Annotated in this window: 42 protein-coding genes and 1 pseudogene (1 of these 43 cut by a window edge); 25 read left to right on the top strand and 18 right to left on the bottom strand. The window is 64.2% G+C overall.

Translation table 11 applies throughout. The features are described from left to right. Window positions 1–127 precede the first annotated feature (127 nt). Entirely contained in the window at window positions 128–1087 is a 960-nt protein-coding gene (locus ACIPZ5_RS24670) for a LysR family transcriptional regulator (protein ID WP_400811134.1), read from the bottom strand. Between the two features lie 146 nt (window positions 1088–1233). On the opposite strand from ACIPZ5_RS24670, the gene ACIPZ5_RS24665 reads away from it, so the two are divergent. From ACIPZ5_RS24665 to ACIPZ5_RS24645, 5 genes are all read left to right on the top strand, one after another. Next, window positions 1234–2061, top strand: coding sequence for an amidohydrolase family protein (locus ACIPZ5_RS24665; RefSeq protein ID WP_400811132.1), 828 nt, complete (start codon window positions 1234–1236; stop codon window positions 2059–2061). Between the two features lie 41 nt (window positions 2062–2102). Then, window positions 2103–3461: an MFS transporter gene (locus tag ACIPZ5_RS24660; RefSeq protein ID WP_400811130.1), complete on the top strand. Its 1359-nt coding sequence runs from the start codon at window positions 2103–2105 to the stop codon at window positions 3459–3461. Beyond that, window positions 3458–4198, top strand: a complete 741-nt coding sequence (locus tag ACIPZ5_RS24655) for an SDR family NAD(P)-dependent oxidoreductase (RefSeq protein ID WP_261944039.1) — start codon at window positions 3458–3460, stop codon at window positions 4196–4198. The genes ACIPZ5_RS24660 and ACIPZ5_RS24655 overlap by 4 nt, the downstream gene beginning before the upstream one ends. Then, complete coding sequence (locus tag ACIPZ5_RS24650) at window positions 4195–4986, top strand: sugar phosphate isomerase/epimerase family protein (protein ID WP_400811128.1); 792 nt, start codon at window positions 4195–4197, stop codon at window positions 4984–4986. The genes ACIPZ5_RS24655 and ACIPZ5_RS24650 overlap by 4 nt, the downstream gene beginning before the upstream one ends. Before the next feature lie 308 nt (window positions 4987–5294). After that, window positions 5295–5636: a cupin domain-containing protein gene (locus tag ACIPZ5_RS24645; protein ID WP_261944040.1), complete on the top strand. Its 342-nt coding sequence runs from the start codon at window positions 5295–5297 to the stop codon at window positions 5634–5636. Here the strand turns inward: ACIPZ5_RS24645 and ACIPZ5_RS24640 are convergent. Beyond that, window positions 5626–6102 (bottom strand): hypothetical protein, encoded by a 477-nt coding sequence (locus ACIPZ5_RS24640; protein ID WP_400811126.1) that lies wholly within the window; start codon window positions 6100–6102, stop codon window positions 5626–5628. The genes ACIPZ5_RS24645 and ACIPZ5_RS24640 overlap by 11 nt on opposite strands. A 328-nt stretch (window positions 6103–6430) precedes the next feature. Between ACIPZ5_RS24640 and ACIPZ5_RS24635 the strand changes: the two genes are divergently transcribed. Genes ACIPZ5_RS24635 through ttdB form a run of 3 tightly spaced genes read left to right on the top strand, consistent with a single transcriptional unit; the run spans window position 6431 to window position 9313 of the window. Further along, entirely contained in the window at window positions 6431–7777 is a 1347-nt protein-coding gene (locus ACIPZ5_RS24635; RefSeq protein WP_400811124.1) for a dicarboxylate/amino acid:cation symporter, read from the top strand. Window positions 7778–7787: 10 nt separating this feature from the next. Next, window positions 7788–8696 (top strand): L(+)-tartrate dehydratase subunit alpha, encoded by a 909-nt coding sequence (gene ttdA, locus ACIPZ5_RS24630; protein ID WP_261944043.1) that lies wholly within the window; start codon window positions 7788–7790, stop codon window positions 8694–8696. 8 nt (window positions 8697–8704) lie between these two features. Further along, window positions 8705–9313 (top strand): L(+)-tartrate dehydratase subunit beta, encoded by a 609-nt coding sequence (ttdB, locus tag ACIPZ5_RS24625; RefSeq protein WP_261944306.1) that lies wholly within the window; start codon window positions 8705–8707, stop codon window positions 9311–9313. Window positions 9314–9441: 128 nt separating this feature from the next. Here ttdB and ACIPZ5_RS24620 read toward each other — a convergent pair whose 3' ends face one another. Together ACIPZ5_RS24620 and ACIPZ5_RS24615 are read right to left on the bottom strand one after the other, a co-directional pair. Continuing rightward, window positions 9442–10959 carry an MDR family MFS transporter gene (locus tag ACIPZ5_RS24620; protein ID WP_400811122.1) on the bottom strand — a complete coding sequence of 506 codons (1518 nt, stop codon included), beginning with the start codon at window positions 10957–10959 and terminating at the stop codon, window positions 9442–9444. 45 nt (window positions 10960–11004) lie between these two features. After that, window positions 11005–11667, bottom strand: a complete 663-nt coding sequence (locus ACIPZ5_RS24615) for a TetR/AcrR family transcriptional regulator (protein ID WP_400811120.1) — start codon at window positions 11665–11667, stop codon at window positions 11005–11007. Window positions 11668–11933: 266 nt separating this feature from the next. On the opposite strand from ACIPZ5_RS24615, the gene ACIPZ5_RS24610 reads away from it, so the two are divergent. The 7 genes from ACIPZ5_RS24610 to ACIPZ5_RS24580 all read left to right on the top strand — a co-directional run bounded on the left by ACIPZ5_RS24610 (window position 11934) and on the right by ACIPZ5_RS24580 (window position 18842). Further along, window positions 11934–12254, top strand: coding sequence for a hypothetical protein (locus tag ACIPZ5_RS24610; RefSeq protein ID WP_261944046.1), 321 nt, complete (start codon window positions 11934–11936; stop codon window positions 12252–12254). Between the two features lie 277 nt (window positions 12255–12531). Next, window positions 12532–13128, top strand: a complete 597-nt coding sequence (locus ACIPZ5_RS24605) for a paraquat-inducible protein A (RefSeq protein ID WP_261944047.1) — start codon at window positions 12532–12534, stop codon at window positions 13126–13128. After that, entirely contained in the window at window positions 13125–13769 is a 645-nt protein-coding gene (locus tag ACIPZ5_RS24600; RefSeq protein ID WP_400811118.1) for a paraquat-inducible protein A, read from the top strand. The genes ACIPZ5_RS24605 and ACIPZ5_RS24600 overlap by 4 nt, the downstream gene beginning before the upstream one ends. Next, window positions 13753–15393: an intermembrane transport protein PqiB gene (locus ACIPZ5_RS24595; protein ID WP_400811116.1), complete on the top strand. Its 1641-nt coding sequence runs from the start codon at window positions 13753–13755 to the stop codon at window positions 15391–15393. The genes ACIPZ5_RS24600 and ACIPZ5_RS24595 overlap by 17 nt, the downstream gene beginning before the upstream one ends. A gap of 28 nt (window positions 15394–15421) precedes the next feature. Further along, window positions 15422–15958: a membrane integrity-associated transporter subunit PqiC gene (locus ACIPZ5_RS24590; RefSeq protein WP_400811114.1), complete on the top strand. Its 537-nt coding sequence runs from the start codon at window positions 15422–15424 to the stop codon at window positions 15956–15958. 30 nt (window positions 15959–15988) lie between these two features. Further along, on the top strand, window positions 15989–17863 hold the full coding sequence (locus ACIPZ5_RS24585; protein ID WP_400811112.1) for a diguanylate cyclase domain-containing protein: 1875 nt from the start codon (window positions 15989–15991) through the stop codon (window positions 17861–17863). 163 nt (window positions 17864–18026) lie between these two features. Further along, complete coding sequence (locus ACIPZ5_RS24580) at window positions 18027–18842, top strand: substrate-binding periplasmic protein (RefSeq protein WP_400811110.1); 816 nt, start codon at window positions 18027–18029, stop codon at window positions 18840–18842. A gap of 283 nt (window positions 18843–19125) precedes the next feature. Here the strand turns inward: ACIPZ5_RS24580 and ACIPZ5_RS24575 are convergent, their stop codons facing one another. From ACIPZ5_RS24575 to ACIPZ5_RS24560, 4 genes are all read right to left on the bottom strand, one after another. Continuing rightward, complete coding sequence (locus ACIPZ5_RS24575) at window positions 19126–20139, bottom strand: XdhC family protein (protein WP_400811108.1); 1014 nt, start codon at window positions 20137–20139, stop codon at window positions 19126–19128. A gap of 132 nt (window positions 20140–20271) precedes the next feature. Then, window positions 20272–21618: a c-type cytochrome gene (locus ACIPZ5_RS24570; RefSeq protein ID WP_400811106.1), complete on the bottom strand. Its 1347-nt coding sequence runs from the start codon at window positions 21616–21618 to the stop codon at window positions 20272–20274. Between the two features lie 18 nt (window positions 21619–21636). Further along, window positions 21637–23886: a molybdopterin cofactor-binding domain-containing protein gene (locus ACIPZ5_RS24565; RefSeq protein WP_400811104.1), complete on the bottom strand. Its 2250-nt coding sequence runs from the start codon at window positions 23884–23886 to the stop codon at window positions 21637–21639. After that, window positions 23886–24341: a (2Fe-2S)-binding protein gene (locus tag ACIPZ5_RS24560; RefSeq protein WP_400811102.1), complete on the bottom strand. Its 456-nt coding sequence runs from the start codon at window positions 24339–24341 to the stop codon at window positions 23886–23888. Before ACIPZ5_RS24560 ends, ACIPZ5_RS24565 begins: the two co-directional genes overlap by 1 nt. A gap of 371 nt (window positions 24342–24712) precedes the next feature. Between ACIPZ5_RS24560 and ACIPZ5_RS24555 the strand changes: the two genes are divergently transcribed. The 3 genes from ACIPZ5_RS24555 (at window position 24713) to ACIPZ5_RS24545 (ending at window position 28830) form a co-directional block, all read left to right on the top strand. After that, on the top strand, window positions 24713–26899 hold the full coding sequence (locus tag ACIPZ5_RS24555) for an OsmC domain/YcaO domain-containing protein (RefSeq protein WP_400811100.1): 2187 nt from the start codon (window positions 24713–24715) through the stop codon (window positions 26897–26899). A gap of 278 nt (window positions 26900–27177) precedes the next feature. Continuing rightward, entirely contained in the window at window positions 27178–27990 is an 813-nt protein-coding gene (locus ACIPZ5_RS24550; protein WP_400811098.1) for a class I SAM-dependent methyltransferase, read from the top strand. Between the two features lie 57 nt (window positions 27991–28047). Beyond that, window positions 28048–28830 carry a hypothetical protein gene (locus ACIPZ5_RS24545; protein ID WP_400811096.1) on the top strand — a complete coding sequence of 261 codons (783 nt, stop codon included), beginning with the start codon at window positions 28048–28050 and terminating at the stop codon, window positions 28828–28830. Between the two features lie 3 nt (window positions 28831–28833). Here ACIPZ5_RS24545 and ACIPZ5_RS24540 read toward each other — a convergent pair whose 3' ends face one another. Next, window positions 28834–29133 (bottom strand): hypothetical protein, encoded by a 300-nt coding sequence (locus ACIPZ5_RS24540; protein WP_261944059.1) that lies wholly within the window; start codon window positions 29131–29133, stop codon window positions 28834–28836. Window positions 29134–29304: 171 nt separating this feature from the next. On the opposite strand from ACIPZ5_RS24540, the gene ACIPZ5_RS24535 reads away from it, so the two are divergent. Both ACIPZ5_RS24535 and ACIPZ5_RS24530 read left to right on the top strand, forming a co-directional pair. Next, the gene (locus ACIPZ5_RS24535; RefSeq protein WP_261944060.1) at window positions 29305–29733 is read left to right on the top strand and encodes a DUF2231 domain-containing protein; all 429 of its coding nucleotides are present in this window, start codon (window positions 29305–29307) and stop codon (window positions 29731–29733) included. Then, window positions 29730–31019, top strand: coding sequence for a PQQ-dependent sugar dehydrogenase (locus tag ACIPZ5_RS24530; RefSeq protein WP_400811094.1), 1290 nt, complete (start codon window positions 29730–29732; stop codon window positions 31017–31019). The genes ACIPZ5_RS24535 and ACIPZ5_RS24530 overlap by 4 nt, the downstream gene beginning before the upstream one ends. Before the next feature lie 140 nt (window positions 31020–31159). Here ACIPZ5_RS24530 and ACIPZ5_RS24525 read toward each other — a convergent pair whose 3' ends face one another. Continuing rightward, window positions 31160–33280 (bottom strand): TonB-dependent receptor, encoded by a 2121-nt coding sequence (locus ACIPZ5_RS24525; RefSeq protein ID WP_400811092.1) that lies wholly within the window; start codon window positions 33278–33280, stop codon window positions 31160–31162. Between the two features lie 228 nt (window positions 33281–33508). Here ACIPZ5_RS24525 and ACIPZ5_RS24520 point away from each other — a divergent pair, with 228 nt between their 5' ends. Both ACIPZ5_RS24520 and ACIPZ5_RS24515 read left to right on the top strand, forming a co-directional pair. Continuing rightward, window positions 33509–34087, top strand: a complete 579-nt coding sequence (locus ACIPZ5_RS24520; RefSeq protein ID WP_261944062.1) for a hypothetical protein — start codon at window positions 33509–33511, stop codon at window positions 34085–34087. Window positions 34088–34301: 214 nt separating this feature from the next. Next, the gene (locus tag ACIPZ5_RS24515; RefSeq protein WP_261944063.1) at window positions 34302–34808 is read left to right on the top strand and encodes a DMT family transporter; all 507 of its coding nucleotides are present in this window, start codon (window positions 34302–34304) and stop codon (window positions 34806–34808) included. Here the strand turns inward: ACIPZ5_RS24515 and ACIPZ5_RS24510 are convergent, their stop codons facing one another. Next, window positions 34809–35717, bottom strand: coding sequence for a LysR family transcriptional regulator (locus ACIPZ5_RS24510; protein WP_400811089.1), 909 nt, complete (start codon window positions 35715–35717; stop codon window positions 34809–34811). Window positions 35718–35935: 218 nt separating this feature from the next. Here ACIPZ5_RS24510 and ACIPZ5_RS24505 point away from each other — a divergent pair, with 218 nt between their 5' ends. Next, entirely contained in the window at window positions 35936–37150 is a 1215-nt protein-coding gene (locus ACIPZ5_RS24505; protein ID WP_400811087.1) for a YeeE/YedE family protein, read from the top strand. A gap of 32 nt (window positions 37151–37182) precedes the next feature. Then, window positions 37183–37653 carry an OsmC family protein gene (locus tag ACIPZ5_RS24500; RefSeq protein ID WP_176506629.1) on the top strand — a complete coding sequence of 157 codons (471 nt, stop codon included), beginning with the start codon at window positions 37183–37185 and terminating at the stop codon, window positions 37651–37653. Between the two features lie 52 nt (window positions 37654–37705). Here ACIPZ5_RS24500 and ACIPZ5_RS24495 read toward each other — a convergent pair whose 3' ends face one another. From ACIPZ5_RS24495 to ACIPZ5_RS24485, 3 genes and pseudogenes are all read right to left on the bottom strand, one after another. Beyond that, window positions 37706–38035, bottom strand: a complete 330-nt coding sequence (locus tag ACIPZ5_RS24495) for a hypothetical protein (protein WP_400811085.1) — start codon at window positions 38033–38035, stop codon at window positions 37706–37708. Window positions 38036–38109: 74 nt separating this feature from the next. Then, a pseudogene (locus ACIPZ5_RS24490) lies at window positions 38110–38759 on the bottom strand (DUF998 domain-containing protein). Window positions 38760–38868: 109 nt separating this feature from the next. Continuing rightward, window positions 38869–39606, bottom strand: coding sequence for a GntR family transcriptional regulator (locus ACIPZ5_RS24485; RefSeq protein WP_261944068.1), 738 nt, complete (start codon window positions 39604–39606; stop codon window positions 38869–38871). Between the two features lie 223 nt (window positions 39607–39829). Between ACIPZ5_RS24485 and ACIPZ5_RS24480 the strand changes: the two genes are divergently transcribed. Next, window positions 39830–40579 carry a FadR/GntR family transcriptional regulator gene (locus ACIPZ5_RS24480; protein ID WP_103447521.1) on the top strand — a complete coding sequence of 250 codons (750 nt, stop codon included), beginning with the start codon at window positions 39830–39832 and terminating at the stop codon, window positions 40577–40579. A 209-nt stretch (window positions 40580–40788) separates the two neighbouring features. Here ACIPZ5_RS24480 and ACIPZ5_RS24475 read toward each other — a convergent pair whose 3' ends face one another. The 4 genes from ACIPZ5_RS24475 to kdgD form a co-directional block, all read right to left on the bottom strand. Further along, on the bottom strand, window positions 40789–42369 hold the full coding sequence (locus ACIPZ5_RS24475) for an aldehyde dehydrogenase (NADP(+)) (RefSeq protein WP_400811082.1): 1581 nt from the start codon (window positions 42367–42369) through the stop codon (window positions 40789–40791). Window positions 42370–42531: 162 nt separating this feature from the next. Continuing rightward, window positions 42532–44085, bottom strand: coding sequence for a galactarate dehydratase (gene garD, locus ACIPZ5_RS24470; protein ID WP_400811080.1), 1554 nt, complete (start codon window positions 44083–44085; stop codon window positions 42532–42534). Window positions 44086–44164: 79 nt separating this feature from the next. Then, the gene (locus tag ACIPZ5_RS24465) at window positions 44165–45529 is read right to left on the bottom strand and encodes an MFS transporter (protein ID WP_261944071.1); all 1365 of its coding nucleotides are present in this window, start codon (window positions 45527–45529) and stop codon (window positions 44165–44167) included. Window positions 45530–45631: 102 nt separating this feature from the next. Next, a protein-coding gene (gene kdgD, locus ACIPZ5_RS24460; protein WP_400811078.1) for a 5-dehydro-4-deoxyglucarate dehydratase crosses the window boundary here: on the bottom strand, window positions 45632–46432 show its 3' portion. The gene runs 111 nt beyond the window's last position; only the last 801 of its 912 coding nucleotides appear in the window; the start codon falls outside the window, past its right edge; its stop codon occupies window positions 45632–45634.

The raw sequence follows: 46432 nt of genomic DNA, 5'->3' as shown, positions 1-46432 counted from the left end.
AGGCGGCACAGGAGTAACTGGCCCGAAACAGACTGTGGGAGCGGGCTTGCCCCGCGAAGCGCCGCGCGGGCGGCGCTCGATCTCCCAGGCGCTGAAAATCCCCCGCCGAACACCTCGCAGCCATCCATCAATTCACCCCCGAGCCCAACCTGAACCCCTCAATCCCCCGCCCAATCTTCAGCGCCTGGTCCTGCAACACCCGCATCAGATGCAGCGCCGACTGCGACGGCGGCTCGAAGCGCGAGTAAACGAAGCTGATATCGAAATGTATCTCGTCAACCAGCGACACCACATGCAAACCGCTGTCCTGGGCAACGAACTCGTCGATCACGCTGATGCCCATCCCCTGCTTGACCAACGCCACTGCCTCGTTGGCATTGGTGAACGACAGCAGCGAATCCAGCTGCAAACCGCGCTGCTCGATATGCCCCGCCAACAGCTGGCCGAACGGCATGTCCGGGCGGAACAGCAGCAACGCATGGCCCTGCAGCTGTTGCAGGGTCAATGAAGGCTGCTGCGCCAAGGCATGCCCGGCCGGCATCACCACGACCATGCGCCCACGCATGAATGCCTGCGAATGCAGGTGGTCGTGCACTACCGGCAACGCGGCAATCGACAGGTCGACCTTCTTCGACAGGATCTGGTTGGGCATCTCGTGCATCAGCGAGGTCTGCCATTCGATCTGCAGTGACGGCGATTCACGCTTGAGTTGGGCCAGTGCCGTGGGGATCACCACCGTCGACAGCGAGGCGCTGCAGGAAATGCGCAGCTTGCGCTGGCCTCCCGCAGCCAGTGACAGCGCGCATTCGTTGACCTGTAGCGCGGCCTGATACACCCGTTCGACCTCACGATAAAGGATCTGCGCTTCGGCGGTGGGTACCAGTCGGTTGTTGATGCGCTCGAACAATCGGTAGGCCAGGCGCCCTTCGATGTAGCCGATCAGCTTGCTCACCGCCGGCTGCGAGACATACAGCAGCTTCGCGGCAGCACTGATCGAGCCGGTGAGCATGACAGCCCGGAACACCTCCATGTGCCGCAGCTTGAACACCATGGCACTGCCCTCTGCACTTTCCTGACCAGCCTGCATGAGTATTACCTTCGGTTATGGTCTTCGCCATCTGTGTATGAGCGCTGTGCAGCCGCCCGCAGTATCGTGAGCCCAGGCAAATCGCCCTGGCGGCGAACAATAACAAGATCTGCAGGCAAGCGCAGTGGCGCTTGAAGGAACCGCACTTGAACATCTACGACGAACCCAAGATCGACTGCCATAACCATCTGTTTGACCCTGCACGCTTCGCTTACCACGCCGACGCCCCCTATGCGCCGTCTGGCCAGGAGGTCGCCACCCTGGCCCAGTTCAACCAGGTGATGGATGCCTATGGCGTGCGCCATGCCTTGCTGGTGGGGCCCAACAGTGGCTACCACACCGACAATACCCTGTTGCTGCACGCACTCGCTGCTGGCCAGGGGCGTTTCAAAGGGATTGCAGTGGTCGAACGGCAGATTGGCCTGGACGCCTTGGCCGCACTGAAGGAGCGGGGCGTGGTCGGTGTGGCCTTCAACCCGGCGCTGTATGGCGTGCCGAGCATGCGTGATGCCGAGCCGCTGTTCGGCAAGCTCGCCGAGCTGGGCATGTTCGCCCAGGTGCAAGTCTGCGAGGACCAGTTGCTGGACCTGCAGTGGCTGATCGCGCACAGCTCGGCGCGCCTGCTGATCGACCACTGCGGCCGCCCGGATGCCGCTGCAGGCCTGCAGCAGGCCGGCTTTCAGGCCCTGTTGCAGCTCGCTCGCAGCGGGCGGGCCTGCGTGAAGCTGTCGGGCATGCAGAAGTTCGCTGATGCCGAGGGCCTGTATGAGCAAAGCCATGGCTATGTACGGGTGCTGCTCGATGCGTTCGGCCCCGATGCCTGCGTATGGGGCTCGGACTGGCCATTCATCCGCCAGCATGCGCGTGTCGACTACGGCCCGCTGCTGAAACTGGCCGAACGCCTGATGCCCGACGCCCGCCTGCGTCGCAAGGTCATGTGGGACACCCCGCGACGGCTGTTCGGTTTTGCCTGATTCACAGCACTTGCCATTCCAATAACAAGAGAGCAATCGCCATGAGCACTAAGCAGACAATTGGCGTCGGGGTGTTCGATACCCTCGATAACCCCGCACGCGCGCAACAACGCACCCGTACCCGTTTCATGATCCTGGCGCTGATTTCCGGTGGCACCATGATCAACTACCTGGACCGCAGCGTGATGGGTATCGCCGCCCCGAGCATCAGTGCCGACCTGGGCCTGAACGCGGCGATGATGGGGTTGATCTTCTCGGCGTTTTCCTGGACCTACGCCGCCGCGCAGATCCCCGGCGGCATCCTTATCGACCGCCTCGGCACCAAGCTCACCTATTGGCTGGCGCTGACCCTGTGGTCGCTGTTCACCGGCCTGCAGGGCCTGGCCCAGGGCTTTCTGTCACTGCTGGGCATGCGTTTTCTGGTCGGCGTGACCGAAGCACCCTGCTTCCCCACCAACAGCCGTGTGGTGGCGACCTGGTTCCCGCAAAGCGAGCGGGCCCGGGCGACCGGCATCTACACCTTTGCCGAGTACACGGGGCTTGCGTTCCTGACCCCCTTGCTGTTCTGGGTGCTGCATGCCTATGGCTGGCGCTTCCTGCTGATGGCGGTGGGCCTGCTGGGCATCCTCTATGGCCTGGTATGGTGGCGCAAATACCACGAGCCGCACCAGTCGACTTCGGCCAACCAGGCAGAGCTCGACTACATCGCTGCCGGCGGCGGCGTGGTGGATGGCGGGCAGAAGGCCACGCAGTTCCGCTGGTCACAGATCCCGGCGCTGCTCAAGCACCGCAACATGCTCGGCATCTGCCTGGGGCAGTTCGCTTGCAACTCGACCAACGTGTTCTTCCTCACCTGGTTCCCCACCTACCTGGTCACCGAGCGGCACATGCCCTGGCTCAAGGTAGGTTGGGTGGCGGTGCTGCCGTTCATTGCCGCGTCGCTGGGCACGTTGGTTGGCGGCTGGATATCCGATGCGCTGCTGCGCCGCGGCTACTCGCTGAACCTGGCGCGCAAGCTGCCGGTGATTGCCGGGTTGCTGACGGCATCGATCATCGTGCTGGCCAACTATGTCGAGTCCGATGCGCTGGTGATCACCATTCTCTGCGTCGCTTACTTCGCCCAGGGCATGTCGGCCCTTGCCTGGATGATCGTCTCCGACATCGCGCCCAAAGGCCTGCTGGGCCTCAGTGGCGGGCTGTTCAACCTGTTCGCCAACGCCGCCGGCATCGTCACTCCGCTGACCATCGGCCTGATCGTCAGCGCCACCGGCTCGTTCGTCTGGGCGCTGGCCTTCGTCTCGTCGATCACCGCACTGGGTGCGCTGTGTTACCTGTTCATGGTGCGCGACCTGCGTCGCCTGCCGGATATTCCTTCTGTTGAAAATGGAGCAAGAAAATGAGCCAACCCCTGCACGGGCAAACAGCAATCGTTACCGGCGGCATGCGCGGCATCGGCCTGGCGATCGCCCAGCGCCTGCACCAGGCCGGCGCCCAGGTGGTGATCTGGGACCTCGCGGTCGATGGCTGGAACAGTGCTGAAAACGGCTTCGAGCCGGTGCTGCGCCAGGCCGTGGACGTGGCCTCGCTGGCGTCGGTGGAGGCTGCGTTCGCTGCGGCGCTGGCCCATGTGGGGCAGGTCGAGATCCTGGTCAACAACGCCGGTATCAACGGCCCCGTAGTCGCCTCGTGGGAATACCCGCCAGAAGCCTGGGACAAAGTCATCGCCATCGACCTCAATGGTGTTTTCTACTGCTGCCGCACCGCCATCCCGCACATGCGTGAGCGTGGTTACGGGCGCATCGTCAACGTCGCCTCGATGGCTGGCAAGGACGGCGTGCAGTACATCTCGGCCTATTCGGCGGCCAAGGCCGGCGTCATCGCCTTCACCAAGGCGGCGGCCAAGGAGTTGGCCCAGGACGGCGTGCTACTCAACTGCATCGCCCCCGCCATGGTCGAGACCCCACTGATGGCAGAAATGACCCCGGAACACATCGCCGCCAGCAAGGCCAAGATCCCCATGGGGCGTTTCCTCAAGGCGGAGGAGATTGCCAACATGGTGGCCTGGATCGCGGGGCCGGAATGCAGCTTCACCACCGGTTTTGTATTCGACCTCAGTGGCGGGAGGGCGACCTATTGAGGCCGCTTGGAGTTGCCCACCTGACGGCGCTGAACCTGGCGCCGGTCGAGCTGGTGCGTGAGGCGGCGCGGGCCGGCTTCGAGGCTGTGGGGTTGCGCCTGCACCCGGTGATGCCGGGCGCCAGAGCCTACCCGCTGAAGTCTGGCAGCCTGGCGGCACGTGAGTTGAAGGCGGTGATCGCGGGCGAGGGCGTGCGAGTCAGCGATATCGAATTCGTTTCGTTGAAACCGGAGTTTCAGCTTACCGACTACGAAGGCTTGCTTGCCGCAGGTGCGGACCTCGGTGCCAGCAGTCTCACGGTTTCCGGGGATGATCTGGATCATGCGCGTCTCGTGCACAATTTCGCGGCCTTGTGCGAACTGGCCGGCGGCTACGGGATGCGTGTGGACCTGGAATTCATGCGCTGGCGGCCGGTGGCAACGCTGCAGCAGGCGGTGGCCGTGGTGACGGCGGCCGGGCAGGGCAACGCGGGTGTGCTGCTGGATGCGCTGCACCTGTATCGCTCTGGTGGAGATGAGAACGCAGTCGCTCAGGTCGATCCTCGTTATCTGCGGGCTGTGCAGGTGTGCGATGCGCCGCTGCAGGCGCCGGAGGAGACGTTGATCATTCAGGAGGCACGGGAAGGGCGTTTGATGCCGGGGCGCGGCCAGTTGCCGTTGGAGGCACTGTTGAGTGCATTGCCGGCTGACGTGCAAGTCAGCGTTGAAACGCCCTCGGCGCTGTTTGCGCCTGAGCTGTGTCTGAAAGCCGCCTACGAAGCTACCCGATCCATGTTGGCTTCGGCTTGAACCCTGGGGCCGCCTGCAGCCCATCGCTTGCAAGCGGCCCCAACGGTCATATCACCCGAGCCAGATGCAATGCCTCCAGCGCCTCCCCGCGCAGCCGCGAAAGGCTTTGGTCACGCCGATCCCGCGGGTATTCCAGCGCGACCCGCAATTCCCGGCAAACCGTTCCAGACCGGTTATCGATCACCAGCACCCGATCACTCAGGTACGCAGGCTGTTTGGGCGAGGGCATTGTATTGCTTGGCTGTTGCCGGGCAGACAACGGCAAAGCGCGCTTCACTGATAGAGGACAGCCCGTTGAGTACACCCCCATGAACAACGAACAGGCAGCACCCGAAACCCGTGGCGTGACGGTGGAGTTACTGGCAACGGTCGATCTGGGGCCGGAAATCGAAGGCATGGCCGGCCGCCAGTTGCGCATGCGCAAGGTGACCATTGCCCCGGGTGGAGTGTTCGGGCCGGTCCATGATCACAAGGACCGGCCCGGCACGGTGTTCATCCTGCAAGGCACCATCACCGACCACCGCAATGGTCGGGCCACCGACTACGGCCCTGGTGTCGGCTGGCCCGAAGACCACAACACCACGCACTGGCTGGAAAATCGCGGCACAGTGACTGCGGTGGAAATCTCGGTCGACATCATCAAGGGTTGACCTGGTAGCCACGCCCTTGCAGGCACCCGCTGTAGGCGCTGGCATGCGCCGAGCTTTGCGCCTGGCCCTGGTTGCGCCGGTCTTCGCGGCGCTCCTGGCGTTGCCGCGAGGCACCGACCGCTGCACCGGCGGCTGCCCCCTGGCCTGCACGGTTCTGCCGGTACTCTTCCTTGGCATTGTCGCCGACCCGATCATAGACCTCGTCGTGCTGATTGCCACGCACCTGGGCGCCCACCGCACCCGCTGCGGCACCGGCGGCAGCGCCCTTGACCCTGCCGCCGACGTGGCTGCCAGACGTACTGCTGCTGGCGCTGTTGGCGGCGTTGGTCGCCACGGTGTTGCAGTCGTTGATGTCCAGCTGCATCTGCTGGCTGCTCTGGCCCTTGAGCGGTACCACCGACTGGGCCTGGGCCGCTGACGCCGCACACAGCAGCATCAGCAGGTAACTCCACGTGAACGCACGCATCGCACACCTCCACTGGAAGGGAACTGCATCTCACAGGATAGCTGGGTGCAGCACTGCGAAGGGCGCACCTGCAGGCCATTGATCGCAGACCCGGGGCGACAAGTGCTTGCTCGCTGTAAAGAAACCCGCCCGCTGTGCGAACCGCTATTGATAACCACAAGTAAACAATGAGTTGAATTTCATTGTATTACTGCAATCTGGAAAAGCCCTTACCTTTAGCCCACGTGATAACCACACGCACTCTGGGCCCAAGCGCGTCCTGCCTGTACGCACCCGCTGGCCCAGCCGCCACATTCATCCGACTCACAACAATAATTCGGAGACGGCAATGGCCAAGCGTTTGATAGGCAAGCTGTACGTACAAGTGTTGATAGGCGTGTCCCTGGGCATTGTGCTGGGGGTGTTCTGGCCTGCAGTCGGCACCGACATGAAGCCCCTCGGTGACGCCTTCATCAAGCTGATCAAGATGGTCTTCGCGCCGATCATCTTCGCCACGGTGGTGCTGGGCATCGCCAAGATGGAAAACATGAAAGAGCTGGGCCGGGTCGGCGCCCGGGCGCTGATCTACTTCGAGGTGCTGTCGACCTTCGCCCTGGTGCTCGGCCTGGTCGTGGTCAACCTGGTGCAGCCGGGGCAGGGCATGAATGTCGACCCCGCCACCCTTGATACCCAGGCCATTTCCACCTACACCGCCGCGGCTGCCAGCGGCTCGGGTGGTTTCACCGATTTTCTCCTGCATGTGATTCCCGGCAGCGTGGCCGACGCCTTCGTCAGGAACGAAATCCTGCAGATCCTGTTGTTCTCGACCTTGCTGGGCATTGCCCTGGCCAACCTCGGCGAGCGCGGCAAGCCGATGGTCGATGTGCTTGAAGCGTTTTCCCACGGCATGTTCTACATCGTTGGCCTGGTCATGCGGGTCGCGCCGCTGGCGGCCTGTGGCGCCATGGCCTTCACCGTCGGCAAGTACGGCCTGGGTTCGATCGTGTCGCTGGGCAAGCTGATGGCGACCATGTACCTGACCTGTTTCCTGTTCGTGGTGCTGGTGCTTGGCAGCATTGCGCGGATGTCGGGCTTCAGCTTGTGGAAGTTCCTCAAGTACCTGCGCGAAGAGCTGTTCACCGTGCTGGGTACCAGCTCCTCCGAGTCGGTGGTGCCGCAATTGATGAGCAAGCTGGAAAGGGTCGGCGTGTCCAAGCCGGTGGTTGGCCTGGTGATCCCTTCGGGGCTGACCTTCAACCCCGATGGCCAGTGCATCTATTACACCATGGCGGCGATCTTCATCGCCCAGGCCACCAACACCCCGCTGACCTTGATGGACCAGCTGATCGTGCTCGGCGTGCTGCTGCTCACCTCCAAGGGCTCGGCGGGCGTGACCGGCTCGGGCTTCATCACCCTGGCCGCGACCCTGGCGACCATGGACAACATTCCGGTGGCCGGCATGGTCCTGCTGCTGGGTGTCGACCGCTTCATGTCCGAAGCCCGCGCCATCACCAACACCATCGGCAATGCCGTGGGCACCATGGCCATCGCCAAGTGGGTCGGAGCCCTGGACAGCGCACGGATGAACCAGGTGCTCGATGGCCAGCCAGTGACGCAGCCCGAACCGCCTGCCAGCGCCAACCCGGCCGCAGAACCGGCCAGCTGTACCGATAAGAAAAGCCTTGTGATGCACTGAGGAGATAACCGTGGATACCGTAGCAAAAGACAATGCCGTCTCATCGCTGACCGACACGTTGGCCAAGTTCACTGCCTATATCGGCAAGCGCCTGCCCAAGGATGTGAAGGCAAAGACTGCCAAGCTGCGCGCGGCGGAAACCAACCCACTGGCCATCGCCGTCTACGACTCGATGGCCGACAACCAGGAATATGCCGACAAGCTGAACCGCCCCAGCTGCCAGGACACCGGGGTGATCCAGTACTTCATCTCGGCTGGCGCGCGCTTCCCGTTGCTGGGCGAGATGGAAGGCATCCTCGAAAATGCCACCAAGCAAGCCACCGTCCACGGGCCATTACGCCATAACGCGGTGGAAACCTTCATCGAGAAGAACACCGGCACCAACACCGGCTCGAAGATCCCGTGGCTGGACTGGGAAATCATCCCCGATGCCGACTACGCCATCGTCGACGTGTACATGGCCGGTGGCGGCTGCACCTTGCCGGGTTCGGCCAAGGTACTGATGCCTGGGCAGGGCTACGAAGGGGTGACCGAGTTCGTCTTCGACGTCATCACCTCGCGTGGCGTCAACGCCTGCCCGCCGTTGCTGGTGGGGGTAGGGGTGTCGACCTCGGTGGAGACCGCGGCACGCCTGTCGAAAAAGGCCATCCTGCGCGAAGTCGATTCCAGCCACCCCAACGAAAGCGCGGCGATGATGGAGAAGCTGCTGGAAGAGGGCCTCAATGAAATCGGCATCGGTCCCCAGGGCCTGACCGGCAACAGCAGCGTGATGGGGGTGAACATCGAGTCCTCGGCGCGCCACCCTTCGACCATTGGTGTCGCCGTATCGACCGGCTGCTGGGCGCACCGCCGCGGCAAGATCCGCATCAACGCCGACCTCTCTTACGACATCCTTTCCCACGAAGGTGTGATCCTGTGAACAGTCCTGTGAAAAAGATCATCAGTACCCCCATCAGCGACGAAGACCTGGCCAACCTCAACGTCGGCGATGTCGTCTACCTTACCGGCCAGCTGGTGACCTGCCGCGACGTGGCCCACCGCCGGCTCATCGAGCTGGGGCGCGAGCTGCCGGTGGACCTGCGCGGCGGCGCGATCTTCCATGCCGGCCCGATCGTCAAGAAGAAAGAAGATGGCAGTTTCGAGATGGTGTCCATCGGCCCGACCACCAGCATGCGCATGGAAAAGTTCGAGAAGCAGTTCATCGAGCAGACCGGTGTGAAGCTGATCGTCGGCAAGGGTGGCATGGGGCCGGAAACCACCACCGGCTGCCTGGAGAACAAGGCGGTGCACGCGGTGTTCCCTGGCGGCTGCGCGGTACTGGCGGCCACTCAGGTCGAGGAGATCGAGCGTGCCGAATGGCAGGACCTGGGCATGCCGGAGACCCTGTGGGTCAACCGCGTGCGTGAGTTCGGGCCGTTGATCATCTCCATCGATACCAAGGGCAACAACCTGTTCGAGCAGAACAAGGCCCGGTTCAACGAGCGCAAGGGTGCGGTGATCGAGAAGATCAACAGCCAGGTGCGGTTCATCAAGTAGCCTTTACCTGTACCGGCCTCCTCGCGGGGCAAGCCCGCTCCCACAGGAACCGTGCAGCCTTGAGACTGTGATGAACCTTGTGGGAGCGGGCTTGCCCCGCGAAGAGTCCGGTATAGGCAATACAAGGCTCAATGGGCGCTACGCAAGGGCACTTCTCGCAACAACCAAGACAAGGCAAAGGCCACACTGGTAATCACCGCCGCCACCAGAAACACCCCATGCATGGCCCCGGAGAACGCCTCCAGATAGGCCTGTTGCTGCGGCGCCGCCAAGGCATGCACCGCCGTCGGCGACAGGCTTGCAGCACCGCCGCTGGCAGCCGCGAAATCACTCGGCAAGCCATCGAGCAACGCATGGGAAAACAACGCGCCGAACACCGAAACCCCCACCGAACCACCAATCGAACGGAACAGCGTGGCCCCTGAAGTCGCCACGCCCATGTGCCGGCGCTCGACGCTGTTCTGCACGGCCAGGATCAATACCTGCATGACCATGCCCAGGCCTGCGCCAAGCAGCCCCATGTACAGGTTCATTTGCCACATCGGCGTGCCCAGCTCCAGGCGGCTGAGCAGCCCCAGGGCGAACACTTGCAGCAGTGTGCCAAGGATCGGAAACACCCGGTAGCGCCCCCATCGGCTGATCAGCCGCCCGGTAGTCGCCGACACCACCAGCAACCCTCCCATCAACGGCAGCATCTGCAGGCCGGCACTGGTGGGCGAGGCGTCCTTCACCACTTGCATGTACAGCGGCAGGAACGTCACCGAGCCGAACAGCGACACGCCGACAATCAGCCCGATCAAACCGGCGAGCACGAAGGTGCGGTGACGGAACAGGTGCAGCGGCATGATCGGTTCGGCCGCGCGGCGCTGCTCGAAGACGAAACCGACCAGGCCGATCACGGCGAACAGCGCCAGGCACAGGATGTCCAGCGAGGCCCAGGGCAGCAGGCTGCCGCCCAGGCTGGTGATCAGTACCAGCGCGCCCAGGGTGATGGTCAGGAAGAACGCGCCGATGTAGTCGACCACATGCTTGACCGGTGCCACGTGCGGGCGGAACACACTGCCGATTACCACGACGGCCAGCAGGCCCAGCGGCAGGTTGATGAAGAAGATCCAGTGCCAGGACAGGTGTTCGACCAGAAACCCGCCGATCAACGGGCCCACCACGGTGGCCAGGCCAAACACGCCACCGAACAGGCCCTGGTAGCGGCCGCGTTCGGCGGGCGGTATGACGTCACCGATGGCCGCCATGGCGACCACCATCAGGCCGCCGCCGCCCAGGCCTTGTAACGTGCGGAACAGGATCAGCTGGGTCATGTCCTGGGCCAGCCCGCACAGCGCCGAGCCAAGCAGGAACAAGGCGATGGCGATCTGCAGCACGCGCTTGCGCCCGTAGAGGTCGCCGAACTTGCCGTACAGCGGCACGACCACGGTAGAGGCCAGCAAGTAGGCGGTGACGACCCAGGACAGCCAGCGCAACCCGCCGAGGTCGCTGACGATGGTCGGCAATGCGGTGGAAACGATGGTCTGGTCCAGTGCCGCGAGGAACATGACCAGCATCAACGCGCCGAGCAACAGTGGGATGGACGTCTGGGTAACCGGTTCGGCCTTGACCGAGGCGGTTGCGTCAGCAGCAGTCGGTTGCATGGGGTTGCCTTGAGCCTGTGGTTGCGATTGAGCGTCCATGTGCGGTCAGCGGCCGTCGCCCAGGGCGTGCTGGCGGCCCGCTTCCTGCAGGCCGGCGAGGGCAAAGCTGAACAGCTGGGCAGACACCTCTTCGGCCGGCATGCCGAGGATTTCATGCAGGGTCCCGGTGGACCCGCGCGGGCCAATCAACAGCATCGCCCAGGGAGCGGTGACACAGAGGATGCAGCGGGTCAGTGCCGGGTCGTCCCGCGGGATGGCGGTGATCTCGCTGAACAGGCCCCTGAGCAGCGACAGCTTCAGCGGTGCTTCGGCCTGCAGGTGGGCCTGGCCGTGCGGGCTGGGCGCGAGGATTTCTGCGGCCAGCACGCGCAGGTGCCAGTTGTCGCGACGCTGCGTGGCCTTGCGCACCACCAGTTCGACCAGCGCCCGCAGTTTTTCCGTCGCCGGTTGCTCGCCGAGGGTGATCCGTTGCAGGTCGCTGATGTCCAGAAAGCGCCGCCGTGCTTCGTCGAGCACGGCCAGGTACAGGCCATTGCGGCTACCGAAGTGGTAATTGATCGAGGCCAGGTCGACCTCGGCCTTGGCCGCGACGGCTTTGTTGCTGGCTTCGGCATACCCCACGGCGGCAAACAGCTCGCCAGCGGCCTGGAGGATTCGCGTGCGGGTGGCTTCGCCGTCTTTGCGCGGTTCGCGCGGGGTGGTGGCCATGATGGACTGCTCTTGAGCCGGTGTGATGAGAGGCAGCGTGACGCCGTTATAAATTAAATTCAATTTAAATTTAACGATCGTACCTGGCGGGCGACAGAAGGCGTCGCTGTACTGCGCCCGGATGGCGCACGCCGCTAGGGGAAGCGCCCCCAGTTGTGGTATACAACTCGTTAATCGACACCACCTTCGCAGGCACTCGGATGCGTCGCGGCTGGCTGGTGAATTCCTTGCACCTGCTCCTTTTACTGTGAAACGGAGATTCGAAGATGACCGCCACCGACCGTCTGAGCCTGCTGCAGTACGAGCACCTGGGCCTGGACGATGTTGCCGCTGCCGAGTTCAAGGTGGCTCTGGAGGAGCTGCGCAAGCTGGCACTGGAAGACCGTTACGAACACCCCGCCGCCCTGCACCTGGGTGATATCGCCGACGCCGAGAACCGTCGCGAGCTGGCTGAGACCAAAGGCTGGGGGATCGGCTTTTTGCAGGGGCTGACCTGCGCCAAGGCACTCTCGCAGGAGCACCTTGAAGCACTGCGCCGGGTGTTTCAGGCCGCCGCGGAGCGCGCGATCAAGCGCATGTGCAGGTAAGCGTGTTGAACTTGCCGCTGTTCGCAATGGACAGCGGCAATCTGCCACCCCCTCGAATCCCTACGATAAGCCTGCGTTGGCAGGTCGAACCCGTGCGTCTGCGCTGGTAACCCAACCCGTCGGTAATCTGCCCGACCGTTCGGAACTTTCTTGTCCCGCCCCGTGTTGACGAGCACATTGGCCGTTTCTCGACTTTACTGACAGGCGCTGATGCCAATCTTCATGCACCGAGCGCATTGAGTAGTGGCTTGGAGTGATGCGGTCCTTGGGGGAGACCATGAGCCAGAGCCAGGCACTGATCATCTGTGAGTACTGCGACGCGGTGTATCAGCGTAGGCCAGTGCAAAAACATCAACAGGCACGGTGCGTCCGGTGTGGCGGGGTGTTGTATCGCCATAAGAGCCTGACGGTCCAGCAGCGCCTGGCCCTGAGCGTGACTGGTGCGGTATTGCTGATCTTTGCCAATGCCTACCCGGTCATGACCATTGGCATGCAGGGGCTGAGCAACTCGGCGACGTTATGGGATTCGGTGCTGATCCTGAGCAGCGGCAGTATCACCTTCATTGCCCTGGTCATGGCCCTGGCCATCATCTTTGCCCCTGTGCTGCAGATTGCCTTGCTCTGCTGGGTACTCAGCTTCGCCCTGGCCGGGCGCCGGGCGCCGGGGTTTGCCATGAGCATGCGCTGCCTGGAAGGCCTGCGGCCGTGGAGCATGCTGGAAGTCGGCCTGCTGGGTGCGTTGGTGGCGGTGATCAAGCTGGCGGGCCTGCTCGAGGTGATCCCCGGCATCGGCCTGGTCGCCCTGGCGGCACTGAGCATGCTGATCATCTACATTGCCGGGCGCGATATCCGCGACCTTTGGGAGCAGGTATGAGCACGCCCGCGCTGGCAGACGAGCTGGGCCTGTGCCTGTGCCACGGTTGTGGGCATGCCTGCGAGCTGGGCCGCCACGCGCATGTGTGCGAACGCTGCGGCGCGCCCCTGCACCGGCGCAAGACCAACGCCATCGCCCGTGGCTGGGCGTTCCTGGTGGCCGCGCTGGTGTTCTATGTACCTGCCAACCTGCTGCCGGTGATGCACACCGAAATGCTCGGCAGTGGCAGTGACAGCACCATCGGTGGCGGCGTGGTGGAATTCTGGGAGCACGGCGCCTGGGACATCGCCCTGATCATCTTCATCGCCAGCATGGGCGTGCCGGCAATCAAGTTCTTTTCCCTGGGCTTGCTGCTGTTCACCGCCCAACGCCGTTCGAGCTGGGCACGCCGGCAGCGCTCGCAGCTGTATCGCGGCGTCGAGCTGATCGGTTACTGGTCGATGCTCGATGTGATCGTCGTGGCGCTGGTGGCCGCATTGGTGCAGCTGCGTGGCCTGGGCACCATCGAGCCGCGCCCGGGCATCCTGTTTTTCGGCATGGTCGTGGTGCTGACCATGTTTTCGGCAATGAGCTTCGACCCACGCTTGATCTGGGATCACCCTGGCAATGAGGGAGGCCGCACCGATGGCGCAAGCGAGTGACGCGCGAAATGGGGCCGGGCAGGCAGAGGTACGCACCCGGCGCTGGAATGTTTCACTGGTGTGGATCGTGCCGATCCTGGCGATCCTGGTCGGAGCCTCGCTGGTGGTGCGCAACTGGATGCAGCAGGGGCCGGTGATTTCCATTTCCTTTCGTTCCGGCGAAGGGCTGGTGGCGCACAAGACCCAGGTCAAGTACCGCAGCGTGGTGATTGGCGAAGTGACCACCGTGGAACTGGCCGCAGACCACGAAAGCGTCGTCGTCAAGGTGCAGCTGGCCAATGATGCGCGTTCGTTCGCCACCGAGGGCGCGCGCTACTGGGTGGTGCGCCCTCGGATCGGTGCGGGCGGGGTGTCTGGCGTCGACACCTTGCTCTCCGGCAGTTTCATTGGCGCCGATGCCGGCGAGTCGAAAGCCTCGGAAAAGAACTTTACTGGCCTGGAGCTGCCGCCTGCGATCACCTATGGCGAGAAGGGCAAGCGTTTCGTCCTGAGCGCCAACGACCTCGGCTCCCTGGATATCGGTGCTTCCATCTACTACCGCAAGATCCCGGTGGGTGAAGTGGTGTCCTATGCCTTGCAGGACGATGGCAAGGGGGTGGACATTGGCATTTTCGTGCAGTCGCCCTATGACGCCTTTGTTACCCGTGATACGCGGTTCTGGAATGCCAGTGGTGTCGACATGCAGATTGGCGCTAATGGCTTGACGGTCAATACCGAGTCGCTGTCGTCCATCCTGGTCGGCGGGCTGGCTTTCGGTTCCCCCGACTTTGCCCCGGACGCCCAGGCCGCCGAGGACCAGGCGCACTTCCAGTTGTTTGCCGACCGTGAAAGCGCGCTGGCTCCGCCAAACGGCCAAGGGCAGTACCTGCAACTGCGTTTCGACCAGTCCATGCGAGGCCTGTCGGTGGGGGCGCCGGTGGAGTTCAAGGGCGTGGAGTTCGGCAAGGTCACTTCGATCAAACTTGATTACGACCCGGCGAAGCAGATCTTCCCGGTGGTGGTGGATGCAGTGATCTACCCGCAGCGCCTCGGTCCGGTGCATCAAAAGATGCTGGCAGTGTTCAAGCACACCGAGGGTGACCTGAACGGTGCGCGCGAATTGATCGGCACGTTCGTCGAGCATGGCCTGCGGGCGCAGGCGCGCAGTGGCAACCTGATCACCGGGCAGATGTTCATTTCCCTGGACTTCCACCCCGAAGCGCCCAAGGTCGTGTTCGACAGGGCTGCCGAGCCCATCGTCATTCCAACCTTGCCCGGCAGCCTGGAGATGCTGCAGGAGCAGTTGCAGCATTTTGTCGAGCGCATCGGCAAGTTGCCGCTGGAGAGCATTGCCAGCAACCTCGATGGCACCCTGCGTGACCTGCGCGCCAACCTCAAGACGTTCAACAGCCAGACGCTGCCTGGGGTGAAAGCCACCCTCGACGACATGCAGAAAACCTTGAAGACGGCCAACGCGACCATCGCCGACAATTCGCCAGAGCGCGAACGGCTGGGTGAAACGCTGGATGAGCTGGAACGCATGTCGCGCTCGCTGCGCGACCTGACCGACTACCTGGGGCGCCACCCCGAGTCGCTGATTCAAGGCCGGCCGAAGGCGGCCGGGGCGCAAGACTTGAGACCTTGAAAGTGACAGGCCAAAGGAGTGTCAGCTGATGCATCGAGTGCGCAACCTGTGTGGTGCCAGCCTGCTGATCTGGCTGAGCGGCTGCAGCAGCACCCCGAACAACTACCACACCCTGGTTCCGGCCCAGCCGGTGCAAGGGGGCAGCCAGCACGTGCAGGTGAGCCGGGTTAGCCTGCCACCGCAGGTGGACCGCCCGCAACTGGTGGTGCGCCAGGGCAGTAGCGGCCTGGCCATTCTGGAAACGGAGTGGTGGGGCGCCAACCTGGTGGATGAGTTCCGCAGTGCCCTGCAGGACATGCTGGGCGGCCCGGTGGCCGGCCCCGGCAGTGTGTTGCGGGTCGATGTGCAGCGCTTTGACAGCGTGCCCGGCCAGTACGCCTCGCTCGATACCCTGTGGCGCCTGAAACGGCCTGGCGAAGCCGAAATCACCTGCCGGACCTCGGTCCAGACGGCTGCTGACAACAGCATCAACAACCTGGTCAACGCCCACCAGGCCAACCTGCGCAAGCTGGCCGAGGCCGTGCGGGCAACGGCGGCGCCAGGCAGGCCCTGCCCAACCACATGATGCGGGTGAACCAGGGTTCGGGGAGCCCGCATGAAGTTACGCACGAGATTGCTCTGGCTGTTCGTACCACCGCTGCTGCTGGTGTTGATGCTTGTCTACTTCGCGGCCCAAGGCATGCTCCTGGCCCGCCTGGACAAGCAGGACGAGCGCCTGCTGGTCGCCGAAGCCGAGCGCCTGCGCGCTTTGCTGGGTAACAGCTTCGAGCGTGACGCCAACCGCCTGCGGCAATGGGCGCAGGCGATGCCGGGAGCGGTGCCGTCGGCGTTCCCGCTCGATGCCGCCACGCTGGGCCGCAGTGGTTTCGACTTCATTCTGTACTTCGCCAATGGTGAGCAGCGGGTGAGCTGGCGGCCGCTGGACCTGGCGTCGCTGGAGCGCCCGGCCGGCGCGCCGGCACTGAGCCTGCAGGCGCTTCATGACGGCGTCGCCGAACAATTGGCGCGCTTGCTGCAGCCCCAGGATGTAGCGCCCCCTGCGCAATTGTTGGCGGTGCTCAGGGTGCCACTGATTCTGGTGGCGGTGGATACCGCACGCAGCGGTGAGCGCGCCAGCGGTGTGCTGCTGGCGGGGACGTTTCTCGACAGCAAGCGTATCGCCATGCTGCAACAGCAGCTTGGCGGTGAGCTCACCTGGCTGCCGTCGGCCACCGAGCAGGAGCGGCCGGTGCTGCAGGCCGAACTCATGAGCATCGGCAATCGCCAGGTGGTCGATGCCCGCCATCAGAGTATCGACCTGCTGTTCCAGGACAGCCTGGGCGAGCCTCAGCTGCGCCTGCAGCTGACCCGCGAGCGCCATCTGTACCTGGAAGGCGAGCAGCAGCTCAATGTGTTCCTCGGCGTGACGGGAGGCCTCATCGGCCTGGCCTGGCTGCTGATCTACCTCGCCCTGGACGTCACCTTGCTGCGGCGTATTGCCCGCTTGCATCACGAGCTTCTGGCCATTGGCCCAGCTGCGGCGGGGCGACGCCTGACCGACGACGGCCGCGATGAACTGGGCAAGCTGGCGCGTGAAGCCAACCGTGCGCTGGACCGCCTGGAGCAGAGCGAAGCGCGCGACCGGGCGATTCTCGATGCCATGGAGGACGGCTACTTCGAACTCGACGAGCTGGCCAGGATCGAGTCGGTCAACCCGGCTTTCTGCAGGCTGCTCGGTTACCCGGCCGGCCAGGTGCTCGGGCGCACCTTTGCCTCGTTGCAGGAAGAACCAGCGCCCAGCACCACGACAGATCCGGTGATCGCGGAAACCGAACCCGGCGCACCACTCTCGGCACGCCTGCGGCGCGCCGACGGCAGCATCGGTCACTTCGAGACCCAGATCTCCAGGCGGCATAATGCCGGTGGCCGTTTGATCGGCTATCGCGGCATTCTGCATGACGTCAGCGAGCATGTGCTGCATCAGCGCCAGCTGTTCGACCTGGCTCATCAGGATGCCCTGACCGGATTGGGCAATCGCAAGGCGTTCCATGAGGACCTCGCCCGGCACCTGCACGGCGGTGCCTTGCCGCTGGCGTTGATCTTTCTTGACCTGGACCGCTTCAAGCAGGTCAACGACCGCTTCGGCCACGATGTCGGCGATGCCTTGCTGGTGTGCATGGCCGAGCGCCTGTGCAATGCCCTGCGTCAACCGGACAAGGCCTATCGCCTGGGGGGCGACGAGTTCACCGTGATCGTCCCGATGACCGATCTCCAGGCAGCCAATGCGCTGGCCCAGCGCTTGCTCAAGGTGCTTGGCGAGCCGGTCAGTGTCAGGGGGCTGAGCATCGACTTCGTCACCCCAAGCATCGGCCTTGCGCTCGCACCTGCCCATGCCAGCGAGGTGGATGCACTGGTCCGGGCAGCCGATCAGGCGATGTACGAAGCCAAACGCCGGCGCGGGCAGGTATGTGTTTTCCAGCACAGCGACTGAGTGCCGGGTAGCGCGCAAACGGCGCAGGAATGGCTGGCGCATGGCCAATCCTGAGCCAGACTGTTTGAAGCACGCGGCCATCGACGCCGCCGTGGCCCACGGGATGTGGCGGCTTTCGCGACCACGCCTGGCCGCTGAATGCCACAGCTTCCGGGGGGTGTAGATGATCGAGCATTGTCGTTGCCGGTCTTTGCTGCTGTCGCTCTGCTTGCTTCTTCTGCCCGAACTGGCGATGGCAGAGGGGTTGTGCGGCCAGCTGACCGCTACCGGCAATCCTGAGTACCCTCCGTATCTCTGGCGTGACCCGAACAACCCTGAGCAACTGATCGGGGCCAATGCCGACCTGCTCAAGGCAGTGGGCAACGCGCTTGGCCTTGACGTGAAGGTGGTATACGGCGGGCCATGGTCGAGGGCACAGGAAGAGGTGCGTAACGGGCGTATCGACCTGATGGCGGGGTACTTCCTGACCCAGGAGCGCCAGCAGCAGATGGACTTCATCAGCCCGCCGTTCCTGCATGCCCGCAGTGTGGTCTGGGTCCGCCAGAACGATGCCTTTGCTTATCGTGAATGGGCGGACCTCAAAGGCCGCAATGGCGGAACGTTGGTCAGCAACAGCCACGGCCAGCAGTTCGATGACTATGCCCGGGCCAATCTCCAGCTCGAAGCGGTGCCCGGTGCCATGCAGGCGTTCGAGAAGTTGCTGCACAAGCGCAACGACTACCTGATCTATGAGCAGTACCCTGGCATGGCCCTGGTGCGCGCGCAGGGGTGGGAGGCGCAATTGAAGGTGCTTGAACCGCCGGTGTCCAGTGAGGGGTTGTACCTGGCGGTTTCACATCAGTCGAAGTGCAATCGGGCAGAACTGCGCGAGAAGCTGGCGCGGATAATGAACGAGATGGTGGCCGGGCCGGTGCCGGAGCAATTGGTCGAGAAGAATCTGGAGTTGTGGCGGCAGCAGCAAGCAGGGGGCCAACCTTGAAGGTGTTCGCCAGGGGTTTTTTAGCGCCTGTGAGACCGAGCGCCGCCCGCGCGGCGCATCGCGGATAAATCCGCTCCCACATTTGTTGCAACGTGCCGAACCTGTTACGCCATGGTTGCCAGCCTTGGTGCATGTCTTGAGTCGTGCGAACCGGCTGACAACCATGGCCTGACAGGCATGGCCACGTTGCAACAAATGTAGGAGCGGATTTATCCGCGATGCGCCGCGCGGGCGGCGCTCGGTCTCACAGGCGGCAACAATCGCGAGGCGAACACACACCAGCCTACCCCTCAACCTCCAGCGCCCGCTTGGCCTCACTCACATTGACCTCCCCAGGCAAAGCAACACCGTTCTTGATCGCCAGGATCTCGGCCATGACACTGACCGCAATCTCTGCCGGTGTCTTGCTGCCGATATAGATGCCAATCGGCCCGTGCAAACGCTGCAACGAGGCCTCGCTTTCGCCAAAGTGCTCGATCAGGCGTTCGCGGCGCGACTGGTTATTGCGACGCGAACCGATCACGCCAATGTAGAACGCCGGGCTGTGCAAGGCTTCGAGCAGGGCCAGGTCGTCCAGTTTGGGGTCGTGGCTGAGGCCGACGATGCAACTGCGCAGGTCCGGGGCGAACGCGCGCACCACGTCATCCGGCATGCCGACGATCTTCTCCACGCCCGCAACGTTCCAGCCATCCATGTACTCAGGGCGCGGGTCGCAGACGGCCACCTTGAAGCCATTGAACAGGGCCATGGTCGCCAGGTATTCGGCCAGCACCCCGGCACCGATCAGCAGCATGCGATAACCGGGGCCCAAGGTATTGAGCATATGCCGGCCATCGAAGCGGAACTGCTCCGGTGCGTGGGTGGTGGTCAGGTGAACCTGGCCGCTGTCCAGGGCCAGCTCCCGGCGCACCAGGTTGCCGCTGTCGAGCAGCGGCAGCAGTTGCGCCAGGCTTGCCAGTGCCGGGTCGAACTCGAGGATCAGCTCGAGCGTGCCACCGCAGGGCAAGCCGAAGCGCTGCGCCTCATCGGCGCTGACGCCATAGCGCACCACGTGCGGCAGACCGTGCGGCATGCCGTCGCCCCGATAGGCCGTGGTATAGCGATGGATGAGGTCATCCTCGATACAGCCGCCGGAGACGCTGCCAACCACGCGGCCATCGCCGCGCAGGGCCATCATCGAACCCACAGGCCGCGGCGATGAACCCCAGGTGCGGGCGACGGTGGCCAACAGCACGCGCTCGCCGGCCTGCAGCCAGTCATGGGCGGTGCGCAAGACCAACAGGTCGATGCTTTCCATGGGGCCTCCCATAGTCTGTTGCTTGATTGTGTAAATGTGCCGGCCTCTCGCGGGTGAACCCGCGCCCACAGGCGTTGCGCCGTCCTTGTGGGAGCGGGTTCACCCGCGAAGAGGCCGGTACAGGCAAAGTCTTCACCGCATGTGCAAGATAATCGGGCTGCTGCTGGCCGGGTCGGTGTGCCCGCGCAGCTTGGCCACCGCCTGTGCATCCACCGCGCCGCTTGAGTTGCCCCAGGTGCTGCGCACGAAGCTCAGCACTGCGGCGATTTCCTGGTCCGACAGCTGTTCGCGGAACGCCGGCATGCGGTAGGCATCCGGCAGGCCCGCGGCGACGATACGCTGTGAGCCATTGAGGGTGATGTTGATCGCCGAGGCGTTTTCCCGGGCCAATGCCGAGGTGGCACCGGCCAGCGGTGGCATCCACTCGGCCTGGCCCTTGCCGTCCAGGCCGTGGCAACTGGCGCAGCGTGTGACGTAGGTGTGGGCGCCAGGGCTGTCCAGGCGCGTGGCTGCGGAAACCGCCTGGTATTGCCAGGGCGTACCGTCACGCTGTGGGTCACCGGGCAGCGACTTGAGGTAGCGGGCGATTGCGCCCAGGTCGTCATCGCTCATGAACTGCGTGGAGTTGTTGAACGCTTCGGTCATCGACCCGTACACCACGGCATGCTGGTTGCGCCCGGTCTTGAGGAACTGCACGATCTCGGCCTCGCTCCAGCGGCCGAGCCCGGTGTTGGGGTCGCTGCGCAGGCTGGGTGCGTACCAGCCATCGAGCAGGGCGCCGGCGAGGAACGGCGTACCGGCTTCATCCAGGGCTTTCTCGTTGAAGGCCAGGCCCCGTGGCGTATGGCAGCTGCCGCAGTGGCCAGGCCCCTGGACGATATAGGCGCCGCGGTTCCACAGCGCGTCCTGCCCAGCCTTCGTGGCGTAAGGGGCATTGGCGGCGAACAGGCCATTCCACAAGGCAATAGGCCAGCGCAGGTTCAACGGCCAGGGGATATCGCTGGGCACGTTGGCCTGTTGCGCCGGCTGCACGCCCTTCATGAAGAAGGCGTACAGCGCCTTTACATCGTCATCGCTGAGCTTGGCGTACGAAGGGTAGGGCATGGCCGGGTACAACCGCCGGCCACCTGGCGCGACGCCATGGCGCACGGCACGGTCGAAATCGGCCAGGCTGTAACTGCCAATGCCAGTCTCGCGGTCGGGCGTGACGTTGGTGGCGTGGATCGTACCCAGTGGCGTGGCCATTGCCAGGCCACCTGCAAATGGCTTGCCGTCGGGCAGGCTGTGGCAGGCTACGCAGTCGCTGAGGCGGGCGACATATTCGCCCCGGCTGACCAGCGAGGGGTCGAGGCTCGTGGCGGGTTCGGCCGCGAATGGCGAGGCGGGTTCGCGGGTTACATACCAGGCCAGCAGGCCGGCCGCGACCAGGCACGGCACTGCCAGCCAGCCAGCGGCTCTGGCGAAACGACGTTGAGTCATGGGGCAGTCCTTGTCCGGTCAGCTGAAGGTGTGGCGGCTCAGGGGCAGGCTGCGCACCCGCTGGCCGGTGAGCTGCGCGACGGCATTGGCCACGGCAGGCGCCACCGCCGGCAACGGCGGCTCGCCGATACCACCCATCTTGGCGCCGCTCTCGACGATGCGCACATGCACCCGGGCCATGCGCGAGGGCGGCAGGATCGGGTACAGGTCGTAGTTGCGCGCGCGCGGCTTGCCGTCGATGAACACCGCTTCTTCCACCAGCGTCTGCGACAGGCCCAGGGCCACCGCACCGTTGACCTGGTGCTCGATGATCGCCGGGTTGACGATGCTGCCGGGGTCGATCGCCTGCCAGATGTCGTGCACCTTGACCTGGCCGTTTTCGATCGACACCTCGGCGATTGCCGCAGCTTCGGATCCAAACGGCGAAGCCATGGCGATGCCCCGGGCGCGCTTGCTGCCGTCTTCTGCCGTGAACGGCCCGCGCTTCCAGCCACCGGACAACTCGGCCACCGCGTGCAGCAGGTTGGTCAGCCGCTGATTGTCGCGCAGCAGGTGCAGGCGCAGTTCGTAAGGGTCCTTGCCGCCCTTGTCGGCCAGCTCGTCAAGGAACGATTCGTAGAAAAAGTCGTTCAGCGAGTTGCCCACCGAGCGCCAGTAGCCAAGCATGGCCGGGCCTTTGACGTAGATCTGGGCGATGCGTTTGTTGGCAATGGCGTAGGACTTGCCCGACAGCCCTTCGAGGGCGGTGGGGTCGATCTTGTCGCCTTGCTTGCCGGCGAGGGCTTCGGTCGGGCCCTCGGTGGCGCTTACTGCTTCGATGGCCACCGGCAGCCCGTCGGCATCCAGCCCGGCGCGGAACTTGACCACGGCGACCGGGCGCAGCACGTCGCGCAGGAACTCTTCCTCACGGCTCCAGATCAGCTTGACCGGGCGGCCGACGGCCTTGGCCAGGGCGATGGCTTGCGGGTATGGATTGGCCGAGTCATACAGGAAGTGGCGGCCGAAGAAACCACCGAGCAGCGGCGAGTGCAAGGTGATCTGCGCGGCATTCAGGCCGGTGCGTTTGGCGATGTCGTCGCGGAACATGTCCGGCGCCTGGTTGGGCAGCCAGACATCCAGGGTGCCATCCGGGTTGAAGCGGGCGAGGGCAGACGGCGGCTCCAGCTGGGCATGGTTGAGGTACTGGTTGTGGTAGCTGGCCTCGACCTTGGTCTTGGCACCGGCCAGGGCGCCGGCAATATCGCCCTCGTTCTCTTCGTCGCGGGCCGGCCCTTCAACGCTTGCCAGGTGCTCGCGCCAGCCGTCGCTGGAAAAATCCGCCGGCATCGGTCGCACCTTGCTGTCGGCGCCCGGTTCTTTCCAGTCCACCTGGATTGCCTCGACCGCGCGCTTGGCGTGCCACCAGCGTTCGGCGACCACGGCCACCGCGCCCGGCAACTGATGCACCGAATGCACCCCCTTCATGGCCTTGACCTGCTCCTCGTTGCGCAGGCTGCCCACGGTCATGCCCAGGCGTGGCGCGTGCTGCACGGCGGCGTGGAGCATGCCGTCGACCTTGATGTCGATGCAGTACTGGGCCTTGCCGGTGGATTTGTCGTAGGCGTCCAGGCGCCGCACCGGCCTGCCGATCCAGCGGAACTGGCTGGGGTCGCGCAGCTTGACGCTGGCAGGGTCCGGCACCGGCAGGTCCATGGCACGGCCGGCCAGTTCGCCGTAGGCCAGTGAACGGCCAGAGGCGGTGTGAATGACTTTGCCCGGCTCGGTGGACAGCTCGCTGACGGGTACCTTCCATTGCTCGGCAGCCGCTTGCAGCAACATGGCCCGGGCCAGGGCGCCGAGGCGGCGCATGGTCGGGTAGCTCATGCGCACCGACATGCTGCCACCGGTAATGCGCATGCCGTTTTCCATCACCACGTAGGCTTCACCAGGCGGCGCGCTGTCGACCAGGAAGTTGGCCGGGTCGACATCCAGTTCTTCACCCACGATCTGGGCCATGGCGGTGAACGGGCCTTGGCCACCTTCCATGAACGGGCTGAGCAGGCGTACCTTGCCGTCCGGGCGGATTTCCAGGAACGCCGGCACCTGGGTGCCGCGCTCCGCGGTGGCTGGCGCGGCGGCCTGCACACGGGCCGAGCCCATCGGCAGGCCGAAACCCAGCACCAGGGCGCCCACTGCGGTGCTGGCCAGGAAGCGCCGGCGCGACAGGTTGACGGTTTCGCCCAGCTGCAGCCTGAGCAGTTCTGCGGGGGTATCGACGGGGGTGTTCATCAGGCCTGCTCCCCTTGGGCGAGTGCATGCACGGCGCCATGGATGGCGTTGTAGGTGCCGCAGCGGCACAGGTTGACCATCGCTGCGCTGATCTGCTCATCGCTGGGTTTGGGGGTGTGCTTGAGCAGCGCCGTGGCCGCCATCACCTGGCCGGACTGGCAGTAGCCGCACTGCGCCACCTGATGCTCGACCCAGGCCGCCACCACGCGCTTGCCCACCGCGTCGGCCTCGACCGCTTCGATGGTGGTTATCTCGCGCCCGACCACGCCGGCCACGGGGGTGACACAGGCACGCACGACGTTGCCATCCACCAGCACCGAGCAGGCGCCGCACTGGGCCAGGCCGCAGCCGTACTTGGTACCGGTCATGCCCAGGTCGTCACGCAGCACCCACAGCAGAGGGGTGTCGGCATCGGCGTCGACCTGATAGGTCTGCTGGTTGATACGAAGTTCCATGGTTCACCTGCTGATCATCGGTTGATGGCGATTACGCTCTGCTGGGGAATACGTTGTTCCCCAATCCAGAAACGCTAGCACAGGGGTACGACCACTGGTCTGGTGGAGTGCGCAGGTTCAGAGGATCAGGCAAGCAATTCGGTGAAATGCGCAAGCGACTGTAATGGTCTTGCTCAACTTTCAAAAAGTTGGCGCCCCCCTTGTGGGAGCGGGCTTGCCCGCGAACACGGGCGAAGCCCGTGCCATCCAGCGCGGTGTCTTCTTCGCGGGTGAACCCGCTGCCACAGAGAAGCAAACAGGACTTCCGCGGCGAAAACCCGGATAATGCCGGCCAATTTCGTTTTGCACGCTTAAATCACGGTAATCCCCGCATGGAAATCAAGGTCAATTTTCTCGACAACCTTCGTCTTGAAGCCAAGTTCGACGACTTCACGGTGATCGCCGACCAACCGATCCGCTACAAAGGCGATGGTTCGGCCCCTGGCCCGTTCGACTATTTCCTGGCCTCGTCGGCCCTGTGTGCGGCGTATTTCGTCAAGCTGTACTGCCAGACCCGCGATATCCCCACCGAGAATATCCGCCTGTCGCAGAACAACATCGTCGACCCGGAGAACCGCTACAACCAGATCTTCAAGATCCAGGTCGAGCTGCCCGAGGACATTTCCGAGAAGGACCGCCAGGGCATCCTGCGTTCCATCGACCGTTGCACCGTGAAAAAGGTGGTGCAGACCGGCCCCGAGTTCATCATCGAAGAAGTCGACAACCTCGACGCCGACGCCCAGGGCCTGCTGATGCCGGTGGCCGACACCACCACCTACATCCCCGGCAAGGACCTGCCGCTGGAGCAGACCATCGCCAACATGTCCGGCATCCTCGCCGGCCTTGGCATGAAGATCGAGATCGCCTCGTGGCGCAACATCGTGCCCAACGTCTGGTCGCTGCACGTGCGCGACGCGCAGTCGCCTATGTGCTTCACCAACGGCAAGGGTTCGACCAAGGAGGCGGCACTGGCATCGGCGCTGGGTGAGTTCATCGAGCGGCTGAACTGCAACTTCTTCTACAACGACCAGTTCTGGGGCGAGGACATCGCCAACGCGCCGTTCGTGCATTACCCGAACGAGCAGTGGTTCAAGCCAGGCCCGAAGGACGCGCTGCCGGCAGAGATCCTCGACGATTACTGCCTGCAGATCTACAACGCGGACGGCGAGCTGCGCGGTTCGCACCTGTACGACACCAACTCGGGCAACACCGAGCGCGGCATCTGCTCGCTGCCGTTCGTGCGCCAGTCCGACCAACAGGTGGTGTACTTCCCGTCCAACCTGATCGAAAACCTGTTCCTCAGCAACGGCATGAGCGCCGGCAACACCCTGGCCGAAGCCCAGGTGCAGTGCCTGTCGGAAATCTTCGAGCGCGCGGTCAAGCGCGAAATCCTCGAGGGCGAACTGGCCCTGCCGGATGTCCCGCAGGACGTGCTGGCCAAGTACCCGGGCATTCTCGCCGGCATCCAGGGCCTGGAAGAGCAGGGCTTCCCGGTGCTGGTCAAGGACGCCTCGCTGGGCGGTGAGTTCCCGGTGATGTGCGTGACCTTGATGAACCCGCGCACCGGCGGCGTGTTCGCCTCGTTCGGCGCCCACCCAAGCTTTGAAGTGGCGCTGGAGCGCAGCCTCACCGAACTGCTGCAAGGCCGCAGCTTCGAGGGCCTCAACGACCTGCCGCAGCCGACCTTCGAAAGCCATGCGCTGACCGAGCCGAACAACTTCGTCGAGCACTTCATCGACTCCAGCGGTGTGGTGTCGTGGCGCTTCTTCAGTGCCAAGGCCGATTTCGAGTTCGTCGAGTGGGACTTCTCCGGCCATGGCGAGGACTCCAACACTCAGGAAGCCGCGACCCTGTTCGGCATTCTCGAAGACCTTGGCAAAGAGGTGTACATGGCCGTGTACGACAACCTCGGCGCCACCGCCTGCCGCATCCTGGTGCCGGGTTACTCCGAGATCTACCCGGTCGAGGACCTGATCTGGGACAACACCAACCGCGCCCTGGGCTTCCGTTCCGACATCCTCAACCTGCACAGCCTCGACGACCGCGCCCTGCGCGCGCTGCGCCGGCGCCTGGACAACTGCGAGGTGGATGACTACACCACCATCACCACGTTGATCGGCGTCGAGTTCGACGAGAACACGGTGTGGGGCCAGCTGACCATTCTTGAGCTGAAACTGCTGATCTGCCTGGCGCTCAAGCGCTTCGAGGATGCCAAGGAACTGGTCGAGGCGTTCCTGCAGTTCAACGACAACACGGTCGAACGTGGCCTGTTCTACCAGGCACTGAACGTGGTGCTGGAAGTGCAGCTGGATGACGAGCTGGAAATGGCCGACTACGAGGCCAACTTCCGCCGCATGTTCGGCAACCCGCGAATGGACGCGGTGCTGGGCTCGGTGGACGGTAGCGTGCGCTTCTACGGGCTGACCCCGACCAGCATGAAGCTCGAAGGCCTGGATCGTCATCTGCGCCTGATCGAGAGCTACAAGAAGCTGCATGCGGCGCGGGCCAAGTTTGCCTGACAGCCTTGCGGGGGCGCGTTGCGCCCCATTCGCGGCGGTGCGACGCCTCGACAAGCCCGCTCCCACAGGTGCAGCACAAGCCGTCAGGGCCGCGCTTGGCCTGTGGTGGGGCGCCCCATATAGCCGGGCGTTCTTGCATTCATCGCCAATGGGTATTGGCTTGCGCTTGCCGCTTCCCCTCATCAGCGCTTAGCTGAATGCCGCTCACCACTATCCCATTCCATGGCGCGTAGACCGCCAGAAGGACCTCGGCCGCGCACAACAAGAAGGCGCAGACCATGAGCACTCCTCTGGATACCAATGCACTGAAGGCCCGCCAGCAAGCGGCATGGGCCAGCGGCGACTACGCGGTGATCGGCACCACCTTGCAACTGGTGGGTGAACGCCTGGCCGAAGCCTGCGATTTGCGCTGGGACGAGCAGGTACTGGATGTCGCCGCCGGCAACGGCAACGCCACCCTGGCCGCTGCCCGGCGTGGCTGCCGGGTCACGTCCACCGACTATGTGGCCGAACTGCTCAAGCGCGGTGAAGAACGCGCCCGCGCCGAGCACTTCACGGTCGATTTCGAAGTAGCCGATGCCGAAGCGCTGCCCTACAAGGACGGTATCTTCGACGTCGTGCTGTCCACCTTTGGCGTGATGTTCGCCCCTGATCAGCCGCAAGCCGCACGGGAACTGGCCCGCGTTTGTCGCCCAGGCGGGCGCATCGGCCTGGCCAACTGGACGCCGCAGGGTTTCATCGGGCAGATGTTCAAGACCCTCGGCCGGCATGTACCACCCCCTCCCGGCGCCTTGCCGCCGTCGCGCTGGGGCGATGAAGCGCAATTGCGCGAGATGTTTGCCGGCAAGATCGGCGCGATGGACGTCAGCCGTCAGCAATTCAACTTCCGCTATCGCTCGGCGGCGCATTTCATCGAGGTGTTCCGCACCTGGTACGGCCCGGTGCACAAGGCTTTCGCAGCGTTGTCGGCGCAGGCGGCGCAAGCGCTGGAGGCTGACCTGACGGCACTGCTGAACGAGCACAATCAGGCTGGGGCATCGTCTCTGGTAGTGCCCAGCGAGTACCTGGAAGTGGTGATCATCCGTTACTGAGGGGCGCGGCGCTTGAGGTAGCATGGCGGGCGTCCATCCCCCACAAGGAAGTCTTCGGTGATCAACATTTCCCACTTGCCGCGAAACAGGACGCCCGAACCACTTGACCTGCCACCGCCGCAGTGCCCGGTGCTGGGTCTGGCCAGCGAATCACTGCAACAACGCTATGCGGCATTTATCGTACAGGCTGTAAAAACACGGCTGCCGGTGAATGAGGCAGGGTTGCGTGAGCTCGGCCAGCAACTGGCCAGCGAGCTGCTGTCAAAGGCAATCGACCTGGGCAGTAGCAAGGCCCACGAACTGTCCGATGAAATCTACTGGCTGGTGCAGTGTGCGGCCATTGTCTCGCTGCATGCCGACGGCCCGCAGTCTGCGGCATTCGCGGGGTACAGAAAACATGTCGATTACTACCGGGGGATGGGGCGCGTCGGTGCCCAGGTCGACGCGTTCGAACGCTACGTTGCCGCCAACGGCCTGCCCGCAGACGAGAGGGAGATTCAATCGCGCTCGGCAGATGACCGCTACCGGCTGCTGGTCACCCCTTGGGAGGCAGGTAACACGCACTGGGTTTACCGGCCGCAGATCATCGATACAGGGCAGGGGACCTGCCTGCTGGCATTCGATGACAGTCGCTGGTCGGCGGACAGCAGCACCTGGCTCAGTGCCGGGCAAGTCGAGCTGACGTTGCGCAAATACCCGGGAAACCAGTCACGTCGCAGCCTGCAGGTAGTCATCGACTGTGACCAGCGCCTCGCGCAAGCGGGCTCGCGGGTGGAAATCGAGCTAGTGGAGCTCGAAGGCGTTCTTGACGCGCTGCTCAACAGCGCCGACCCGATGTAACGGTCAGTTCTTGCACTTGGCCAGCACCACCTGGCAGGTGTCTGGTGTGCCACCGGAGCGGCCGGCATAGCGGATGCAATTGTTCAGCGACTTCTGCTTGGCAATGCCCAGGGTGTTGCCCCAGGCCAGGCCGCCTTCGCCGGTGCTTGGCAGCGCCTTGGCGTAACAATTGGAGCCCGGCGCGGCGGCGTAGTGGCGCGCCTTGCTGGTTTTGCTCGAACAGCCGGCATTGAGTACCAGGCTGATGGCCAGAAAGGCATGCGCGGTCCAGTACGCATAAGGTCGTGTGCGGTTGGTGTTCATGGTATCCCTCGTAGCGACGCGCAAAGTCTTTCAGGATATTTCTATCAAGCCAAGCGGTGAACTATCCGAACGTCAAGGTGATCCCTACTTGAGCGCACCCTGCGCATGCCTGACGGAACAGGCCCCGCGCCCGTCTGTCAGCCCCGGGTCACCGACTGATAAGGAGGCGCCGTGAGCGCTACAGAGCACACCCTCTACCGATGCACGCCCAGCCCGCTGCACGCGATCCTGCTGGCCGGTACGGTCCCGCTGTTTCTCGGCGCACTGCTGAGCGACATTGCCTACTTCAAGAGCTACCAGATCCAGTGGAGCAACTTCGCCGCCTGGCTGATTGCCGGTGGCTTGCTGTTTTGCGGGCTGGCGTTGTTGTTCGCCCTGGCCAACCTGATCCGCGCCCCGCGCAAGGGCGGGCGGCCGACCCTGTACTTCCTGCTGTTGCTGGTGACCTGGGTGCTGGGGCTGATCAACGCCTTCGAACATGCCAAGGACGCCTGGGCGGTGATGCCGGCGGGCCTGGTGCTGTCTGTGGTCGTCACCGTGCTGGCCTGCGTGGCCGCATGGCTGGGCATGAGCAACCTGCGTTCGGGAGGTGAGGCATGAAGCCGTTGCATGGATGGTCGTTGTTGAGCGTGGCGCTGCTGCTGGCCGCGTGTGGCGGCGAAGGCGAGCCGAACCAGGCCCTGGGCCCTGACCCGAAACTGCCGGCCCCCGAGCGTGGGCTGTTGCCGAGCATGAAGATCGCCCAACCGGCGCAATGGGGCGAACAGAAGCCCACCGTACCCGAGGGCTATAGCATCACGGCGATTGCCACTGACCTGAAGATTCCGCGCCAGAGCCTGGTACTGCCCAATGGCGATATCCTGGTCGCCGAAGGGCGGGGCGGCAGTGCCGCCAAGCTCAAGCCCAAGGACGTGATCGCCAGCCAGATCAAGGCCAAGGGCAACACCCAGGTCAAGGGCGGCAACCGCCTGACCCTGCTGCGCGATGCCGATGGCGATGGCACCTATGAGGTGCAGACGGTGTTCGCCGAAGGCCTTAACGCGCCCTACGGCCTGGCCTTCGACGACGGCAAGCTGTACGTGGCCAACCAGGATGCGCTGGTGCGTTTCGATTACCAGGACGGTCAGACCAAGGCGGATGGCCCGCCGACCAAGGTCACTGACCTGCCGGCCGAGATCAACCACCACTGGACCAAGGCGCTCACCATCAGCCCCGATGGCCGCTACCTGTATGTAGGCATCGGCTCGAACAGCAACATCACCGAGCGCGGCATGGAGGTCGAGATCGACCGCGCCATGGTCTGGCAGATCGATGCCGTGACCGGCGCGCACAGGCCTTACGCCACCGGCTTGCGCAACCCGACGGCACTGACCATTCAACCGGACACCGGGCAGCTGTGGACGGTGGTGAACGAGCGTGACGAACTGGGGCCGGACCTGGTGCCGGACTACCTCACCTCGGTGCGTGAGGGCGGCTTCTATGGCTGGCCCTACAGCTACTGGGGGCAGAACGTCGATGAGCGGGTCAAGCCGCAGAACCCCGACAAGGTGGCCGCCGCGCTCAAGCCGGATTACAGCCTGGGTTCCCACGTTGCCGCGCTGGGGGTGGACTTCTCCACTTCAGCCATGGGCGAACGCTTTGCCGACGGGGTGTTCGTGGGTGAGCACGGTAGCTGGAACCGCCCCAATCCGGTGGGCTACAAGGTGATCTTCGTGCCGTTCAAGGAAGGCAAACCGGCCGGGGAACCGATCGACTTTGCCACCGGGTTCCGCGGCGAAGACGGCAAGACCCGAGGCCGGCCGGTGGGGGTGACGGTCGACCCGCGCGGCGCGTTGATCATCGCTGATGACCTGGCCAACACAGTCTGGCGGGTGACACGTAATTGATGATCGAAGCAATGCTGCCTGTACAAGCAACTGGCGTGCGCAACATCTGAGATCTTGCGCAACTGCTGTGGGGGCGGCTCTCGCCGCGAACACCGGCAAAGCCGGTGCCCACAGCGTTCCGCTGGTTTTTTGCGTTGGGCTTAGAAACGGTAGCTGAGGCTGACCTCCAGGGTGCGTGGCGCCCCAGGGGTGATCAGGTCGACCGAACCGTGCGCCGAGGCGTAGTAGTCGCGGTCGAACACGTTCTTCAAGCGCAGGGCGCCATCCCAGTGCGTTTCGCTGTACAGCAAGGCGGTATCGACCGTGGTGTAGCTCGGCATGACCACGACATTATCCAGGGCGGTATAGCGCTGATCGACGTAGTTGGCACCGGCGGCCACGCGCCATTGCGGCGTCAGCGTACGCACCAGCCAGACGTTGGCGCTGTTGCGCGGCGTCAGGGTAGGCGTCTGGCCCTCGTTGGCGACACCGTTGGTCTTGCTGTTGGACTTGGTGATTTCCGCGTCCAGATAGGCGTAACCGGCATAGACCTGCCATTGGTCCGTGAGCTGGCCGCTGACGGTGGCCTCGAAGCCATCGGTGCGCTGCTCGCCGGCGAGCACGGTCAGGTTAGGATTGGCCGGGTCGGCGGTTTTCATGTTGGTGCGTTCGAGGCGGAAGATCGCCGCAGTCACCGCCAGGCGGCTGTCGAGCAGGTCCCACTTGGCACCGATCTCGTAGTTGGTGGTTTCTTCAGGCTCCAGGTGCTGGTTGCTCGGGCTGACCGCGAACACTTCGCCCGAAGGCTGGTAGCTGCGGCTGACCGACACGTAGTACGACTGGATCGCATCGGGCTGGTAGACCAGGCCAGCGCGTGGGCTCCAGGTCTTGTCGGTGCGGTCGAGGTCGACGTTCTGCACCCGGTCATCGTCGTATTCCTGGCCGAAGATGTCGTAGCGCACGCCAACCAAGGCTTTCCACTGCTCGGTCAGGGTAATCAGGTCCTGCACGTACAGGCCAGTGGTCTGCTGGTAGTTGGTGCCTTTGGAAGACAGGTTGGCCGCATGCTCGGGTACCGGAACCAGGCCGTCGCGAAACACCGGCACCTGGGCCACATTGTTCTGGCTGAACACGCGCTGGTACTTGTCCTGGAAACCGACTTCCACGCCGTACAGCAGGTTGTGCTGCATGCCCAGCAGCTGGGCCTGCTGCTTGAGTTCGGTCTGGTTGAACACGCCGTACTCGTCACGGGCCACGTTGCCGCGGTTGAGCTTGACCAGCAATTCGCCATTGGGCGCAGTGACGAAACGGGTCGGGCTGCTGTCGGCCAGGGTGTTGTTGCGGTCCAGGTCGTAGCGGTAGTAACGGCTGGTGTTGGTCAGGGTGAAGTCGTCGTTGATGCGGTAGTCCAGGCTTGCGGTCAGCGAGAACACTTCGCTACGGGCATAGTCCTGGTCGGCGTCGCCGGAGCCGAAGCGCTTGTCGCGGTCGACATCCACCGGGCGCTTGCCCAGGGCCGGGATACCGAAGTCGATCAGGCGCTTGTCGTACAGATAGGTGGCGCCGAGGTTCAGTTCCAGATCATCGGACAGCTTGAAGTAGGCCGAAGGGGCGATGGCCTTGCGGTCGATGTAGCCGTCGTCGCGGAACGTGTCGCTGTCTTCGAAGGCACCGGTCATGCGGTAGGCCTGGTTGCCCTGCGGGTCAGCCCAGCCACTGTCGAACTGGGTGCGGCGCTTGCCTTCGCTGTCGAAGGTCACGCCGACTTCCTGCTTGGGCGCAAAGCCTGGTTTCTTGCTGATGCTGTTGATCAGGCCACCGGAAGAGCCGCGGCCATAGAGCACGGCGGCGGGACCCTTGATCACTTCGACCCGCTCGATGTTGGACAGGTCGCGGAAATACAGGGCGTCGTCGCGTACGCCGTCGATGTACATGTCACCAATGGCACTGAAACCACGGATCGTCACCTGGTCGCGCTGGCCGTCACCGTTGGACAGGCCGACGCCGGGCACGTTCTTCAGCACGGCTTCCATGGACTGGGCGCCCTGGTCCTTGATCACGCTTTCGGGCACGACGTTGACGGTTTGCGGGATATCGCGCAGCGGCGCGTCGATCTTCAGGGCGCTGCGGCTTTCACTGGCCTTGTAGCTTTGCTGCTCATAGGCACTGGTGACCGCCGTGGCAGGCAGGGCGATTTCGCCTTGGGTTTCAGCGTGAACAGCAGGGACCACCAGCAGGCCCAGCACCGAAAGGGATGCCGGGGCAACAGACTTTTTTGCCATTACGGGTGACTCTTTGTTGTTTTGGAAGGTTGCGAATAGTAATGATTTGTAAATGTAAAGCAAGTGTAAAGAATTCGTATTTGCTAAAACAAGCATGGCTTGACGCAAAGGGGTTGAAATGGGGCGCGGGCGTGGCGTTTGCCAGCAGAGTGGCGGGCAATGGCTATGCTTGCTTGCGTGTAAACCGTTCACGCACATACCCGGTCTCGATCACATGGAAGCAGGCCTATGAATCCTATTTGCACCCTCGCTCGCGCTGTTGCCCTCGCCACCCTGATGTCCGCTGCCACCTTCGCGGTGCAGGCTGCCGAGATTCCGATTGGCAGCCAGGCACTGGAAAGCCATGTCAAGACCCAGGTCACCGCCATCGACCTGGCCAACCGCCAAGTCACGGTAAAGGGGCCGAACGACAAGGATGTAACCCTGCAACTGACGGAAAAGGCCAAGGCGCTGCCCAATCTGAAGGTTGGTGACAATGTCGATATCTATGTCACCCGGGCCATCGCCTATGTGCTCAACAGCGACGTGGGTGGGGCGCCAAAGGCCACTGAAGAATCCGGCGAGATCCGCGCCACCAAGGACAACCCCAACCCGGGCGGCGAAGCCTTCCGCCAGGTCCGCGTGACCTCGCAGATCAAGAAGATCGACTTGAAGAAACATGAAGTCACCCTGCTGCCGCCAGAGGGCAAGGTGCAGGTGGTCAAGGTCGAGAACCCGGACCTGCAGAAGCGCATGAAGAACCTCAAGGTCGGCCAGACCGTCGATGCGATCTATACCGAAGTGCTGCGGGTCGATACCTGGCGCTGATGCTGGCTAGCAGGCCAGGTTGTCGGCACTGGCCTGTTCGCGCCTGAAGTCGTTCCCACAGCTGCCTGTGGGAGCGGCCTTGGCCGCGAAATGGCCAGCACGGGTTATTCATCATCATGCATGTGACGAATACCTTGCGTGCACCTTTTCGATTTCCATAAACACCATCGATCTACCCATCATGGGCTCATCCAGTCTTCAGATGAGTGCCGCCATGCCCTACAAGACCCTTCTGCTCGCATGCCTTCCCGTGGCGATGGCCCTGGTTGCGGGTTTCGTGTTGCCTTATCAGGCTGCCAGCAACGCTGCCGTCGGCCGTGCGCTGGGGCACTGGTTGTGGGGTGCCTTCACCTCATTGACGGTGAGTTCGGTGGTGGTGATCGCGGCGTTGCTGATCCTGCGGGTACCCATGCCCGACCTGGGCAAGGCGCTGCAAGGTCCCTGGTGGCTGTGGATCGGTGGCGTGCTGGGCGCCCTCTATGTGGCAGGTGCTGCGGCGTTGACACCCAAGTTGGGCACGGCGGGTTTCCTGGTGCTGGTGGTGGCCGGGCAGATCCTGACCTCAGTGATCGTCGATCACTTCGGGCTGATGGGCGTTGCCAGCAAACCGGTGAACCTGGCCAGGGTTGCCGGCGTGCTGTTGATCCTTGGCGGGGTGTTGCTGGTCCAGGGCGGCTGGACCTCGACGCCGTCTTCCGGCCAGGCTGCGATCGAGCGCTGATCAATGCCCGGGCTGGCTGCACGCCCAGACCGCTTCACGCAGCCAGCGATGGCCAGGGTCGCTGCCCTTGCGCGCGTGCCAGGCCTGCTGATAGGCGAGGGCGGGGATTGCCAGCGGTGGGCTGAACTGGCGCAGTGACGGGTGCTGGCGCATCGGGCCTACCGCGCGCCTGGCCACGGTGAGGATCAGGTCGGTGCCCGCGAGTACCTCGACAGCCGCACTCCAGTGCGGCAGCGCCAGCGCGATATGCCGGCGCAGGCCTTGTGCAGCCAAGGCGCGCTCGATCTCGTCGTGGGCATCGGGGTGCATGGCCATCAGCACGTGGGGGCGCGTCAGCCAGTCTTCCAGGGTGAGCCCGCCCTTGGCTGGCAGCACCTGCCGATCGGCGACGCTGATGAAGCTGTCTTCGAACAAGGTCTGGGTGGTGATGTCGGCGGGCAGTTCCGGGAAAATGCCCAAGGCCAGGTCGAGTTCGCCATCGAGCAACTGCGCGAGCATGGTTTCGCGGCTGGCCTGGCTGATGGCCAGGTCGACGCCGGGGGCGACCTGGCGCAGGTGGCGGACCAGTGGCGGCAAGATGATCCGCGAGGAATAGTCGGACAGCGACAGCCTGAAGCGGCGCTTGGCGTGGGCAGGGTCGAACTGGGGCGCGGCCAGCAAACCGTTGAGGCTGCCTAGGGCGTCATGCAGCGGTTTGGCCAGGGATTGGGCGCGGGCAGTCAGGTTCATCTGGCCGTGTTGGCGGACCAGCAAGGGGTCGTTGAAATACGCCCGCAATTGGGCCAGGGCGTGGCTGACCGCGGGCTGGCTGCGGTGCAGGCGCAGGGCGGCGCGGGTCACGTGCTTTTCGCTGAGCAGCGCATGCAGGGCGAGCAGCAGGTTGAGGTCGATCTTGCGCAGTTCATCCATGGTGCGAATGTTTAGGTCGGTTTTGGCAGGTGATTATCAGCCTAACAGATGTGCCGACCTATTCGCGGGTGAACCCGCTCCCGCAGGTACCCCACAGGCCCTGAGGAAAAGGTAATCCTGTGGGAGCGGGTTTACCCGCGAAGAGGCCGGCTCAGGCAACACAATCCAGCTTTGGGGGTTATACTCGCCCCCCGTTTCACTGTAATCCGAGTATTCCGATGGGTCTTTCCGCAACCGCCACACCCGAACCGCGCCGCCTCGGTGCGCCCTTGATCGCCCTGGCCCTGCTGCTGGCCGGCGCCTGGTTCCTCAACCTCAACGCCGGCTTCAAGCAGGTGCTGCTGCTGTTGGTCGGCGCTGCCCTGGGCCTGACGCTCTATCACGCCGCTTTTGGCTTCACCTCGGCCTGGCGGGTGTTCATCAACGAGCGCCGCGGCGCCGGCCTGCGTGCGCAGATGGTCATGCTGACCCTGGCCGTGCTGCTGTTCTTCCCGGCGTTGTCGGCCGGTAGCCTGTTTGGCACGCCGGTCACCGGCCTGGTCGCGCCGGCGGGCGTGTCGGTGGTGTTCGGTGCGTTCATCTTCGGCATCGGCATGCAACTGGGCGGCGGCTGCGCCTCGGGCACACTGTTCACCGTGGGCGGCGGCAATGCGCGGATGCTGGTGACCCTGCTGTTCTTCATCATCGGCTCGGTCACCGCTACCCACCATGCCGACTGGTGGTTCGCGCTGCCTGCGTTCCCGGCCACCTCGATCGTCCAGGCCTGGGGCGTGGCACCAGCGCTGCTGGCCAGTGTTGCGGTGTTCGCACTGATCGCCTGGGCCACGGTGGTGCTGGAAAAACGTCGCCATGGTGGCCTGCAAGCCCCTGTGAGCAGCGAGCACCAGGGCCTGCGCCGCTTCCTGCGTGGCCCGTGGCCGTTGCTGTGGGGGGCGATTGCCCTGGCCTTGCTCAACTATGCCACCCTGGCCCTGGCCGGGCGCCCGTGGGGCATCACGTCGGCGTTCGCCTTGTGGGGCGCGAAAACCTTGTCCAGCTTCGGAGTCGACGTTGGCAGCTGGGTGTTCTGGCAGGCCCCGGCCAATGCCAAGGCACTGGCCGCGCCGCTGTGGCAGGACATCACCACGGTGATGGACATCGGCATCGTGCTCGGCGCGCTGCTTGCAGCAGGCCTGGCCGGCCGCTTCGCGCCCAGCCTCAAGATTCCGCTGCCGTCGCTGATTGCCGCGGTGATCGGTGGCCTGCTGCTGGGCTATGGTTCGCGCCTGGCGTATGGCTGTAATATCGGCGCCTACTTCAGCGGCATCGCTTCAGGTAGCGTGCACGGCTGGCTGTGGCTGATCGCGGCCTACGCCGGCAACCTGATCGGTGTGCGCCTGCGCCCGCTGTTCTTTGCAGGCGAACGCCGCCCGGCGGCGCTCAGCGGCTGCTGATATCACCCGATCAATTGAACAAGGAGGTTCGCATGGCGCAATACACCGCCCACGTGGCCTGGGCACGCGAAGGCCAGGATTTTCTCGGCAACCAGTACAGCCGTCGGCACCTGTGGCGCTTCGACGGTGGCATCGAGGTGCCGGGGTCGTCGTCGCCCCATGTGGTGCCTCTGCCGATGTCCGATGCCTCGGCGGTGGACCCTGAAGAGGCCTTCATCGCCGCGCTGTCGAGCTGCCACATGCTGTGGTTCCTGTCGCTGGCGGCCAAGCAGCGCTTTTGCGTCGAGCACTATGCCGACGACGCAGAGGGGGTGATGGCGCGCAATGAGGCAGGGCGCATGGCCATGACCGTGGTTACCCTGCGACCACGGGTCGAGTTCTCCGGCGAGCGCCAGCCCACGGCAGAGCAGCTTGAGCACTTGCACCATCTCGCCCACGAGGAATGCTTCATCGCCAATTCGGTGAAGACCGAGGTGCGTTGCGAGCCGGTCTATCTCAGCTGAACTCTTAAATAAATCAGATTAAGTCTGTTTGATAACTTATTGATTTAATTGATTATCGCCTCGCGAGCGAGTGTTGAACACACTGCTCATAGTAAGTCTGCTTGATCGCCGATGGCTTGAGCCGTGAACGGCTGTTGTAGGTCTGTTCGGTAATGCCCATGGCGGTCATGCGCATCCAGGGTTTGGCGAACCGGCGCACCTGCAGCTTCTTGCGGGTGGCGTACAGGGTAACGCCGGAAAGCTTGGCCTGCTGCGCTTCGGCGGCGATCTGCGAGCCCCATCCACAGGTTTGGCGGTCATTCTGGCTAAGCGCTTTGGCTTGGGCGCCGAAGGCGGCAGCGGCCAGCAGGCAGCCGGCTATCGTTGCTAGAATTGTTCGCATGTTGCTGTCCTAAGCATCTGAAGATGAAAGGAGTTTGCCTTCGCTTCAGATGCCTGGGGGCCAGTATTTTCGAATCAGGTAGTGGCGATGCGAAAGCGATTTGCCAGTGCCGAGCTTAGGCTGCTCAGCGCCAGGCCGGCGATCCATACCACCGACAGGCCATAGTTCAGCCGTTGGTACAGCCCGAACCACTGGCCGCTCCGGGCGGCCTGGGCCATGAGTACAACGGTGACCAGCGCAGCAACCAGGCACACCAGCGAAAACCAGCCCAAGGCCCTTGAACCGGCGAGGCGCTTGCCAAGCCGGACCCATAGCGCACTGGCCATGGTCAATGAGACAAACATCAGCAGGCCGCAGAAGTTGTGCAGTTGCTGCGAGCTGGACGGCTCGGCGGGTGCGCAGCCCTGGTCACACGGAAACAGGCCAGTACCCAGACTGCCCAGGCCATGCAGCAGGACCAGGGCCGCGCTGAGCAGCGCCAGTTTCGAGGCACGCCAGCGCCGGGCAAGGCCCCAGGCAAACAGGGCGAACAGCAGGGCGAGGGGGAAGTTGTTGGCCAGCGGCGACCAGTGCTGGGTCGGGGAACCTTGGGCGCCGAGCTGGCTCATGGCCTGTTGCAGGTGGTCATAACCGGGGTAGGCCCGGGCGGTGAGCCAGACGCCATCAGCAGCCATAACGGGATCAGCAGGCCACAGGTGAGCAGGGCACGGTCGAGCGGTTTCATGCGGGACTTCCTTCCATGGAAAGCGCATACAGTACTTGGAGAATGTACTGCCTGTCCCGGCCTTACTGCGGGTATTGCGCAGGCTTCAGCGTCGGTGGCGACACAACGTTCAGGCCGGTGCTTTATCGCGGCGCATCTGGGTCACCAGGGTGAACCGATCATCCGGGTGTACAGTCTCGGAAACCGCCATCAGGTCGCCGTTTTCCTCGCGGTAATGGCGGATGATCTTCAACCCCGGAGCGCCTGCCTCGGCCTTCAGTTCACGCGCCATCTCTGCCGTCAGCAACACGGCGCGTACCTGCTGGTCGACGACTGCGATCGACCGGCCATAGTGCTGCTCGATCAACCCTGCAATCAGCTGGTCTGGGTGCTCGTGGGCCAGTTCGATGACTGCGGCGTAGTCGCGTTGGGCATAGACATCGGTCCAGCACAGGGGCGCGGCATTGTGCTGGCGATCGACGCGGATGCTCGACACGCAGAAGTAATGCTCCCCCGGCACCAGCCCCAGGCGCGCCGCTTCGCTCAGGTCGGCGACGAAGTGGCGCACGTGCTGGATTTCCCGTTGCTGGGTTTCGGCCAGGTGCGCCAGGTCGGCCACCGTCGCCAGCGACTGCGAATAGCCACCGCGCGGGCTGCTGGCCTCGACCCGGGTACCGACCCGCTTGCGGCGTGACACCAGCCCCTGGTTGAGCAGCTGGTTGATCGCCGCCCGCACCGTGTGTCGGCTCACCTCGTACAGGTCACACAGTTCGAATTCGGTCGGCAGCAGGCTGCCCACCGGGTAACGGCCGCTGGCGATGCCGGCCATCAAGTCCTTGGCCACCACGGCGTATCGCGTTTCGTTCATGCCTTCGATCAGTCCCGTCAAATCCACCGGTTGACAGTGTATCAGTGCAAGTCAGCGCCATCGGCAACAGTGCGAGGACGGTCGGGTGGCGCAGTACGCGGGTGCGTTCACCCTGAGGCGTACTGCGACCGCAGCGCTTTGATGAAATACCGCGTCGGGTGTATGTGATCGTACAACTGCTTGCGCTATCATGACGGCTGTCTTTCAAGGTGAAATACAGGGCATGACAGAGCAGCAGGTACAGGCAAGGACCCGGCGCAAGCCGCGCAGTCTGGCCCAGGAACTGGTCACGGTGCTGACCGAGCGCATTCGCAGCGGCCAGCTCAAGCGCGGCGACAAGCTGCCGACCGAGTCGCAGATCATGGCCGAGGAGGGCGTCAGCCGCACCGTGGTGCGTGAGGCAATCTCCCGGCTGCAGGCGGCCGGGCAGGTCGAGACGCGCCATGGCATCGGCACCTTCGTGCTGGATGCGCCAGCTACCGGTGGCTTTCGTATCGACCCGGCGACCGTGGTCACCTTGCGCGAGGTGCTGGCGGTGCTGGAGCTGCGCATCGCCCTGGAAATCGAGTCGGCGGGCCTGGCGGCGCAACGGCGCAGCGATGAAGAGCTGGCCGGCATGCGCGCAGCGCTGGACGAGCTCAACGAGGGTGCTGCGCACGCCACTGACGCGGTGTCGGCGGACTTCCAGTTCCACCTGCGTATCGCCCAGGCCAGCGGTAACCACTACTTCGCCGATATCATCAACCACCTGGGTACCAGCATCATTCCACGTACCCGGTTGAATTCGGCGCGGTTGGCCCATGATGACCAGGCACATTACATGAGTCGCCTGATGCACGAACATGAAGCCATTTATGAAGCCATCGCCCGGCGTGACAGCGAAGGGGCGAAGATGGCCATGCGCATGCACCTGAGCAACAGCCGCGAGCGCTTGCGCCAGGCCCATGAAGAAGCCGAGGCGCAGGGGGGCTGAGCCTTCTATCGCCTGTTCCGGCCTCTTCGCGGGTAAACCCGCTCCCACAGGTACAGCGCTGACCTCAGTCCTGGTGATGTCCCTTTCACAGGTACAGCGCTGACCTTAGTCCTGGTGATATCCCTGTGGGAGCGGGCTTGCCCGCGAAAGGGCCGCAACAGGCAATAAAGAAAGCCCCGCAGACGCGGGGCTTTCTTGTTTCAGGGCGATCAGACCGCGCCTTCGCTCCACTGCCCGTTCACCAGGCGACGCAGCCCCAGCGGGTTGCCGTCGCGCAGTGCCTCCGGCAGCAGCGCCTGCGGGTAGTTCTGGTAGCACACCGGGCGCAGGAAGCGGTCGATGGCCAGGGTACCGACCGAGGTACCACGGGCATCGGAGGTGGCCGGGTATGGCCCGCCATGGACCATTGCATCGCACACTTCCACGCCGGTCGGGTAGCCGTTGACCAGGATACGGCCGACTTTTTCCTCCAGCAGCGGTACCAGCCAGGCGAAGGCTTCGAAGTCCTCCGGCTCACCGATCAGCGTCGCGGTCAGCTGGCCACGCAGGCCAAGCAGGGCGGCGCGCAGTTGCTCGTTGTCCTTGACCTCGACCGCCACGGTGGTCGGGCCGAACACTTCTTCCTGCAGCAGCGGGTCGGCCTCCACCAGCAGGCGGGCCTCGGCCTTGAACAGCTGGGCACGGGCCTGGCTACCTTCCTGGGCCTGGCCGGCCAGGTGCTCGATACCGGCATGGGCGTGCAGGTGCTCCAGGCCACCGACGTAGCTGCGCAGGCCGCCGGCGTTGAGCATGGTCTGCCCGGCCTGCTGGTCCAGGTGCTGGCCGAGGTCGGCGAGCAACTGGCTGTAGTGTGCCGATTGCAGGCCGATCACCAGGCCCGGGTTGGTGCAGAACTGCCCGGCCCCCATGCACACGGAGCCGGCCAGCTCGCGGGCGATGGCCTCGCCACGCTTGGCCAGGGCACCTGGCAGGATGATCACCGGGTTGATGCTGGACATCTCGGCGAACACCGGGATCGGTTGCGGGCGCTCGGCGGCCATGCGGCACAGCGCGTCGCCGCCCTTGAGCGAACCGGTGAAGCCGACGGCCTGGATGGCTGGGTGCTTGACCAGCGGTTCGCCGACGCCAGCGCCGAAGACCATGTTGAACACGCCCTTGGGCATGCCAGTGCGCTCGGCGGCGCGCTGGATGGCGCAGCCGACCAGGTCGGCAGTGGCCATGTGGCCGCTGTGCGCCTTGAACACCACCGGGCAACCGGCAGCCAGGGCCGCGGCGGTATCACCACCTGCGGTGGAGAAGGCCAGCGGGAAGTTGCTGGCACCGAACACGGCGACCGGGCCGACGCCAATGCGCATCTGGCGCAGGTCGACCCGAGGTAGCGGTTGACGCTCAGGCAGGGCCAGGTCGATGCGCGCACCAAGGAAATCGCCACGGCGCAGCACCTGGGCGAACAGGCGCATCTGGCCGCTGGTGCGGCCACGCTCGCCCTGGATGCGGGCGGCAGGCAGGGCGGTCTCGCGGCAGACGATGGCGACGAAGGCGTCATCCAGCTCGTCCAGCTCGGCGGCGATGGCGTCGAGGAACTCGGCGCGGCGGGCCGGTTTGAGGTTGCGGAATTCGACGAAGGCGGCGGCGGCAGCCTTGGCTGCCTGGTCCACTTCGGCTTCGGTGGCCTGGACGAAGCTGTAGGGCAGGGCCTCGCCGGTGGTGGCGTCCAGGCTCTGCAGGCGTTGCGAGCCAGCGGCGCTGCGCTGGCCGGCGATGAAGTTGTGGCCGAGGATCTCAGGCATGGGGTGCTCCTGTAGGAGTAGCTGAAGGAAGAATGCTTGTTCGGCGGGCTTGCTCGGACCCTGTGGGAGCGGGTTCACCCGCGAATACCGGCGCAGCCGGTGCCAGGCTCCGCGTCGCTTGCTTCGCGGGTAAACCCGCTCCCACAGGGATCGCGGCTGCCATCAGGTAATCGGTGCCGGATTGAACAGGGTGATGTCGTTGTGCAGGCGGTGCTGTTCGGCCCAGGTCTGCTTGCGGCCGCTGGCCACGTCCAGGTAGTAGTGGAACAGCTCCCAGCCCAGTTCTTCGATGGTCGCGCGGCCGCTGGCGATGCGCCCGGCGTCGATGTCGATCAGGTCGGGCCAGCGCTGGGCCAGCTCGGTACGGGTGCAGACCTTGACCACCGGGGCCATGGCCAGGCCATACGGCGTGCCACGGCCGGTGGTGAACACGTGCAGGTTCATGCCGGCGGCCAGTTGCAGGGTGCCGCAGACGAAATCGCTGGCCGGGGTGGCGCAGAAGATCAGGCCCTTGCGGTTGACCCGCTCGCCCGGGCCGAGCACGCCCTGGATGGCGCCGCTGCCGGACTTGACGATCGAACCGAGGGACTTCTCGACGATGTTCGACAGGCCGCCTTTCTTGTTGCCCGGCGTGGTGTTGGCGCTGCGGTCTGCCGCGCCTTGCTGCAGGTAACGGTCGTACCAGTCCATCTCGCGCACCAGGGCATCGGCGACTTCCTGGTTCTCGGCGCGCGAGGTGAGCATGTAGATGGCGTCGCGTACTTCGGTCACTTCCGAGAACAGCACGGTGGCGCCAGCGCGCACCAGCAGGTCGGCGGCATAACCCAGCGCTGGGTTGGCGGTGATGCCGGAGAACGCGTCACTGCCGCCGCACTGCATGCCGAGGATCAGCTCGCTGGCTGGCACGGTCTCGCGGCGGCGCTGGTCGAGCTTTTTCAGGCGGGTTTCGGCCAGGCCCATGATCTGCTCGATCATTTCGGCAAAACCGAGGCTGGCGTCCTGCAGGCGATACAGCCAAGGCTCGCTGAGGTCCACCGACGGGTCGTTGTCGTGCATCACCTGGCCGGCCTGGAGCTTTTCGCAACCCAGGCTGATCACCAGTGCCTCGCCTCCAAGGTTGGGGTTGCGCGCCAGGTTGCGCACGGTGCGGATCGGGATGTAGGCGTCGCGGGCGTTGATGGCCACGCCACAGCCGTAGCTGTGGGTGAGGGCGACCACGTCATCGACGTTGGGGTATTTGGGCAGCAGTTCGCTGCGGATACGCTTGACCGCGTGTACCAGCACGCCGGTCACGCATTGCACGGTGGTGGTGATGCCGAGGATGTTGCGGGTGCCGACGGTGCCGTCGGCGTTGCGGTAACCTTCGAAGGTGAAGCCGTCCAGCGGGGGCAGGGCATCCGGTACCGCGTCGCAGCGTGGCAGGCTGTCCAGTTCCGGGGCGGCCGGCATGGCCAGCTGGCTTTCCTGCACCCAGCTGCCCTGGCGCAGGTCTTCCAGCGCATAACCGATGATCTGCCCGTAGCGGCGCACTGGCTCGCCCTTGGCGATCAGCACGGTGGCAACCTTGTGGCTCTGTGGCACGCCTTCGACCAGGGTCAGGCCATCGGCGAAGCGGGCGCCTTCGCCAAGGCCGCCGTCGTTGACCACCACCACGACGTTATCGTCGTCGTGCAGGCGAACGTAGCGGGGCGAGTCGGAATGTTCGATCAACTGCATGTTTGGGCCCTACTTGTCAGGTTCTCAGGCTTTTTGTACATCCGCCCGCGTCGGCAGTGGCCGGCGCGGGCGTGTTCACTCAGTGCCGCGCGCTGGCCAGTTCGCCGTTGGCGGCTGGCTCAGGCTGTGGCTTCGGGGCATCGTCGCGCAGCTCGATACGCTTGATCGGGCCGACGATCACCAGGTAGCTGAACACCGCCACCAGGGCGTTGGCACCCACATACACCAGGGCCCACTTGAACGAGCCGGTGGCGCTGATGATGTAGCCGATGACGATCGGTGTGGTGATCGAGGCGATGTTGCCGAAAGTGTTGAACAGGCCACCGGACAGCCCGGCGATCTGCTTGGGCGAGGTGTCTGCCACCACGGCCCAGCCCAGCGCGCCGATGCCTTTGCCGAAGAAGGCCAGGGTCATGAAACCGACCACCATCCACTCGGCATCCACGTAGTTGCAGAAGACCATGGTGGTCGACAGCAACAGGCCGCAGACGATTGGCAGCTTGCGCGAGAAGGTCAGCGAGTTGCCGCGGCGCAGCAGCCAGTCCGAGATCACCCCACCGAGCACGCCACCGATGAAGCCGCACACTGCCGGCAGCGAAGCGATGAAACCGGCCTTGAGGATGGTCATGCCCCGTTCCTGCACCAGGTACACCGGGAACCAGGTAAGGAAGAAGTAGGTGATGGCGTTGATGCAGTACTGGCCCAGGTACACGCCCAGCAGCATGCGGCTGGTCAGCAGTTGCTTGATGTAGCCCCATTTCGGGCCGTCGTTGCCACGCTTCTGGTCCATGTCGACCAGGCCGCCGTTCTGCTCGATATGTTCGAGCTCGCTCTGGCTGATGCGCGGGTGCTGGCGCGGGTTGTAGATGGTCTTGAGCCACACCACGGAGAACACGATGCCCAGTGCGCCCATGACCACGAACACGTGCTCCCAGCCGAAGCTGAACACGATCCAGCCCATGATCGGGGCGAACAGCGCGGTGGCGAAGTACTGCGCCGAGTTGAAGATCGCCGAGGCGGTACCGCGTTCCTGGGTCGGGAACCAGGCCGCGACGATACGGGCGTTGCCCGGGAACGACGGGGCTTCGGCGAAGCCGACGAGGAAGCGCAGGGTGAACAAGGTCACCACCGCCCAGGCCACCGGCAGGCCGCCGACAAAGCCCTGCAGCAGGGTGAACAGCGACCAGGTGAAGATGCTGAAGGCGTAGACATTCTTCGAACCGAAGCGGTCCAGCAGCCAGCCGCCGGGGATCTGCCCGGCCACGTAAGCCCATCCGAAGGCGGAGAAAATATAACCAAGGGTAACGGCGTCGATGCCGAGGTCTTTCTGCAGGCTGGAGCCTGCGATGGCGATGGTGGCTCGGTCTGCGTAGTTGATCGTGGTCACCAGAAACAGCATGAACAGGATCAGGTAGCGCACATGCGTCTTTTTAGTCGCTTGCATGCTGGTAATACTCCCACTAGTTATTTTTGTGCGGGCTCACGAGTTGTAGCCGGAGTGGGCAGGCCCACTCCGGATGCGGCAACGGCAGGCCGCGGGGTGCGCTTATTGCGGACCCATCTTGTCCATCAGCGCTGCGAGCATTTCGTACTCTTCAACGGTCAGGTCGGTCAGCGGGGTACGCACCGGGCCTGCGTCGTAACCGGCGATCTTGGCGCCGGCCTTGACGATACTCACGGCGTAACCGGCCTTGCGGTTGCGGATGTCCAGGTACGGCAGGAAGAAATCGTCGATCAGCTTGGCCACGGTGGCGTGATCGTCACGGGCGATGGCGTGGTAGAAGTCCATCGCGGTCTTCGGAATGAAGTTGAACACCGCCGACGAGTAAACCGGTACTCCCAGTGCCTTGTAGGCCGCAGCATACACCTCGGCGGTCGGCAGGCCACCCAGGTAGCTGAAACGGTCACCCAGGCGGCGACGGATCGACACCATCAGCTCGATGTCACCCAGGCCGTCCTTGTAGCCGATCAGGTTCGGGCAGCGCTCGGCCAGCTGCTCGAGCAGGTTGGCGTTCAGGCGGCAGACGTTGCGGTTGTACACCACCACACCGATGTTGACCGACTTGCACACGGCTTCGACATGGGCGGCGACGCCGTCCTGGCTGGCTTCGGTGAGGTAGTGGGGCAGCAGCAGCAGGCCCTTGGCACCCAGGCGCTCGGCTTCTTGTGCGTATTCGATGGCCTGGCGGGTGGAACCACCGACGCCGGCAAGGATTGGCACCGACCTGGCGCAGGTGTCGACTGCGGTCTTGATCACCTGGCTGTACTCGCTGGCGGCCAGGGAGAAGAACTCACCGGTGCCACCGGCGGCGAACAGGGCGCTGGCGCCGTAGGGGGCGAGCCACTC

The organism is Pseudomonas sp. NPDC089428, assembly GCF_044749325.1.
Lineage (GTDB): Bacteria > Pseudomonadota > Gammaproteobacteria > Pseudomonadales > Pseudomonadaceae > Aquipseudomonas.
This window is presented reverse-complemented; position numbering and strand designations above follow the sequence as displayed.

What these genes read in the sequence shown, in the direction of transcription:
- ACIPZ5_RS24670 (WP_400811134.1), bottom strand. Translation starts at nt 1,087, where the DNA reads ATGCAGGCTGGTCAGGAAAGTGCAGAGGGCAGTGCCATGGTGTTCAAG.
- ACIPZ5_RS24660 (WP_400811130.1), top strand. Translation starts at nt 2,103, where the DNA reads ATGAGCACTAAGCAGACAATTGGCGTCGGGGTGTTCGATACCCTCGAT.
- ACIPZ5_RS24655 (WP_261944039.1), top strand. Translation starts at nt 3,458, where the DNA reads ATGAGCCAACCCCTGCACGGGCAAACAGCAATCGTTACCGGCGGCATG.
- ACIPZ5_RS24645 (WP_261944040.1), top strand. Translation starts at nt 5,295, where the DNA reads ATGAACAACGAACAGGCAGCACCCGAAACCCGTGGCGTGACGGTGGAG.
- ACIPZ5_RS24640 (WP_400811126.1), bottom strand. Translation starts at nt 6,102, where the DNA reads ATGCGTGCGTTCACGTGGAGTTACCTGCTGATGCTGCTGTGTGCGGCG.
- ACIPZ5_RS24635 (WP_400811124.1), top strand. Translation starts at nt 6,431, where the DNA reads ATGGCCAAGCGTTTGATAGGCAAGCTGTACGTACAAGTGTTGATAGGC.
- ACIPZ5_RS24620 (WP_400811122.1), bottom strand. Translation starts at nt 10,959, where the DNA reads ATGCAACCGACTGCTGCTGACGCAACCGCCTCGGTCAAGGCCGAACCG.
- ACIPZ5_RS24615 (WP_400811120.1), bottom strand. Translation starts at nt 11,667, where the DNA reads ATGGCCACCACCCCGCGCGAACCGCGCAAAGACGGCGAAGCCACCCGC.
- ACIPZ5_RS24610 (WP_261944046.1), top strand. Translation starts at nt 11,934, where the DNA reads ATGACCGCCACCGACCGTCTGAGCCTGCTGCAGTACGAGCACCTGGGC.
- ACIPZ5_RS24605 (WP_261944047.1), top strand. Translation starts at nt 12,532, where the DNA reads ATGAGCCAGAGCCAGGCACTGATCATCTGTGAGTACTGCGACGCGGTG.
- ACIPZ5_RS24600 (WP_400811118.1), top strand. Translation starts at nt 13,125, where the DNA reads ATGAGCACGCCCGCGCTGGCAGACGAGCTGGGCCTGTGCCTGTGCCAC.
- ACIPZ5_RS24595 (WP_400811116.1), top strand. Translation starts at nt 13,753, where the DNA reads ATGGCGCAAGCGAGTGACGCGCGAAATGGGGCCGGGCAGGCAGAGGTA.
- ACIPZ5_RS24590 (WP_400811114.1), top strand. Translation starts at nt 15,422, where the DNA reads ATGCATCGAGTGCGCAACCTGTGTGGTGCCAGCCTGCTGATCTGGCTG.
- ACIPZ5_RS24585 (WP_400811112.1), top strand. Translation starts at nt 15,989, where the DNA reads ATGAAGTTACGCACGAGATTGCTCTGGCTGTTCGTACCACCGCTGCTG.
- ACIPZ5_RS24580 (WP_400811110.1), top strand. Translation starts at nt 18,027, where the DNA reads ATGATCGAGCATTGTCGTTGCCGGTCTTTGCTGCTGTCGCTCTGCTTG.
- ACIPZ5_RS24575 (WP_400811108.1), bottom strand. Translation starts at nt 20,139, where the DNA reads ATGGAAAGCATCGACCTGTTGGTCTTGCGCACCGCCCATGACTGGCTG.
- ACIPZ5_RS24570 (WP_400811106.1), bottom strand. Translation starts at nt 21,618, where the DNA reads ATGACTCAACGTCGTTTCGCCAGAGCCGCTGGCTGGCTGGCAGTGCCG.
- ACIPZ5_RS24565 (WP_400811104.1), bottom strand. Translation starts at nt 23,886, where the DNA reads ATGAACACCCCCGTCGATACCCCCGCAGAACTGCTCAGGCTGCAGCTG.
- ACIPZ5_RS24560 (WP_400811102.1), bottom strand. Translation starts at nt 24,341, where the DNA reads ATGGAACTTCGTATCAACCAGCAGACCTATCAGGTCGACGCCGATGCC.
- ACIPZ5_RS24555 (WP_400811100.1), top strand. Translation starts at nt 24,713, where the DNA reads ATGGAAATCAAGGTCAATTTTCTCGACAACCTTCGTCTTGAAGCCAAG.
- ACIPZ5_RS24550 (WP_400811098.1), top strand. Translation starts at nt 27,178, where the DNA reads ATGAGCACTCCTCTGGATACCAATGCACTGAAGGCCCGCCAGCAAGCG.
- ACIPZ5_RS24540 (WP_261944059.1), bottom strand. Translation starts at nt 29,133, where the DNA reads ATGAACACCAACCGCACACGACCTTATGCGTACTGGACCGCGCATGCC.
- ACIPZ5_RS24530 (WP_400811094.1), top strand. Translation starts at nt 29,730, where the DNA reads ATGAAGCCGTTGCATGGATGGTCGTTGTTGAGCGTGGCGCTGCTGCTG.
- ACIPZ5_RS24525 (WP_400811092.1), bottom strand. Translation starts at nt 33,280, where the DNA reads ATGGCAAAAAAGTCTGTTGCCCCGGCATCCCTTTCGGTGCTGGGCCTG.
- ACIPZ5_RS24520 (WP_261944062.1), top strand. Translation starts at nt 33,509, where the DNA reads ATGAATCCTATTTGCACCCTCGCTCGCGCTGTTGCCCTCGCCACCCTG.
- ACIPZ5_RS24515 (WP_261944063.1), top strand. Translation starts at nt 34,302, where the DNA reads ATGCCCTACAAGACCCTTCTGCTCGCATGCCTTCCCGTGGCGATGGCC.
- ACIPZ5_RS24510 (WP_400811089.1), bottom strand. Translation starts at nt 35,717, where the DNA reads ATGGATGAACTGCGCAAGATCGACCTCAACCTGCTGCTCGCCCTGCAT.
- ACIPZ5_RS24505 (WP_400811087.1), top strand. Translation starts at nt 35,936, where the DNA reads ATGGGTCTTTCCGCAACCGCCACACCCGAACCGCGCCGCCTCGGTGCG.
- ACIPZ5_RS24500 (WP_176506629.1), top strand. Translation starts at nt 37,183, where the DNA reads ATGGCGCAATACACCGCCCACGTGGCCTGGGCACGCGAAGGCCAGGAT.
- ACIPZ5_RS24495 (WP_400811085.1), bottom strand. Translation starts at nt 38,035, where the DNA reads ATGCGAACAATTCTAGCAACGATAGCCGGCTGCCTGCTGGCCGCTGCC.
- ACIPZ5_RS24485 (WP_261944068.1), bottom strand. Translation starts at nt 39,606, where the DNA reads ATGAACGAAACGCGATACGCCGTGGTGGCCAAGGACTTGATGGCCGGC.
- ACIPZ5_RS24480 (WP_103447521.1), top strand. Translation starts at nt 39,830, where the DNA reads ATGACAGAGCAGCAGGTACAGGCAAGGACCCGGCGCAAGCCGCGCAGT.
- ACIPZ5_RS24475 (WP_400811082.1), bottom strand. Translation starts at nt 42,369, where the DNA reads ATGCCTGAGATCCTCGGCCACAACTTCATCGCCGGCCAGCGCAGCGCC.
- garD (WP_400811080.1), bottom strand. Translation starts at nt 44,085, where the DNA reads ATGCAGTTGATCGAACATTCCGACTCGCCCCGCTACGTTCGCCTGCAC.
- ACIPZ5_RS24465 (WP_261944071.1), bottom strand. Translation starts at nt 45,529, where the DNA reads ATGCAAGCGACTAAAAAGACGCATGTGCGCTACCTGATCCTGTTCATG.